Origin of the sequence: Collinsella aerofaciens (assembly GCF_027679495.1) — a bacterium.
Lineage (GTDB): Bacteria > Actinomycetota > Coriobacteriia > Coriobacteriales > Coriobacteriaceae > Collinsella > Collinsella aerofaciens_AK.
The window spans coordinates 43,555-101,225 of sequence record NZ_JAQEKC010000002.1; the positions used below are offsets into that span (position 1 = coordinate 43,555).

Annotated in this window: 54 protein-coding genes and 1 pseudogene (1 of these 55 running past the window's edge); 49 read left to right on the forward strand and 6 right to left on the reverse strand. The window is 59.8% G+C overall.

Translation table 11 applies throughout. The features are described from left to right. Window positions 1-916: 916 nt before the first annotated feature. Entirely contained in the window at window positions 917-1,405 is a 489-nt protein-coding gene (locus PGW49_RS01150) for a hypothetical protein (protein WP_270225115.1), read from the forward strand. 581 nt (window positions 1,406-1,986) lie between these two features. On the opposite strand, the gene PGW49_RS01155 is transcribed toward PGW49_RS01150, so the two are convergent. Genes PGW49_RS01155 through PGW49_RS01165 form a run of 3 tightly spaced genes read right to left on the reverse strand, consistent with a single transcriptional unit; the run spans window position 1,987 to window position 4,121 of the window. Continuing rightward, entirely contained in the window at window positions 1,987-2,169 is a 183-nt protein-coding gene (locus tag PGW49_RS01155; RefSeq protein ID WP_195233559.1) for a hypothetical protein, read from the reverse strand. A 12-nt stretch (window positions 2,170-2,181) separates the two neighbouring features. After that, window positions 2,182-3,228 carry a radical SAM/SPASM domain-containing protein gene (locus tag PGW49_RS01160; protein WP_195233561.1) on the reverse strand — a complete coding sequence of 349 codons (1,047 nt, stop codon included), beginning with the start codon at window positions 3,226-3,228 and terminating at the stop codon, window positions 2,182-2,184. Beyond that, on the reverse strand, window positions 3,228-4,121 hold the full coding sequence (locus tag PGW49_RS01165; protein WP_270225118.1) for a PqqD family protein: 894 nt from the start codon (window positions 4,119-4,121) through the stop codon (window positions 3,228-3,230). The genes PGW49_RS01160 and PGW49_RS01165 overlap by 1 nt, the downstream gene beginning before the upstream one ends. Before the next feature lie 170 nt (window positions 4,122-4,291). Here PGW49_RS01165 and PGW49_RS01170 point away from each other — a divergent pair, with 170 nt between their 5' ends. The 21 genes and pseudogenes from PGW49_RS01170 to PGW49_RS01270 all read left to right on the forward strand — a co-directional run bounded on the left by PGW49_RS01170 (window position 4,292) and on the right by PGW49_RS01270 (window position 27,699). Beyond that, window positions 4,292-4,651 (forward strand): hypothetical protein, encoded by a 360-nt coding sequence (locus tag PGW49_RS01170; RefSeq protein WP_195233565.1) that lies wholly within the window; start codon window positions 4,292-4,294, stop codon window positions 4,649-4,651. 96 nt (window positions 4,652-4,747) lie between these two features. Beyond that, window positions 4,748-6,352, forward strand: a complete 1,605-nt coding sequence (locus tag PGW49_RS01175) for an ATP-binding cassette domain-containing protein (protein WP_270225120.1) — start codon at window positions 4,748-4,750, stop codon at window positions 6,350-6,352. A gap of 104 nt (window positions 6,353-6,456) precedes the next feature. Then, window positions 6,457-7,038, forward strand: a pseudogene (locus PGW49_RS01180) (ATP-binding cassette domain-containing protein); the annotation flags it as partial. 746 nt (window positions 7,039-7,784) lie between these two features. Then, on the forward strand, window positions 7,785-10,535 hold the full coding sequence (ppdK, locus tag PGW49_RS01185; RefSeq protein ID WP_270225122.1) for a pyruvate, phosphate dikinase: 2,751 nt from the start codon (window positions 7,785-7,787) through the stop codon (window positions 10,533-10,535). A gap of 208 nt (window positions 10,536-10,743) precedes the next feature. Continuing rightward, window positions 10,744-11,085, forward strand: coding sequence for a 50S ribosomal protein L19 (gene rplS, locus PGW49_RS01190; protein ID WP_006236098.1), 342 nt, complete (start codon window positions 10,744-10,746; stop codon window positions 11,083-11,085). A gap of 93 nt (window positions 11,086-11,178) precedes the next feature. Continuing rightward, on the forward strand, window positions 11,179-11,967 hold the full coding sequence (locus PGW49_RS01195; RefSeq protein WP_118238098.1) for a ribonuclease HII: 789 nt from the start codon (window positions 11,179-11,181) through the stop codon (window positions 11,965-11,967). A gap of 189 nt (window positions 11,968-12,156) precedes the next feature. Further along, the gene (locus PGW49_RS01200; protein ID WP_148331473.1) at window positions 12,157-12,642 is read left to right on the forward strand and encodes a YraN family protein; all 486 of its coding nucleotides are present in this window, start codon (window positions 12,157-12,159) and stop codon (window positions 12,640-12,642) included. Beyond that, window positions 12,642-14,165 carry a YifB family Mg chelatase-like AAA ATPase gene (locus PGW49_RS01205; RefSeq protein WP_270225125.1) on the forward strand — a complete coding sequence of 508 codons (1,524 nt, stop codon included), beginning with the start codon at window positions 12,642-12,644 and terminating at the stop codon, window positions 14,163-14,165. The genes PGW49_RS01200 and PGW49_RS01205 overlap by 1 nt, the downstream gene beginning before the upstream one ends. Next, window positions 14,162-15,097: a DNA-processing protein DprA gene (locus PGW49_RS01210; protein WP_270225126.1), complete on the forward strand. Its 936-nt coding sequence runs from the start codon at window positions 14,162-14,164 to the stop codon at window positions 15,095-15,097. Before PGW49_RS01205 ends, PGW49_RS01210 begins: the two co-directional genes overlap by 4 nt. Before the next feature lie 14 nt (window positions 15,098-15,111). Beyond that, window positions 15,112-16,449, forward strand: coding sequence for a methylenetetrahydrofolate--tRNA-(uracil(54)-C(5))-methyltransferase (FADH(2)-oxidizing) TrmFO (gene trmFO / locus PGW49_RS01215; protein WP_006236105.1), 1,338 nt, complete (start codon window positions 15,112-15,114; stop codon window positions 16,447-16,449). A gap of 8 nt (window positions 16,450-16,457) precedes the next feature. Beyond that, a complete protein-coding gene (locus PGW49_RS01220; protein ID WP_229065285.1) occupies window positions 16,458-17,366 on the forward strand; it encodes a tyrosine recombinase XerC in 909 nt (302 codons plus the stop codon). A 219-nt stretch (window positions 17,367-17,585) separates the two neighbouring features. Continuing rightward, window positions 17,586-18,314 (forward strand): 30S ribosomal protein S2, encoded by a 729-nt coding sequence (rpsB, locus tag PGW49_RS01225; RefSeq protein ID WP_006236109.1) that lies wholly within the window; start codon window positions 17,586-17,588, stop codon window positions 18,312-18,314. 45 nt (window positions 18,315-18,359) lie between these two features. Then, the gene (gene tsf / locus PGW49_RS01230) at window positions 18,360-19,229 is read left to right on the forward strand and encodes a translation elongation factor Ts (RefSeq protein ID WP_022094736.1); all 870 of its coding nucleotides are present in this window, start codon (window positions 18,360-18,362) and stop codon (window positions 19,227-19,229) included. 118 nt (window positions 19,230-19,347) lie between these two features. Continuing rightward, on the forward strand, window positions 19,348-20,070 hold the full coding sequence (gene pyrH / locus PGW49_RS01235) for a UMP kinase (protein WP_040359955.1): 723 nt from the start codon (window positions 19,348-19,350) through the stop codon (window positions 20,068-20,070). 2 nt (window positions 20,071-20,072) lie between these two features. After that, window positions 20,073-20,609, forward strand: a complete 537-nt coding sequence (gene frr, locus PGW49_RS01240) for a ribosome recycling factor (RefSeq protein ID WP_006236112.1) — start codon at window positions 20,073-20,075, stop codon at window positions 20,607-20,609. Window position 20,610: 1 nt separating this feature from the next. Further along, complete coding sequence (locus PGW49_RS01245; protein ID WP_040359958.1) at window positions 20,611-21,405, forward strand: isoprenyl transferase; 795 nt, start codon at window positions 20,611-20,613, stop codon at window positions 21,403-21,405. A 2-nt stretch (window positions 21,406-21,407) separates the two neighbouring features. Continuing rightward, a complete protein-coding gene (locus PGW49_RS01250) occupies window positions 21,408-22,307 on the forward strand; it encodes a phosphatidate cytidylyltransferase (protein ID WP_270225132.1) in 900 nt (299 codons plus the stop codon). Next, on the forward strand, window positions 22,307-23,494 hold the full coding sequence (gene dxr, locus PGW49_RS01255; protein WP_270225134.1) for a 1-deoxy-D-xylulose-5-phosphate reductoisomerase: 1,188 nt from the start codon (window positions 22,307-22,309) through the stop codon (window positions 23,492-23,494). The genes PGW49_RS01250 and dxr overlap by 1 nt, the downstream gene beginning before the upstream one ends. A 25-nt stretch (window positions 23,495-23,519) precedes the next feature. Next, a complete protein-coding gene (locus tag PGW49_RS01260; protein ID WP_270225136.1) occupies window positions 23,520-24,881 on the forward strand; it encodes a M50 family metallopeptidase in 1,362 nt (453 codons plus the stop codon). Between the two features lie 13 nt (window positions 24,882-24,894). Further along, window positions 24,895-25,977: a flavodoxin-dependent (E)-4-hydroxy-3-methylbut-2-enyl-diphosphate synthase gene (gene ispG / locus PGW49_RS01265; RefSeq protein WP_270225138.1), complete on the forward strand. Its 1,083-nt coding sequence runs from the start codon at window positions 24,895-24,897 to the stop codon at window positions 25,975-25,977. Continuing rightward, window positions 25,978-27,699 carry a proline--tRNA ligase gene (locus PGW49_RS01270; protein ID WP_229090669.1) on the forward strand — a complete coding sequence of 574 codons (1,722 nt, stop codon included), beginning with the start codon at window positions 25,978-25,980 and terminating at the stop codon, window positions 27,697-27,699. It abuts the gene before it with no gap. A gap of 178 nt (window positions 27,700-27,877) precedes the next feature. Here PGW49_RS01270 and PGW49_RS01275 read toward each other — a convergent pair whose 3' ends face one another. The 3 genes from PGW49_RS01275 to rpmB all read right to left on the reverse strand — a co-directional run bounded on the left by PGW49_RS01275 (window position 27,878) and on the right by rpmB (window position 32,070). Beyond that, window positions 27,878-28,642, reverse strand: coding sequence for an aminoglycoside phosphotransferase family protein (locus tag PGW49_RS01275; RefSeq protein ID WP_006236119.1), 765 nt, complete (start codon window positions 28,640-28,642; stop codon window positions 27,878-27,880). An 88-nt stretch (window positions 28,643-28,730) separates the two neighbouring features. Beyond that, on the reverse strand, window positions 28,731-31,379 hold the full coding sequence (gene adhE / locus PGW49_RS01280; RefSeq protein ID WP_270225140.1) for a bifunctional acetaldehyde-CoA/alcohol dehydrogenase: 2,649 nt from the start codon (window positions 31,377-31,379) through the stop codon (window positions 28,731-28,733). A gap of 502 nt (window positions 31,380-31,881) precedes the next feature. Continuing rightward, a complete protein-coding gene (gene rpmB / locus PGW49_RS01285) occupies window positions 31,882-32,070 on the reverse strand; it encodes a 50S ribosomal protein L28 (RefSeq protein ID WP_022094725.1) in 189 nt (62 codons plus the stop codon). 452 nt (window positions 32,071-32,522) lie between these two features. Between rpmB and pyrR the strand changes: the two genes are divergently transcribed. The 27 genes from pyrR to PGW49_RS01420 form a co-directional block, all read left to right on the forward strand. Further along, complete coding sequence (pyrR, locus tag PGW49_RS01290; RefSeq protein ID WP_195361312.1) at window positions 32,523-33,107, forward strand: bifunctional pyr operon transcriptional regulator/uracil phosphoribosyltransferase PyrR; 585 nt, start codon at window positions 32,523-32,525, stop codon at window positions 33,105-33,107. A 4-nt stretch (window positions 33,108-33,111) separates the two neighbouring features. After that, window positions 33,112-34,056, forward strand: a complete 945-nt coding sequence (locus tag PGW49_RS01295; RefSeq protein WP_035138537.1) for an aspartate carbamoyltransferase catalytic subunit — start codon at window positions 33,112-33,114, stop codon at window positions 34,054-34,056. After that, complete coding sequence (locus PGW49_RS01300) at window positions 34,040-35,329, forward strand: dihydroorotase (protein ID WP_117745965.1); 1,290 nt, start codon at window positions 34,040-34,042, stop codon at window positions 35,327-35,329. The genes PGW49_RS01295 and PGW49_RS01300 overlap by 17 nt, the downstream gene beginning before the upstream one ends. Window positions 35,330-35,445: 116 nt before the next feature. Beyond that, complete coding sequence (locus tag PGW49_RS01305; RefSeq protein ID WP_117745987.1) at window positions 35,446-36,213, forward strand: dihydroorotate dehydrogenase electron transfer subunit; 768 nt, start codon at window positions 35,446-35,448, stop codon at window positions 36,211-36,213. Between the two features lie 14 nt (window positions 36,214-36,227). Next, window positions 36,228-37,136, forward strand: coding sequence for a dihydroorotate dehydrogenase (locus tag PGW49_RS01310; RefSeq protein ID WP_006236128.1), 909 nt, complete (start codon window positions 36,228-36,230; stop codon window positions 37,134-37,136). Next, complete coding sequence (pyrF, locus tag PGW49_RS01315) at window positions 37,130-37,846, forward strand: orotidine-5'-phosphate decarboxylase (protein WP_138374177.1); 717 nt, start codon at window positions 37,130-37,132, stop codon at window positions 37,844-37,846. The genes PGW49_RS01310 and pyrF overlap by 7 nt, the downstream gene beginning before the upstream one ends. A 239-nt stretch (window positions 37,847-38,085) precedes the next feature. Further along, window positions 38,086-38,394 carry an integration host factor, actinobacterial type gene (gene mihF, locus PGW49_RS01320; RefSeq protein ID WP_006236130.1) on the forward strand — a complete coding sequence of 103 codons (309 nt, stop codon included), beginning with the start codon at window positions 38,086-38,088 and terminating at the stop codon, window positions 38,392-38,394. Beyond that, a complete protein-coding gene (gene gmk, locus PGW49_RS01325; protein WP_138374178.1) occupies window positions 38,395-38,964 on the forward strand; it encodes a guanylate kinase in 570 nt (189 codons plus the stop codon). It begins immediately after the preceding gene. Window positions 38,965-38,969: 5 nt separating this feature from the next. Continuing rightward, window positions 38,970-39,251 carry a DNA-directed RNA polymerase subunit omega gene (locus PGW49_RS01330; RefSeq protein WP_035138532.1) on the forward strand — a complete coding sequence of 94 codons (282 nt, stop codon included), beginning with the start codon at window positions 38,970-38,972 and terminating at the stop codon, window positions 39,249-39,251. After that, window positions 39,252-40,496, forward strand: a complete 1,245-nt coding sequence (gene thiI / locus PGW49_RS01335) for a tRNA uracil 4-sulfurtransferase ThiI (protein WP_118289040.1) — start codon at window positions 39,252-39,254, stop codon at window positions 40,494-40,496. A 249-nt stretch (window positions 40,497-40,745) separates the two neighbouring features. Then, window positions 40,746-41,423 carry a helix-hairpin-helix domain-containing protein gene (locus PGW49_RS01340; protein ID WP_240134245.1) on the forward strand — a complete coding sequence of 226 codons (678 nt, stop codon included), beginning with the start codon at window positions 40,746-40,748 and terminating at the stop codon, window positions 41,421-41,423. Further along, window positions 41,420-43,723 carry a DNA internalization-related competence protein ComEC/Rec2 gene (locus tag PGW49_RS01345; RefSeq protein ID WP_138374180.1) on the forward strand — a complete coding sequence of 768 codons (2,304 nt, stop codon included), beginning with the start codon at window positions 41,420-41,422 and terminating at the stop codon, window positions 43,721-43,723. The genes PGW49_RS01340 and PGW49_RS01345 overlap by 4 nt, the downstream gene beginning before the upstream one ends. Window positions 43,724-43,801: 78 nt before the next feature. Beyond that, window positions 43,802-44,764, forward strand: coding sequence for a DNA polymerase III subunit delta (holA, locus tag PGW49_RS01350; RefSeq protein ID WP_161115781.1), 963 nt, complete (start codon window positions 43,802-43,804; stop codon window positions 44,762-44,764). Window positions 44,765-44,897: 133 nt separating this feature from the next. Further along, complete coding sequence (gene rpsT, locus PGW49_RS01355; protein WP_022094714.1) at window positions 44,898-45,164, forward strand: 30S ribosomal protein S20; 267 nt, start codon at window positions 44,898-44,900, stop codon at window positions 45,162-45,164. 96 nt (window positions 45,165-45,260) lie between these two features. Next, the gene (gene lepA / locus PGW49_RS01360; RefSeq protein WP_270225151.1) at window positions 45,261-47,072 is read left to right on the forward strand and encodes a translation elongation factor 4; all 1,812 of its coding nucleotides are present in this window, start codon (window positions 45,261-45,263) and stop codon (window positions 47,070-47,072) included. A 4-nt stretch (window positions 47,073-47,076) separates the two neighbouring features. After that, on the forward strand, window positions 47,077-48,120 hold the full coding sequence (gene dusB / locus PGW49_RS01365; RefSeq protein ID WP_270225153.1) for a tRNA dihydrouridine synthase DusB: 1,044 nt from the start codon (window positions 47,077-47,079) through the stop codon (window positions 48,118-48,120). Window positions 48,121-48,122: 2 nt separating this feature from the next. Next, a complete protein-coding gene (gene hemW / locus PGW49_RS01370) occupies window positions 48,123-49,355 on the forward strand; it encodes a radical SAM family heme chaperone HemW (protein ID WP_055285152.1) in 1,233 nt (410 codons plus the stop codon). Window positions 49,356-49,413: 58 nt separating this feature from the next. Next, complete coding sequence (locus PGW49_RS01375; protein ID WP_238057436.1) at window positions 49,414-50,517, forward strand: DnaJ domain-containing protein; 1,104 nt, start codon at window positions 49,414-49,416, stop codon at window positions 50,515-50,517. 81 nt (window positions 50,518-50,598) lie between these two features. Continuing rightward, window positions 50,599-51,747: a molecular chaperone DnaJ gene (gene dnaJ, locus PGW49_RS01380; protein ID WP_238057437.1), complete on the forward strand. Its 1,149-nt coding sequence runs from the start codon at window positions 50,599-50,601 to the stop codon at window positions 51,745-51,747. A 9-nt stretch (window positions 51,748-51,756) separates the two neighbouring features. After that, on the forward strand, window positions 51,757-53,049 hold the full coding sequence (locus PGW49_RS01385) for a MiaB/RimO family radical SAM methylthiotransferase (RefSeq protein ID WP_270225156.1): 1,293 nt from the start codon (window positions 51,757-51,759) through the stop codon (window positions 53,047-53,049). Continuing rightward, window positions 53,030-54,016: a PhoH family protein gene (locus PGW49_RS01390; RefSeq protein WP_270225157.1), complete on the forward strand. Its 987-nt coding sequence runs from the start codon at window positions 53,030-53,032 to the stop codon at window positions 54,014-54,016. Before PGW49_RS01385 ends, PGW49_RS01390 begins: the two co-directional genes overlap by 20 nt. Continuing rightward, the gene (ybeY, locus tag PGW49_RS01395) at window positions 54,013-54,522 is read left to right on the forward strand and encodes an rRNA maturation RNase YbeY (RefSeq protein ID WP_117654802.1); all 510 of its coding nucleotides are present in this window, start codon (window positions 54,013-54,015) and stop codon (window positions 54,520-54,522) included. The genes PGW49_RS01390 and ybeY overlap by 4 nt, the downstream gene beginning before the upstream one ends. Window positions 54,523-54,531: 9 nt before the next feature. Then, window positions 54,532-54,909, forward strand: coding sequence for a diacylglycerol kinase family protein (locus tag PGW49_RS01400; RefSeq protein WP_270225159.1), 378 nt, complete (start codon window positions 54,532-54,534; stop codon window positions 54,907-54,909). A 12-nt stretch (window positions 54,910-54,921) separates the two neighbouring features. Further along, complete coding sequence (gene era, locus PGW49_RS01405) at window positions 54,922-55,953, forward strand: GTPase Era (RefSeq protein ID WP_270225161.1); 1,032 nt, start codon at window positions 54,922-54,924, stop codon at window positions 55,951-55,953. 12 nt (window positions 55,954-55,965) lie between these two features. Further along, window positions 55,966-56,715 carry a DNA repair protein RecO gene (gene recO, locus PGW49_RS01410; protein ID WP_195624923.1) on the forward strand — a complete coding sequence of 250 codons (750 nt, stop codon included), beginning with the start codon at window positions 55,966-55,968 and terminating at the stop codon, window positions 56,713-56,715. A 138-nt stretch (window positions 56,716-56,853) separates the two neighbouring features. Beyond that, on the forward strand, window positions 56,854-57,132 hold the full coding sequence (gene rpsO / locus PGW49_RS01415) for a 30S ribosomal protein S15 (protein WP_006235963.1): 279 nt from the start codon (window positions 56,854-56,856) through the stop codon (window positions 57,130-57,132). Between the two features lie 151 nt (window positions 57,133-57,283). Then, on the forward strand, window positions 57,284-57,671 hold the beginning of the coding sequence (locus PGW49_RS01420) for a polyribonucleotide nucleotidyltransferase (RefSeq protein WP_022094703.1). The gene runs 1,859 nt beyond the window's last position; 388 of the gene's 2,247 nt are visible here — the first part of the coding sequence; it begins with the start codon at window positions 57,284-57,286; its stop codon lies off the right edge, out of view.

A 57,671-nucleotide genomic window follows, 5' to 3' on the forward strand; every position in this document is an offset into this window, starting at 1 on the left:
TATTGTTTCCACGCGGCGAAGAGAGTTCGCGGATTTCTCTGCTCGAATGCGACGGGACTTTGTTGCGTGCTATATTTCTAGTCTTCTTTTATCGACAACCTGCTCAGTGATAATTGCCGTTTGGGTTCAGTTGATTCTTACGCAAAGCACTGCGGTTGATGGGGGACTTGGACTATCAATCCTGTATTCCCTTCCCGGGCTATATGTGATCTTGTGCGCTTTGCCGCCTTTTTATGCGAGCGGCGAGAGCAAAAAGGCAGAGCGCCTGATAACAGTTCTTATTGGCTGCGCGGAGATTGTTCTTTGTGGAATAGTGCTTGAAGGTCCGGCTGCCTCTTATACGATGATTGGACTGATGATTCTGTTCTGTGCGTTTGAGATTGTGTCACAGGTAAGGGATAGCCGGTCCTTATGAGTTGAATTACGCGCGTGCGGATATAAAGGTTGGCATGTTAAGCTGGTCGTTTTCTCGTTCTGGGACATTTGCAGTAGGATGAGTGGGACTAGGCGCGCTGCGGTGTGATGGTGACGGTTGAGACTTGTATCGCTGCAAATCCGCTGATGCACATTTTGCTATTGGGCTTGAAGGTGGGACCTACAGGCCTTTGTTTGGGATGTTCCGGTCGTCCAACACGTGTTGCACGGCTTTATATTGTTACGCTCGTTCGGCGCTCCGTTGGAGCATTTCCGGGTTTGTCGGCATCATGACTTGGCCAAGTGACACGCTTGCCGGGACGGTTGTAACGCCGCGCCGGTTCCGTGTGCTCCTTCGTTGTTGGCCTGTCCAGCGGGGGGCGGATTCGGCCTCATGTTGTGGCGCACGGCCTTCAGGGGCTTCCCCCTGGCGAGTTATGTTCGTCCGTATGGGTAAGGGTCGGGTTGAGCTGACAATCCCGTGTCGGAAGGGGCTTGCACCATGCGCGCGATGACAGAGATTGAGTGGCTGGACGGCCGTGTGACGAAGGTGCCGGAGCTCGCCCTGGGCGATGCGCTCGGCGAGAGCGTCCAGGCGGAGCTCGATTTCGGGTTCGACGACGTGTTGGAGGGCCTTTGGGTCGAGGTGCGCCATCATGAGCCGGATGAGGACTCGGACGGCGACCCGCGCGGGAGGGGCTGCGCACTGTACGCGGACTGCCGGTACAGCCTGGTCGAACCGTCGGACCTCGACCGTGTCTTCTGCATCCTTTACGAGGGGCAGCCGAGGGTCTGCCGCGTCGCGGGGGAGCTCGTGAACCTTTTGCGGGCCTGCGCGTTGTCCTGCCTCATGCTCGGATCTCCCTACCCGCCAGGCGCCCTCGAGGCCCTGGCCGCGTGCGCTCGATACCTCTGCGGTCCGGCTTTCACATCCGACCTCGCCGCCCGTGCCCGCGCCGCGGGGGAGCTAGGGCCCCCGCGGCGGCGGTGAACGCGGCCGCTGCGTGGGAATTTGGGATGGGGGCGGGTTCCGAAACGCCTGCGGAGGGGAGAACCCCGTTGGGCGGGGACTATTCGTGATGCTTGATATCGCATTGCAGTATGGAAGCACGGATCATCTTCGCGATGGTCCGACCGGTTGATGGGCTAGGACGCGCATTCAGCAGGGAAGGGGATGGCTTTTAATGCCGCTTTTGGCTTATGCGTGCCGCGCTCCGCGTATGGCCATCCTGCGGTGCTAAAGCATTCTTGAAGTCTGTTAAGTGAATTCGTTTTAATCGCGCACGTGGCCGTTTGCCCATGTCGCATAACAGGATTCACTGTTGATTGCCCGTGTGATGACAGCGTGAGTTTCGGGGGGGGCGTGGCGTGAGCGGAGTCGCCGCGTTGTATAAGTCTGGCCGGCCCGACTGATGTGTCGATCTGTCGGGCCGGCCGAGAATGGTGAAGAGATCTCGCTGTTGAATGAACGAATGTTACAAGCAGCTCTTCAAGGCGCTTTGGGCGTTGGCTGGGGCTGCGCAGTCAATCGCATGCAGTGATAGGCGAGGCGATTGCTCGATGAGCCGGCGACTAGTTCTGTGCTGCACTCGTCCCGGTGCCGTCGTTGTCTGCCGAGTACCAGAATGCGTAGGCCGCAACGACGGCATCATAGACGGCTGCGACTACGTTATCCACGACGGCTGCAAAGTTGACCACAACGGGAACGGGGCCGGTTTTGGAATCCATCTTCTCTACTTCTGGGGTCTCATACATGGGAACATCTCCTTAGAATTGTGACAGGACGCTCAGGTCGCCTAGATCATCGTCGATCAGGTCGATATAGAGGTCGCCGTCCATATTGATGTCTGCAATCAACGATGAGATCTCTTCCATCTCGTCAATCGAGTGCATACGATTGGCCAACGCGGTAACAACGGGCTTATCCCAAACAGTTGCCATTCCGGCATCGTAGTATTCCTGAAGGCTGTGTTTGCGAACGTTTCCGATGATGAGAGGTATATAGGGGGATGCGACGATATCGCCATTGGCGTGGATGGCCACTTGGTCAAATTGCATTTGCAGTTGAGGGAATCTGACCAAGTGGTCGATGGGGTCGCCCCACTCAAGCATGAAATAGCCTCGATAGTCCGGATCGTATCGAAGGTCATTGATCGTGTTGACTAGCCGACGGTATTGATTATTCGAAGGGCGAATCGTGCGGTTTCTTCGGGCTCTACCGAGGAGCATGAGCGGCTGAACTCTAAGGTCAATTCGGTCAGTTCTACCCGACGATTTCAGCTTGTCTCGAAGCATCGTGCAAACTGGTTTGAAATCGTCGACATTGAACGATGTCGGACAAAAGGCAATTGAAAGGTGCAGTGAGGTTTCGTTCAGCGTGATATCGATGGCGTCGAGCACCCGGTCGTATAATCCCGAGAGTCCTCGCATATGTTCGTGAGAATCGCGTAGGCCATCGAGGCTAAACTGTATGCCGTTTAAACCGGCGCGTTCGAGCTCATGCAAAGTATTTGAGTTTGCGAGCAGACCGTTTGACACGAGGTTGCATTTGACGCCAGATGCGCTGAGCCGCCGCAAGGACTCGATGACAAGATCCTTTCGCAGGAGGGTCTCGCCTCCGCAGAAGCAGAAGCTAAAGGGGTGCATTTGACAAATCGAGTCGACGAGTTCGAGGACTTCGTTGTCGGATAATTCGTTCGCGACGACATCGTTTTCTCCACTGTTGTTGAAGCAGTGTAGACAACGAAGGTTGCATTTGTTTGTAATGTCGAGCGCAACGCTGTGGGGCGCTCCGATTATTGCCGGCATGCTCATTATTGCTTCTTATCGAGCGGGCGAACAAACAGCTTGACGTCGCCCGAGTCGAGCTCATTGGGCAGGGTGCCGACTAAGGAAAAGCCAAGGCGCTGGTCGGAATGGTCAAGTTGTTCGGCGATTGGGGTGGAATCAGGCGCGTCAATTCTGAGCGCGCGGTAGGCTTTGGGAGCGGAAGATCCGTAGTATTCCGCAAGGCGGTCGAGCACACCGGCAAGCAGCGTGGAGCTGCATGAGATAAATTTGATGATGACGCTGCGGCCGGCGGGATTAGTGGCCGGCTCGCATATTATCAATCCATTAATTTCTCCGGACTGGCTCGTGAGTAGAAAATAATCATGGGTAAAGGAAAAGAGCCTTTGGCGAAGAACCAGAAAGTTCTCCAATTCGGGCTCAACGTCGAACTCAGAGAAATAGATCCTATTGCCATTTTTGGACTGTTTTGCAGAGAGGGATTTTGCAGCCGCCTCTTCGATTTCAGCAAACCTGCTCGCGTCCGCGAGAATAAGCAGCTCGTCGGGATTCACCGATGTTAGGTAATCGGAGCCGAAAGGGTCGTTCATATATCTCCCTTCTTTCTTCCAAACGATAAGACAGTTTACGGTCAGGCTATGCAGGGTTTGGGCCAGGTCATGCGCTAGCGTCTCGCGCGGTTGATCTGGGTATTTTTCTTGGAACAGACGGAGAATTTTGGGCAAATCGCAGGTGCCGTCGCATAAGTCAAGAATCTCTTTAGCGACCCTGTTGAGGATCGTATAGATTTGTTTCCCATCTGAGCTTAGGACGCTCAGGCGGTTATTTGGTTCACTGCGAAGGTAGCTTGGGTCGAGGGGGATAGGGATGACTCCAGGCAATGATGAGATTTGCGCGCTCCAAACATTCACGGATTCCATTGATCTCCTTTGGTTGTGGCCTATCTTCCTCGAATAGCAACTCGTTCGATAAAATATCACAAATCGAAACGATATATAAAAGAATATATTTATATCGATATACAATATTAGGTTAAAAAAAGTTTTGATGTTTGTCGATAGGGCTGGTATTGAAGGAGTGGACTGGAGTGATGGCGATGTCGGACGTTGTGGTTTCAATGGTGGGGTCATGCCTGCTGCTGTTGTTCGGAATAATGATATATCGAGGCAAGCTCACGGGATTGCTTGCCGGAATGTCATTGCTATCGGGAGAGCGTTTAGAGGAGGCAAAGCGGACGGCCGAGTCTCTAGGCGCAAACCGAGTGGTGGGGGCGTCTATAGTTTTCTCCGCAATATGCCTTTTTCTCTCGTCCCTTTTTCCGGACAAAAGGGCTATTCTCGGTCTGATGGTGGCTGCTGTTATAATCGCCGCGCTTGCCTATGCAAATAGGGGGCTTATTCGTATGTATATAAAGGTGAAATGGAATCCTGGGCACCGCAACCCGAGATAATGTCTTGAGCAAGGATTAACAACAAGGGATATATGGGAGCGATTAAGCGGCGAGCAAATTCAGTTTTGGATAAAAGGCCGCTTGATGGGAGCTGGCATGTTTAAGAAGACGGTTCACGAGTTGTTTCGGTGTAAAGGGTCACGGCTTTTCGTGATTCTCATGCTGGTGAATTTTGCTCTCTCGTGCGTCATGCCCGCCTTAAACGGTGGGTTTGTAGACTTTCTCGTGACGAATAGGGATCCATCTCGCGTCGTGTGGTTTGCGGCCTTTGTTGCGGGCATAGGGATATCGGCCTCCTTCATGTCGTATGCGATGGGTGTGAACGTATCGCGCGTCATCTTGGAGATGACGACGAGACTGATGGGGACCACGTGTGAGTCGTTTGAACGGGGGCCCCTGGAAAAGGGGGAGCAGGCGGATCCATCCTATACAACGCAGAGGGTGTATGCGGATTCGAATGCGGTGTCATCGTTTGTCGTGAACAACTTCCTGACGATCGGGCTTAACATCGTTCTGGTTGTGTTGATATGCATCATCCTGTTTTCGATTAATCCGGTGTTCCTGGTGTTAAGTGCATGTTCGCTTGTTGCGTACTTCATTTTATTCAGGGCGTTGAAAAAGCCGTTGTACAACAGTTCGCTTGCGAACAAGGAGGGTTTGAGTAAGCTTTTCGCGTCCGTGAGCGGCGAGCTGTCGCAGTTGTTTGACATTAAGTGCGATGGCGCATATAACCAGAGCGCTCGGACGCTCAAAGGGGTATTCGAGGGGTACTACCCGATTTACATGAAAGCAAGTAGGGTCTCGAATCTGGCCACATCAAGCGACGGCCTGATCTCGTCTGTGTTTCGGGGGGCACTGCTCGTGATCTCCGGGATGGAAATATTGAGCGGAAGAATGAGCTTAGGCGAGTTCACAATGGTGAACTCGTATTACTCGATGGCGTTCGGATGCTTCAAGTATTTTTTGAATTATTTCAAATCGTATCAGGACGCAAGGGCCTCGTTCGACCGATTGGGGGCTCTGACGGAGGACGCCGAGGACCGCGGCACCTTCACGGTTGGGCACGTGGAGAGCATATCGTTGTCCAACATCGCGTACCGATACGCGGGAAAGCCCTACTTATACCGCGACCTCTCCGTGGAGGTGGAGGAAGGAAAAACCTATGCCATTACCGGGCCGAACGGATGCGGAAAAAGCACGTTTCTGAAGGTGCTCCTTGGACTATATTCTGCTGGGGGACATCGGGCTTTGGGGTCGGTGCCATATGAAGAGCTCGATATGGAGACGATCCGACGGGACCTGTTTGCGGTGTGCCCGCAAAAGCTCTTTATTCCGAACGAAACGGTGGAGAATTACCTTGAGAGGACGTCGATTCGGGGATCGAGCGAAAACCTCCGAGAGCTTGTGCCGAGTTTCTATCGAACCGTCGAATCGTTAAAAGGCAAGAATTGTAGAGACCTTTCTGGTGGAGAGTATCGAAAGCTAAGGATATTCGCAGCACTTCGCAGGCAGCCGGAAGTGCTTGTGTTCGATGAACCAACGAACGATTTAGATGAAGAAAGCCGTCGGGAGTTCACGGAGTATATTCATCGAAATCCCTTCGATCAGCTAATTCTTGTTGTAAGCCATGATCAGGATTTGATTTCAGCATGCGATAGGAAGCTGGATTTGGATTTCGATCCGAAAAATGGGCAATGCTGATGGGAAACGCTTAGAGTTCGGGCTTGCGCGTCATGGAGTAATCTTTCCTCTTATCGAAAATCGTTACAATATAAGAAAAACAGTAAGCAAGAAGAAATGGCTCGGGGAAGAGCTCGCTGCTGTCAGTGATATTGGGTCTATATCCAGATAACACGGAAGGGGCCGTCCTCTACAACGGGGTATCACAGCGTCGCATCGACCGATACGCATTGCGGCGGTGCCGAGTTGGCATTACGGAGCAAGAGCCCCCTATTGTTGGGGGGACGATCCTCGATAATCTTACGCTGCTTTCTGATGATTTCGAGGCCGACAAACTGAATCGGATGCTTGCCATATTGGGGTTAGACAAAATGATTGCCGCTGCGGAGAACGGGGCGGCAGCGATGCTTGGCAGCAAGAAAGGAGGGGTGTCCGGCGGGGAGAAGCAGAACATCGCAATTGTGCGGCAGATGTTGAAATCGCCGGACGTCATGTTGTTTCTTGAGTCAACTTCAGCGCTTGATGCGAAGAGCCGGAGCGCGCTAATTAAATTGCTTCATGAGGTTAAGAGAGACCATATTGTAATTGTTGTCACTCATGACGAAGAGATGCTTGCGGCTTGCGACGAGGTCATTCCGATGCCCGGATGCTTATCGGGACGTGGCGTTGAAGGCCCAGAAGATCGAAATGGCGTGGGTGTTGGGTAAGTCCCTACGCGTACGACGTTGGGTTTCTGATCTTCATCGTCCTGCAAAGAAGGCTTTGTAACACGTTTCCCCTGGGAGGCCCCTTTTGTCCGTAGTGGCAAAGAGGGGCTTTTTCGTTTCCCTCTTGCGGCGGAGGGGGACACCATGCGCCTATACAGGACGACCTGCGCGCTTTCGTCGGATGACGGGCTATGTGTCGAGATGGGGGTCTCGGGTGGAGGCCGCGTCGCGGTCGCGGTCGGCCAGCGACCATCGGTACGGCTCAATCGTATTACCAGAACTAGTAAGGAGCCGCCCTTTCGGACGACTCAAACTGTAATGGGGCTTTTTTAGCTACCCCGGCCGTTACTCCGCCAAAGCATTCGCGCTATCTGCCGGGGTGGCTAAAATAGCCCCGTCCCAAATTAGCTACTCTGACCAAAATCCCTGGGACAAATACTTCTGATAGATTTTGTCTTTCTTGGCTATTGCGTAGTTTAAGAGATTCCATTCCAATAATTACAGCTTTTTGCTAAAGCGTTTTAGCAGTTTATACCGCTTTTGACCTGCGACTACGTTGTACTGGTATCTTCATAAGGTAACCACCTTTACCTACCGTTTACCGCTAGTTTTAGCACGTTTACCAAACCGCGTATCCTCTGCTTAAGCCCGTTCAAATCCCGCCGTATAGTTCCCTCACGGCCCGCATCCGGCGGGTCGATTCGTTACCACGGTCGTGCGCGAGAGCGCATGGAAGGGGAAGTATCGTGAGCGATTGCAAGAGGGTTTACCGTTTTGGAACCGATGCCCAGGGCACTTGTGTCACCGAGGGCGACAAGTCCATGAACTTCGTGCTTGGCGGCAAAGGCGCTAACCTTGCCGAAATGAGCCGCATTGGCCTGCCGGTTCCCGGTGGCTTTACCATTACCTGCCAGACCTGCGTTGAGTACTCTGGTGCCGGCAACGTCTGGCCCGAAGGCGCACTCGATGAGATCGTTGCCGCCGAGGCAGATCTTGAGACCCGTTGCGGCAAGAAGCTCGGCGACGCCTCCGATCCGCTGCTCGTGTCGGTGCGCTCGGGCGCTCCGTTCTCTATGCCCGGCATGATGGACACGGTCCTCAACCTGGGCCTCAACGACGACTCCGTTCAGGGCCTTATCGCCCAGACGCAAAACCCGCGCTTTGCCTGGGACAGCTATCGTCGCTTTATCCAGATGTTCTCCAACGTCGTCATGGGCGTCGACGCCGACCTGTTCGAGAACGCCCTGACCCAGGCCCGCCTGGTCGCCGGCGTTCGTGTCGATTCCGAGCTTTCGGCCGAGGACCTGCAGGAGCTCGTCGAGACCTTTAAGGGCATCTTCTCCGAGAACGTCGAGGCGACCCTGTATCCCGAGCTCGAGGTCGCCGACGGTAAGCCCGTTTTCCCGCACGATCCGGAGCTCCAGCTGCGCCTTGCCATCCAGGCCGTCTTTGGCAGCTGGATGAACGAGCGCGCCTGCATCTACCGCAAGCAGCACGGCATTTCCGACGAGCTCGGCACCGCCGTCAACGTCCAGGCCATGGCCTTTGGCAACAAGGGCGAGACCTCTGCGACCGGCGTCGCCTTTACGCGCAACCCGGCCGACGGCACCAAGGAGTTCTATGGCGACTTTTTGGTGAATGCCCAGGGCGAGGACGTCGTCGCCGGCATCCGAAACACCGAGCCCATCGCCGACCTCAAGACCACCTCGGGCCTCGAGTCCGCAGGCGAGGAGCTCGAGCGCGTGTTCCTGGCGCTCGAGGATCATTACCGCGATATGTGCGATATCGAGTTCACCATCGAGCAGGGCAAGCTCTGGATGCTCCAGACCCGCGTGGGCAAGCGCACCGCCACTGCCGCCCTGCGCATTGCTATCGAAATGGTCGAGGAGGGCCTGATCACCCGCGAGGAGGCTGTGAGCCGCATCGATCCCGCGCAGCTCGACCAGCTCCTGCACCCGCAGTTCGACGCCTCCAAGAAGTACGAGGCCCTGGCCAGCGGCCTTAACGCCAGCCCTGGTGCCGCCGTGGGCGAGGTCGTGTTCTCGAGTGATGACGCCGTCGCGCGTTCCGCCGAGGGCCACAAGGTCATTCTGGTCCGCTGGGAGACCAACCCCGACGACCTGAAGGGCATGGTCGCCGCCGAGGGCATCCTGACCAGCCATGGCGGCAAGACGAGCCATGCCGCCGTTATCGCCCGCGGCATGGGTACGCCCTGCGTTTGCGGCGTTGAGCGCTTCCACATTGACGCGGCAGAGAAGGTCGTGCGCATCGAGGGCAGCGACCGCGTGCTGCGCGAGGGCGATGTCATCTCCATCGACGGCACCCAGGGTATCGTCGTCGACGGCGCGGTCGACCTGGTCTCTGCAGAGCTCACCGGCGACCTGGACACCATCCTGTCTTGGGCCGACGAGATCCGTTTGGACGAGACCGACGGTCACGCCAGCCACGTGCGCGTCAACGCCGACAATCCTGAGGATGCTGCACTCGCGCTCGAGTTTGGCGCCGAAGCCATCGGCCTGTGCCGCACCGAGCATATGTTCCTGGGCGACCGCAAGAACATCATCCAGAGCTTTATCCTGTCTGACGATGAGGCCGTGAAGCAGCAGGCCCTGGCCGACCTGCTCAAGGTTCAGACCGAGGACTTCCTGGCGATGTTCAAGACCATGTCCGGTCGCGATGTGGTCGTCCGCCTGCTCGATCCGCCGCTTCATGAGTTCCTGGATAATCCTCGCGAGCTCGAGGTCGCCATCACCAAGAAGGAGGCCGCCGGCGCTCCCGAGGAGGAGCTCACTGCCCTGCGCGCCCGCCTGCGTCGCATTGACGGCATGGTCGAGTCCAACCCCATGCTGGGCTTGCGCGGCGTGCGCCTGTCCGTCGTCTTTGGCGATCTGCCGCTCATGCAGGTTCGCGCCGTCGCCACGGCTGCTGCCCGCCTTATCAAGGAGGGTGTCGAGCCGCGCCCCGAGATCATGGTTCCGCTCGTTTCCATTACGGCCGAGCATGTCCAGACCCGCGAGGTTATCGAGCGCGTGATCGCCGAGGTTTCCGCCGAGGAAGGCGTCGAGCTCAATATTCCCGTGGGCACGATGCTCGAGCTGCCGCGTGCCTGCATGGTCGCTGACGAGATCGCCCATCATGCCGACTTCTTCTGCTTTGGCACCAACGACCTCACCCAGACGACCTTTGGCTTCTCGCGCGATGACGCCGAGGCCAAGTTCATCCCGCTGTACCTGCACAAGAAGATCCTGAAGGACAACCCCTTCGAGACCATCGACACGGCGGTGCTGGAGCTCGTGCGCTTGGCCGTCGAGAAGGGCCGCGCCACCAATCCCGATATGCACTTTGGCGTGTGCGGCGAGCACGGCGGCGACCCCAAGTCCATCAAGGGCCTGTTTAACGTGGCCGACGTGGACTACGTGTCCTGCTCGCCCTATCGCGTGCCCCTCGCGCGCCTGGCTGCCGCCCAGGCCAAGCTCGAGGCCAAGCGTTCCGCCTAACGTTTTGGGTTTAGACGCCTAGCGTAGCCCCCTTCATGCCGCCCGTCTCATTGTGAGACGGGCGGTTATCATGTGCGGGTTTTGTCTTTTTGTCTGCGTAAAAAAATGTTCTTGCAGCAGAAACCCGCGCGTGTATACTCGAATACGTTTGTTCAACTACGTGCCGGCCAAGGTGGTACGGCACCTCTAGAAGAGTAAGGAATTGCACATGGATTACATCCGCGCAATCGAGCGTCAGCAGATCCGCGAGGACATTCCTCAGGTTCGCGTCGCCGACAACGTCAAGGTTCACTACCGCATTAAGGAAGGCGACCGCGAGCGCATCCAGGTCTTCCAGGGCGACGTCATCCGCATGGCCGGCGCCGGTGCCCGCGAGACCTTCACCGTCCGCAAGATGTCCTTCGGTGTCGGTGTTGAGCGTACCTTCCCGCTTCACAGCCCCAAGATCGCCAAGCTCGAGGTCGTTCGTCATGGTCGCGTCCGTCGCGCCAAGCTGTACTACCTCCGCGACAAGGTGGGCAAGGCTGCTCGCATCCCCGAGAAGCGCTAAGAAGATCGCAGCGTCTGTCCACTCGTTTGGACACAAGGGTCACCTTCGGGTGGCCCTTCTTTTTATCTGATTTGCATGCAAGGAGGGCCTGGTATGGCCAACATGACGAGCTCGGTTTCGGCATCGCAGGTTGCCGGTGAGTTGGCGAGCGCTACGTTTGAGGAGATTCCTGCCCTCGTGGAGCATTATCGCGAGGATCCGCGCCAGCAGGTGATCAAGGCTTGCGAGCGTGCCCTCAAACGCCATGCCAAAGAGCTTGCCGAGCGCGAGCGCGTCAACGGCATGTATCAGCTTATGCATGAGCTCGGCGGTGATGGTGTGGTCGTGGGCGTCGACGAGGTGGGCCGTGGCTCGGTAGCGGGTCCCTTGACCGTGTGTGCCGTGTGTCTTCCGATGGAGCCGCGCATCTGGGGCATCAACGATTCCAAAAAGCTCACGCCCGCGCGCCGCGAGCTGCTCTCGGTGAAGATAGCCGAGGTGGCGACTGCCATCGGCTTTTGCCATATCGCTCCTGCGGATATCGATGAGATGGGCATGGCCCGTGCTATCCGTACTGCCGTTGCGGGCGCCGTGGCCGATACGGGACTTGAACCCGACTGCGTCCTCATGGATGGCAACCCCTTGGGCGCCGTTCCTAACGAGCGCGATGTGGTGAAGGGTGATGCCAAAATCGCCTGCATCGCCGCGGCGTCCATCATGGCCAAGGTCACGCGTGACGAGATGATGGTCGAGTACGACGCCGAGTATCCCGAGTACCATCTGGCCGAGTCGAAGGGCTATGCAAGCCCCGAGCATATCGAGGCCATTCGCAAACATGGACTTTGTCCACTGCACCGCGTGAGCTTTTGCGGAAACTTTCTGCAGACTGAGCGCCTTTTCTAGGTCAATTGTGGAGACAGGGACCTCAGGGGTTTTATAAACCTGCTGGTAGCGGGCCGTATGCAACACCATTGCTGCGTACGGCCCGTTTTTTGACGGCATTTGGTCAGCTTTTGGTTTGCTTCCGGTACTTACCCGCATGAAAGGTGCCCTCATCATCGGGGCAATGCAGCGTGCGGGAAAGGAGACCCCATGAGTGCCGCAAGCAAAAAGAGCAAGACGCAGCAGCTCAAGGAGCGTTGGGAAAACGGCGAGCTCGACTGCGGGGCGATGACGCCCGAGTTTATCAAGGGACTCAGTCCCCGCGAGCTGGGCATGCTGGGCGAGCTGATCACCATCGACTATTTTAACGAGCGCGGCTACACCTTGCTGGAGCAGGGTTATCGTTGCACTGAGGGCGAGGCCGATCTGGTGCTGCTCGATGAGCTCGACGATGTCGTGGTGATGGCCGAGGTCAAGACCAGACGCGTTGCACTGGATTGCGACACGCGGGTCTTTCCCGAGGAGGCCGTGGACGCCCAAAAGCAACGCCGTTACCGCCGCATCGCAAGTTGCTACCTCATGGAGCATTATCCGCTCAAGGCGATTCGCTTCGATGCCGTGGGTGTCACCATTCGTGGCGGGCATATCGCCGAGATCGAGCATCAGTACAACGCGTTCGATTGGCAGGTGTCGTGATGGCGTTCGAGACGTTTGCCGTTCACGCGGCCTGCATCCGCGGCGTCGAGGCGATTCACGTCACGGTCGAGGTCTCGCTTGCCGGTGGCGTTCCGGGCATCCAGATGCTCGGTATCCCGAGCATGGAGGTGATGGAATCTCGCGGGCGTATCCGGTGCGCCATGCGTTCGGCAGGCTTCGAGATTCCTCGGTCGGGCATTACCGTCAACCTGGCACCTGGCGATATCCGTAAAACCGGCAGCGGCTTCGACCTGCCGATTGCCATCGCGGTGCTGGCGGCCGATGGGCAGATTCCCCGCGACAACCTCGATCGTTGTCTTATCGCTGGTGAGCTTGGCTTGGACGGTACGGTGCTTCCTGTCAAGGGCGAGGTGGCGTTTCAGCTATTGGCGCGTGATATGGGGCTGTCCTTTATCGCCGGCAGGTCCGATCAGCATGTGCCGCTTGCGGGCGTTGATTGCGGCTTTATCGACCATCTGTCTCAGCTTGCTCGCGGCATGGGCGATGCCGTGCGTCATTATCTGGATTCCGAGGGTGTTGAGGCGACCTTTGAGCCCGAACTCGACTATGCCGATGTGCTGGGGCAGGAAGTCGCTAAACGCGGCATGGCGCTTGCGGCCGCCGGCGAGCTCGGCTTGCTCATGATCGGCTCGCCCGGATCGGGTAAGACCATGCTCGCGCGCCGTATGACCGGCATCCTGCCCGAGCTTTCCGTCGAGGATCAACAGGAGGCGCTGTGCATCCATTCGGTTTTGGGCGAGAACATTGATGGCTTGTTGGCGGGGCACCGGCCCTTCCGCAGTCCCCATCACAGTATTTCGACCGCAGGCCTTATCGGCGGCGGACGCCCGGTGCACCCGGGTGAGATCAGCCTTGCTCATGGCGGCGTGCTATTTTTGGACGAGCTTGCCGAGTTTCCCACGGGTGTGCTGCAGACGCTGCGTCAGCCTATCGAACGCGGCTACGTCAGGATCGTACGCGTCGACGGGGCTTTTTCCTTCCCGTCGCGCTTTCAGCTGCTGGCTGCGAGCAATCCCTGCCCCTGCGGCTTTTTGGGCGATCGCGAGGTACCGTGTCGCTGCTCGGCGGCGATGGTCGAGCGCTATCGGTCTAAACTGCGCGGTCCTTTGGCCGACCGTATCGACATGATGATCGATGTGACCCGTCCCGACCCTCAGGTGATTATCGAAGGCGCGGAGGGTATGTCGTCGGCCGAGTTACGTGACTACGTTGTGCGCGGTCGCGCCTTTCGCGCCTGGCGCGAGTCCCGTATGGACGATGCGGATGCCGAGGCCGAGGATGACGAGACACGGTCCATTGACGGCGTCGTTTCGACCTTTGAGCTCGATGATGCGGCGGAGAAGTGTGTGCTCGGTCTGTCCAAACGCACGCATCTCACGGGCCGCGGCATCGTGCGCCTGGTGCGTATCGCGCGTACAATCGCCGACGTCGCCGAGAGCGAGCAAGTGACGCAGGATCACGTACTCGAGGCGGCGATGTACCAGGGAAGGAGGGACCAATGATAGCCGAGGGAACCTTCGAGCTGCATCCAGGCGATGCGTTGTATCCCGAGACCGTTTTGGAGCTTTCTGATATACCCCAGACGCTTTATGTGCGCGGCAACCCCGAGGTGCTTTCGACGCCCGCGCTCTCCATCATCGGCGCGCGCAAGGCCTCGCCGTATGGTCTTGCCGTGGCAGAGCTTGCGGCGAAGGTGGCGGTTGAGGCGGGAGTGACGGTAGTTTCGGGCGGTGCGGTCGGTTGTGACCAGGCCTCGGGTTGGGCTGCGGTCAACGCCGGCGGCAAACACGTTGTGGTGCTGGGGACGGGCGCCGACGTGGTCTACCCGCGTTCGAGCGCGGGGCTGATTACGCGCACGCTTGATACGGGTGGCGCGGTCGTGTCGATCTCTCCGTGGGGCATGGGTCCGCGCAAGTTCGCCTTTCCGCGCCGCAATCGCGTAATCGCGGCCCTGTCGCAAGCCCTCTTTGTATCCGAGGCGGGTATGCCTTCTGGGACGTTTTCCACAGCCGAGGCTGCTATGGATTTGGGGCGCGAACTTCTTGCCGTGCCGGGGTCGATCCTATCGCCCGAGTCGCGTGGCACGAATTACCTCATTGCGAACGGTGCCTGCTGCATCGTCGACGAGGAATCTATCGAGATGGCTATCTCACGCATCTACGGAACCCTGCGCTACTCGCGCCCCGATGCTCCCGGCATTGCCGACCTGGATCCAACGCAGCAGACCGTGATGCATGCGCTCATCGCCTCTCCGCTCAAGGTCGACGACATCGCGGCGCTCGTCTCGCTCGATGCTGTCGGCGTACTCAAACTCTTGGGTTCGCTTGAACTCGAGGGTCTTATCGAGCGCATGATGGATGGAAGGTATGCGCCCTCCAAGTTTGCCCTTCACGCCCAGACACCCTTCGGTCACAATGGAAAACGTGTCAATTAGAAAGGTGTTTGCAGATGCAGTTCGATCAGGTGACAGTTATCGGTGGCGGTCTGGCGGGTTCGGAGTGCGCGATCCAGCTGGCAGATCGCGGTTTTGCCGTAAAGCTGTGCGAGATGCGCCCCCAGGTGAGCTCCCCGGCTCATCATACCGATCACCTGGCAGAGCTCGTCTGCTCGAATTCGTTTAAGTCGACCCGTCCGGATTCCGCGGCTGGTTTGCTGAAGGCCGAGCTTGAGCGCATGGGTTCAGTCCTGCTCGATTGCGCCCATCGCGCGGCTGTTCCCGCCGGTGGCGCCTTGGCGGTCGACCGCGTCAAGTTTTCCGAGCTTGTCGAGGCCGAGGTTGCCGCTCGTCCCAATATCGAGGTCGTGCACGGTGAGGTCACACAGATTCCCGAGGGTCACGTGGTCATTGCCGCGGGCCCGCTGTGTTCACCGGCGCTGAGCGAAGAGGTTATGAAGCTCGTCGGTGGCGATGCCCTGGCATTCTTTGATGCGGCGGCGCCGATCGTCGATGCCTCCACGCTCGATATGGACGTGCTGTTCTCGCAGTCGCGCTACGAGGAGCAGGGGAGCGGCGACTATCTCAACGCTCCGCTCAACAAGGAGGAGTACGAGGCCTTTATCGAGGCGCTTACCACGGCCGACCGCGTGGTGCTCAAAGACTTTGAGGGCGGCGATCTGTTCCAAGCCTGCCAGCCTGCCGAGGAAGTTGCGCGCACCGGCAAGGACGCCATTCGCTTTGGCGCCATGAAGCCCGTCGGCCTCACCGACCCGCGTACCGGACGTCGCCCCTGGGCGGCGATTCAGCTGCGTGCCGAGAACAAGGAGAAGACCGCCTATAACCTGGTGGGCTTCCAGACCAACTTGACCTTTGGCGAGCAGAAGCGCGTCTTCCATATGGTGCCGGGCCTGGAGAACGCTGAGTTCTTCCGCTACGGTGTCATGCACCGCAATACCTTTGTCGACGCCCCTCACGTGCTCGATAGCACCTTTGCCGTGCCCGGTACCGGCGTGCGCCTGGCCGGTCAGATCACCGGCACCGAGGGGTACATGGAAGCCGTGGCGACAGGTCTGCTCGCGGCGCTCAACACCTATGCCGAGGCTATCGGTGCCGCGGGCGTCGAGTTGCCGCGTGTGGGCGCCCTGGGTGCGCTCGTGGGCTATGCGACCGATCCTGCCACCGTGGGCTATCAGCCTATGCATGTCAACTTTGGCCTGGTGCCGCCACTCGAGGATGGTAAGCGCCGCAGCAAACGCGACCGCTATCAGGCTTATGCGGATCGCGCCCTCGAGGCCCTTGATGCCTACTTGGCCACGCGCTCCGACTTGTTTGGAGGCGACCGGTCATAGCCTTTGACCTGTACGACACCGTCGACTCGTTTATCGCCTATATCGCACGTGTTGAGGGACTTTCTCCCAACACGGTGACGGCCTATGGCTCGAGGCTAGAGCGCTTTGCTGTCTGGTGCGAGCGCGAGAATATTGATGCTTTCGCTGCCGACGTGCGCACCATTCGTCGCTATCTTGCCGAGCTTTCGCGTGAGCAGGTGGCTCCCCGAACGCTTGCGGCGCACCTGTCGGCTATTCGATCTCTCTATCGCTGGATGGCTGCCGAGGGGATTGTCGAGGGCGATGCGGTCTCGGCGATCGCATCGCCCAAGCTGCCACGTGACCTGCCGGGCGTCCTTACGACCCAGCAGGTTGAGGCGCTGCTCAAGACGCCTGATACCTCGACGCCCGCGGGACTGCGCGATGCGGCGATGCTTGAGTTGCTCTATGCCTCCGGCGCGCGAATCTCGGAGCTCGCGGCGCTCAACGTGGAGTCTATTGGTTGGTCCGAGCGAACGCTGCGACTTTGGGGCAAGGGGAGCAAGGAGCGTATCGTCCCTCTGTATCGTCGCGCACTCGAGGCGACGCGTCTCTATATTGAGGAGGGGAGGCCGGAGTTGCTCGCTCAGGCAAAGCGCCGTGACCCCGCTACCGGGCCGCATCCGCTGCTTATATCGGCGCGCGGCAATCGCATGAGTGCCGCCATGCTCAGGCGGCGGTTCCATACGCTGGCGACGCTCGCCGGCATTCCGGCCGACATTGCCCCGCATGCGATGCGCCATACCTTTGCGACCGATTTGCTCGAGGGCGGTGCGGACCTGCGCTCGGTTCAAGAGCTGCTAGGTCATGCGAGCCTGTCCACGACGCAGATCTACACGCATCTCACACCCGATCGGCTTAAGCGGGCTGTGGCTCAAGCCCATCCCCGCGGCGAATAGTGGCTGGGACGTCCCGTGCCGCACTCAGGTGTGTGGTTTTGATTGCGGGTTGGCAGGAAGAGGCATTCCTGCTATCATTCATCGGGTTGCTTCACGGCAACATGTTTTTATCACGCACGCGCGGCTACTTCATACCGTGGTGCCCGGGCTTTGGTAGCACATGTCCGGGTTGGTTTTGGAGGATGACCCCGCGCGGAGGCAAACCACAGGAGGTTTAACATGGCTACCAAGATTAATATCCGCACCCTGCTCGAGGCCGGCTGCCACTTCGGTCACCAGACCCGTCGCTGGAACCCCAAGATGAAGCCGTTCATCTTCGGTGAGCGCAACGGCATCTACATCCTCGACCTCAAGCAGACCATCCTCGACGCCGACCAGGCCTACACTTTCGTCAAGAACGTCGCCAAGGGTGGCAACGTGCTGTTCGTCGGTACTAAGAAGCAGGCTCAGGAGGCCGTCAAGAACGCCGCTGAGCGCGCCAACATGCCTTACATCAACCAGCGTTGGCTCGGCGGTATGCTGACCAACTTCGTCACCATCCGCTCCCGCATCAACCGCATGGAGGAGCTCGAGGCCATGGTCGAGGACGGCCGCATGGCAGTGCTCCCCAAGAAGGAGCAGGCTGTGCTCGGCAAGGAGCTCACCAAGCTCCAGACCAACCTCGGTGGCGCCCGCGACATGAAGGGTCTGCCCCAGGCTCTCTTCGTCATCGACACCAAGCGCGAGGAGAACGCCATTAAGGAGGCCCAGCGCCTGAACATCCCCGTCGTCGCCCTGATCGACACCAACTCCGATCCCGACGAGGTCGAGTACGGCATCCCCTGCAACGATGACGCTATCTCCGCTGTCACCCTTATGTGCGAGCTCATGGCTGACGCCTGCCTCGCTGGCTCCGGCAAGGAGCAGGTCTCCGAGGCCGAGATGGCCGCTGAGCCCAAGGCCGAGTAAATCAGTCTTAGTTAATTCTTTTTCATCTCTTTGAAAGGAACCACAATGGCCCAGATTACCGCCGCTATGGTCAAGCAGCTCCGCGAGATGACCGACTCCCCGATGATGGAGTGCAAGAAGGCTCTCGTCGAGGCTGACGGCGACATGGACGCCGCTGTCGACGTCCTGCGTAAGAACGGCCTTGCCAAGGCTGCCAAGAAGGCTGGCCGTGAGACCAACGAGGGCGCTGTCGCCGCGTTCGTCTCTGAGGATGGCAAGACCGGCGCTCTGCTCGAGCTCTCCTGCGAGACCGACTTCGTTGGCTCTAACGCCAAGTTCACCGGCTTTGCTTCCAAGGTCGCTGAGGTTGTCGCTACCACCGAGCCTGCTGACGTCGACGCTCTGCTCGAGAAGCCGATGGGCGAGGAGACCGTTTCCTCCGAGCTCACCGAGATGATTCACATCATGGGCGAGAACATGAAGATCTCCCGCTTCGCTGCCCGCAAGGCTGAGAACGGCGCGCTCGCTTCTTACATCCACATGGGTGGTAAGATCGGCGTCCTCGTCGAGTTCGCCTTCGAGAAGGCTGAGACCGCTCAGGCTGAATCCTTCAAGACCTTCGCTCACGACGTTGCCCTTCAGGTTGCCGCCGTCGCTCCGATCTGCGCTACCCGCGATCAGGTTCCGGCCGAGACCGTCGAGCACGAGAAGCAGATCTACATGGCTCAGGCTGCCGAGTCCGGTAAGCCCGAGGCTATCCAGGAGAAGATGGCTGTCGGCCGTCTGGAGAAGTTCTACAAGCAGTCCGTGCTCACCGAGCAGGAGTTCATCAAGGACAGCTCCCTCACCATCAAGAAGTACGCTGAGCAGGTCTCCAAGGAGCTCGGCGACACCATTACCGTCGTTGCCTTTGACCGTCTGGTCCGTGGCGAGTAAATAAGCTCTTGTAGCTGGTAATGAGCAGGCTGTGGGTTTTACTCACAGCCTGCTTTTTCATGGCTCTTCTTAGAGCCTTTGATAGAATGTTGAGAGTTCAATCTAAAGGAGGATCGCTTTGTCCGACATCCGATATAAACGCGTGCTTCTTAAGCTTTCCGGCGAAGCACTGATGGGCGACGGCCAATATGGCATCGACCCCAAGGTTACCGACCATCTTGCCAAGCAGGTCAAGGAGCTACTCGCCGTTGGCCATGAGGTCGGCGTCGTTGTCGGCGGCGGCAATATTTTCCGCGGCATGGCCGGCGCTGCCGGTGGCATGGAGCGTGCTCAGGCCGACTACATGGGCATGCTGGCAACCGTTATGAACGCGCTCGCCCTGCAGGATGCCTTCGAACATAACGATGTTCCCTGCCGCGTGATGAGCGCTATCCAGATGAACGAGATCTGCGAGCCCTATATTCGCCGTCGCGCCATCAACCACCTTTCCAAGGGCAACGTCGTTATTTTTGCCGCCGGTTCGGGCAATCCGTACTTTACGACCGACACCGCCGCGGCTCTTCGTGCGTGCGAGATCGGCGCCGAGATTCTGATCAAGGCCACCAAGGTCGACGGCATCTATGACAAGGATCCCGTCAAGTGCGCCGATGCCGTCCGCTTTGACAAGATCACCTACCATGAGGTGCTCGTCCGCGGTCTGCAGGTTATGGATTCCACGGCTACGGCACTGTGCCAGGACAACCGTATGCCGATTTTGGTCCTCAACATCGATGGCGAGGACACCGTCAAGCGCGCGCTCGCGGGTGAGCCCGTCGGCACGCTCGTCTATCAGGAGGATTAAGCATGGCAGAGAACATCACCGCCCACATGGACAAGTCGCTCGAGTCCCTCAAGCATAACTTCTCCAAGGTCCGTACCGGCCGCGCCAATGCCAACATTCTGTCCGACATCACCGTCGATTATTACGGTGTTCCCACGCCGGTCACGCAGGTTGCCGCCGTCAAGACCCCGGAGGCCCACATGCTGCTCATCGAGCCGTGGGACAAGGCGCTTATCAACGCCATCGTCAAGGCCATCGGCGCTTCCGATTTGGGTATTACCCCCAACTCCGATGGCACCGTCGTTCGTCTGCCGTTCCCGGCTCCCACCGAGGAGCGCCGTCGCGAGCTCGTCAAGGAGTGCCGCGAGTACGCCGAGCAGGCCAAGGTGTCTATCCGTAACATCCGTCGCGACTTCAACAACAAGCTCGAGCGCGATGAGGAGCTCACCGAGGACGATGTCCGTCGCGAGCAGGCTAAGGTCCAGAAGCACACTGATGAGTATGTCGCCAAGGTCGAGGAGCTTCTGAAGGAAAAAGAAGCCGAGGTCATGGAGATCTAAGGTGCAATACGACGAGCATAAACTGGTCGAGTACTTTGCCGACGCCCCCGCGGGCGTCGGTTTTTCCGACCTTGACCTCAATAACATTCCGCACCATATCTCGTGCATCATGGACGGCAACGGTCGTTGGGCCACATCGCGCGGTCTTGCACGCACCGAGGGCCACAAGGCGGGTATCGTCTCCCTTCGTGAGATTATTACCGCCTGCGTGCGTCTGGGCGTCGACGTGCTTTCGGCCTATGCGTTTTCTACCGAAAACTGGAACCGCCCGCAGCATGAGGTCAACGTCTTGATGCACTTGTTTGCCAAGACGTTCATCGACGAGTTGCCGCTTCTGAAGCGCGAAAACGTGCGCGTTGTCTTTTTGGGTGATATTTCCGCGCTGCCCAAGAAGACCCGCGACGTTTTTGAACGCGGTCTTGCCGAGTGCGCCGATCACACCGGTATGACGCTGGCGCTTGCCGTCAACTACGGCGCGCGTGCCGAGATTACCCGCGCTGTCCGTCAAATCGCACTCGACGCTGCCGCCGGTAAGATCGATCCTGGCGCAATTGATGACGACATGGTGGCTTCCCACCTCTATACCGCCGGTCTTCCCGATCCTGAGCTTGTGATTCGCACCTCTGGTGAGCTGCGCCTTTCGAACTATCTGCTGTGGCAGGTGGCTTATTCAGAGTTCTACGTCACCGATACCTATTGGCCCGACTTTGATCGTTGGGGCCTTGTCGACGCCATTTTGGCCTATCAGGGCCGTGACCGTAGGTTTGGTGGACTGAGCAAGACCGAGGAGGCTTAATCGTGTCCGATCGTCCCAAGGCATCTGCTCCCAAGACGCCTGCGCGTAAAGCTGCCACTGCGGGAGCGCCTGCAGCGAAGAGCGGCAGCGGTTCGTGGCTGGCGGGCTTTATTACCCGTGCCGCCGCCGGTATCGTCTACGCCGTTGTCTTTATCCTGTGCCTGGTTTTGGGTATCGTGCCCACTGCCATCTTTGTTTCCGTCATGAGCGGTCTGTGCTGTTATGAGTTTTTCCGTATGACGAGGCTCGATGGCAAGATGGCTAACGAGCGCATGGGTATCGCTGCCGCCGTACTCTTTCCGCTGTCGGCGTTGGGCGATTCGACGTTGCTGAATGCCCTGCTTTTTGCCCTGATGCTCGCTGTGGGCATTTGGTATGTCTGGTCGCCGCGTACCCGCATCTCTGATGTGGCCGTGACGCTCATGGGTCCCATCTACACTGGCTTTATGCTGTCGGCTATCGTGCTGCTGCGCGATGCCGTGCCCGGTTTTGCCGGCGCCCTGCTTTCAGTGGGCGTTTGCGCGTCCCTTTGGGTCTCCGATTCGTTTGCCTACATTGTGGGCAGCCGTATCGGCAAGCACAAGATGGTTCCCAAGATCTCTCCCAAAAAGAGCTGGGAGGGGTTTGTCGGCGGCATCCTGGGCTCGGTTTTGATTTGGCTCATTCTGTGGGCGACGCACTTCTACAAGCTCAGCCTGCCCTATGCGCTGCTGTGCGGCGTGGTCGTGTCCATTTTGGGCGTTATCGGCGACCTTATCGAGTCGCGCATCAAGCGTGGCGTGGGCGTCAAGGATTCCGGCAACCTTATCCCGGGCCATGGCGGCATGCTCGACCGTAGCGACTCGCTTATCTTTGGCTGCATTACCGCTCAGCTGCTTTTGATGATCGGAGGCGTGCTGTAATGTCATTCCAGACGACGTATGGCTCCGATGGACGTCTCCGTGTTGCCATCCTGGGCTGTACGGGCTCTATCGGCACCCAGGCGCTCGATGTGTGCCGTCAGCATGCCGATCGCCTGCAGGTGACGGCGCTATCCGTTAACTCCAGTACCTCCGAGCTCGTTGCCGCTGCCCGCGAGTTCTCGGTTCCGGCGGTTGCCGTGGCCGATGTCGCTCATGGCGATGACGCCGTGCTGCAGGAGTTGCCCGAGGGAACGAAGCTCGGCGTTGGCGCGCAGGCGGTTTGCGAGCTCGCGCGTCGCGACGATGTCGACTGCGTGCTTGTCGCTATTGTGGGTGCCGCCGGTCTCGAGGCGAGCCATGCGGCCTTGACCTCGAATAAGCGTCTTGCCCTTGCCAACAAGGAGTCCCTCGTCGTCGGTGGCGACTTGCTTATGCCGTTGGCGCAACCGGGCCAGCTTATTCCAGTCGACTCTGAGCACTCCGCCATCTACCAGTGCTATCTGGGGGAGAACCCGCGCGAGGCTCATTGTATTTGGCTCACCTGCTCGGGCGGTCCGTTCTTTGGCCGCGCGCGCGACGAGCTAGATCGCGTGACGCGTGCCGATGCCCTCGCACATCCCACGTGGGCCATGGGTGCTAAGATCACCATCGACTCCGCCACCCTCATGAATAAGGGCCTGGAGCGCATTGAGGCCATGCATCTGTTTAACTGCGACCTCGATTTCATTAACGTGGTCGTGCAGCGTCAGTCCAAGATTCACTCTATGGTCGAGTTTGCCGACGGCTCCGTGATGGCGCATCTCGGTGCTTCCGACATGCGTATTCCCATCCAGTTCGCGTTCTCGTATCCCGAGCGTTGGGATACCCCGGCGCCTCGTATCGATTTCCGCGAGCTGGGGCAGCTCACGTTTGATGCTGCCGACATGGATACCTTCCGCTGTCTGGCACTGGCCGAGCGTGCCGGCAAGACGGGTGGCACCATGCCGTGCGTGCTCAATGCCGCCAACGAGGTCGCCGTCGATGCCTTCCTGCACGATGGCTGCAGCTTTACCGATATCGATCGCATTGTGGAATCCTGCATGGATGCCCACGATATGCAGGCGGTCGATTCGTTTGAGCAGCTTCGCGACATCGATGCGTGGGCGCGTGAAAAGGCTGCGCAGGTACTCGCCGCAACCCGTTCCTAACCCATAAGGATTGCTTTTTCGTTTTATGGATACTGTTCTGAGCGTTCTCTCATCGGTCTTTTGGGGCCTGCTGATGCTTTCCGTCCTCGTGTTTTTGCACGAGGGCGGCCACTTTTTGGCGGCGCGTGCCTGCGGCGTCCGTGTGACCGAGTTCTTTTTGGGCCTGCCGTGCCGCTTTGACATCCATTACACGTCGCGTCGCATTGGAACCAAGTTTGGCGTGACCCCGCTGCTGCTGGGTGGCTACGCTGCCATCTGCGGTATGGATCCGACCGATGTCTCCTGCGCCGATCGCGTGCTCGCGGCTATCTACCGTCATGGTCGCGTGACCGTGGCCGACCTTGCTGTCGAGCTCGAGCTTTCCGAGGAGGATGTGCTCGAGGCTTGTGCTCTGTTGCTGGGCTGGGGCTCCATCGCTCCCTGGTATGAGGAAGGGGAGAAACCCTCGCCGAGCTACTATCCCACCAAGTATCAGACGCTGCCGCGAGACGCGGCGGGTTACACCACCTTTGACGGCCGCCGGTTCGATCGAGAGCATGCGACTGCCGAGGGCGATGTGTGGGAGCTGCCGTGCGGCGAGGCTGATTTCTTGGCGCAAGAGCGCTCGCACACTTATCTTGGCCAGGGCTTTCTCAAGCGCGCCTTTATGCTGCTCGCGGGCATTCTCGTCAATATCCTGACGGGTTTTTTGCTGCTTATGAGCATCTATTCCATTGCGGGTGTCACCGTGCCGATCGATACCAACGTGATCGGTCAGGTTGACGAGGGGTCTATTGCCGCCAAGGCGGGTATCGAGGCTGGTGATGCGATCCTTTCGGTTGACGGTGTATCGTGCTCCACATGGATGAACGTTTACGATGCCATCGGCAAGGCCGCCGGTAAGGACGATATCGCCATCGAGTACGAGCGTAACGGCAAGCAGCATTCGACCACGGTTGCGCTCAAAGAGGACGAGCGGTTAGGTGTGTATGCTTCTACGGAGGTAGTCCGTTTGGACCCCATCACCTCGGCGCGTCTGTCGTTCTCCTATGTTGTGCAGACCGCGGAGGGCGTGATGCGCCTGCTCCAGCCGCAGCATACGATGGAGATTCTCGATCAGTCTTCTTCGATCGTGGGTATTAGCGTTATGTCCTCACAGGCTGCTGCTGCCGGTCCTGCCACGTTCCTTTCGTTTGCCGCCCTCATTTCGTTCTCGCTTGGCTTTATGAACCTGCTGCCCATCCCACCACTCGATGGCGGCAAGCTGGTCATCGAGATCATTCAAAAGATTGTGGGCCGCGAGTTTCCGCTCAAGGTCCAGACGATTGTGAGCTATGTGGGCATCGCGCTCTTTGCGCTGCTGTTTGTCTATATGCTTCGTTCCGACATCCTTCGATTTATTCTGTAGGGGAGTGTTTGGATTGTCTTTATCCCATCCTTTGCCTCGCGATTTGACGCGCCCTGTGCATGTGGGCGGCGTGCAGATCGGTGGCGGTGCGCCGGTGGTGGTCCAATCCATGACCTGCACCGATACCGCTGATGCCCAGGCAACGCTTGCGCAAGTGTGCGCGTTGGCGCAGGCTGGCTGCGATATCGTGCGCGTGAGCGTGCCCACCGAGGCCGCGCTTGAGGGTTTCCGCACCATCTGTGCCGAGTCTCCGGTGCCGATCGTCGCCGATATTCACTTTAACCATAAGCTCGCCATTGGTGCCGTTGAGGCCGGTGCTGCCAAGCTGCGCATCAATCCCGGCAATATCGGCGATTGGGCCAAGGTTGACGCGGTGATCGATGCTGCTGGTGCCGCGGGCTGTGCGATTCGTATCGGCGTCAATGCCGGTTCACTCGAGCAGGATATCGCCGGGCGCGAAGACCTCACGCAGCCCGAAAAGCTCGTGATGTCGAGCGAGCGCTTCGTCAAGCACTTTGAGGACCGCGGCTTTACGAACATCGTGCTTTCGGCCAAGGCCCATAGCGTGCAAACGACGCTCGATACCTATCGAGCCCTGTCGCGTGAGATTCCCCACGTTCCGCTTCACCTGGGCGTAACCGAGGCGGGTACCAAGCTTCAGGGCACCATTAAGAGCTCGGTGGGCCTTGGTATTCTGCTGTCTGAGGGTATTGGTGACACCATGCGCGTCTCTCTCACGGCCGATCCGGTTGAGGAGCCGCCGGTTGCCTGGGGTATTCTGCAGTCGCTGGGCCTGCGTCGCCGTGGCCCCGAGATTGTCTCGTGCCCCACGTGCGCCCGCTGCCAGGTTAACCTCATTCCCATCGCCGAGGAGGTCACCGAGCGGCTTAAGAACTACTCCGCGCCGCTTTCTATCGCTGTGATGGGATGTGCCGTTAATGGCCCCGGTGAGGCTTCTGATGCCGATCTGGGCGTTGCTTGCGGACGTGGTCAGGCCCTGCTCTTTTCGCATGGCCAGATCATTGGTAAAGTAGCTGAGGACCAAATTGTCGACGCGCTTATGGCCGAGGTCGACAAGCTTATTGAGGAGAAATAAATGACCCGAGCAATGTATATGTCTAAGCTCTATGCGCCGACGCTCAAAGAGGATCCGGCGGACGCTGAGCTCGCCAGCCACCGCCTGCTGCTCCGTGCCGGCATGATCCGCAAAGAGGCCGCCGGCCTGTATTCCTATCTGCCGCTCGCATGGCGCTCGATCCGCAAGATCGAGAATATCGTGCGCGACGAGATGGACGCTGCCGGTGCCCAGGAGCTTATGATGCCTATCATGGTCGACGCCGAGTTGTGGCGTGAGTCCGGCCGCATCGACGCCTATGGCAAGGAGCTTGTGCGCTTTGACGACCGTCACGGTCGCGAGTTCGTCCTGGGTCCCACCCACGAGGAGACCGTCACGGCCCTGGTGCGCAATGAGCTGCGCTCCTACAAACAGCTGCCCGTCAACCTGTACCACATTCAGGACAAGTTCCGCGACGAGTTCCGTCCCCGCTTTGGCCTGATGCGCGGTCGCGAGTTCATCATGAAGGACGCCTACAGCTTCTCCGCCACGCAGGAGAGCCTGCAGGAGGAGTACGACAAGATGAAGCAGGCCTACGCTAACATCTGCGAGCGCTGCTACATCAAGGCTCTGCCCGTTGTCGCCGACTCCGGCGAGATCGGCGGCGACACTTCCGTAGAGTACATGGCTCTTGCCGACGCCGGCGAGGCTTCGCTCGTCTACTGCGACGATTGCGGTTTTGCTGCCGATGACGAGGCGGCAAGCACCAAGGTCGTTGTGACCGAGGGCCCCGGCGATGGCACGCTCACCAAGGTCGAGACTCCGGGTATGGGCACCATCGAGGCCGTTGCCAAGTTCTTCGGCTTCCCCGAGAACGGCACGCGCAAGTCGCTGGCACTCATCGACTCCGAGGGCAAGCCGGTCGTGGCCATTGTCCCGGGCGACCACGAGCTCAATGACTGCAAGGCCGAGCATGTCTTTGGCAAGGGCTACCGCATGATGACCGACGAGGAGCTTCAAGCGAACGGCCTGCACAAGGGCTTTATCGGACCGGTCAACCTGCCCGAGGGCATCCGTCTGGTGTGCGACGAGAGCCTGCGCGATTCCAAGCAGTGGGCCTGCGGTGCCAACGAGGTCGATTATCACTTTACCGGTGCCTGCCCCGAGCGCGACTTTACCGTCGATGAGTGGGCCGATCTGGTCACCGTTGTCGCCGGCGACCCCTGCCCGCACTGCGGCAAGCCGCTCTCCGCTGCCCGCGGCATCGAGGTCTCTCAGGTCTTCCAGCTGGGCACCAAGTATTCCGAGGCCATGGGTGCCACCTTTATGGACGAGGATGGCAAGGAGAAGCCGCTCATCATGGGCTGCTACGGCGTTGGTGTGTCCCGCTCGCTCGCTGCCGTCGTGGAGCAGCACAACGACGAGCACGGTATCGTCTGGCCGGTCTCCGTTGCCCCGTACGAGGTCGCGGTGATTCCGCTCGATCCCAAGAAGGAGGAGTGCGCTACCGTCTGCGAGCAGATCGTTGATGGCCTGTGCGCCGAGGGTATCGAGGTCGTCGTCGATGACCGTGACGAGCGTCCCGGCTTTAAATTTGCCGACAACGACCTTATGGGCTTCCCGTATCAGGTCGTTCTGGGTAAGCGTGGCCTCAAGAACGGCACCGTCGAGCTCAAGGACCGTGCTACGGGTGAGCGCGAGGACGTGGCGATCGACGAGGTCGTCGCCAAGGTCGCCGAGCTTGTGAAGGCGGCACGCCGTTAATCGGCGATTTCGCTTGTAGTTCGATATACGGGACGGCCCCGCATTTCTCCAGATAGGGGAGATGCGGGGCCGTCCTTTTATCTTGTCGGCGTACTCAATCGCTAAAAGGAAACCCCACAGCCCATGCGAGCTGCGGGGTTTCCTTTGTGCCTCCGATGCGAAATAAATCGCTCAGATATTACTGATAATCGACGACGTCGATCCAGTTCTTCAGGAACTCATCGTTCACGTTGCGCTTACGAGCGAGCTCGGAAGCGGCGACGATGCTCGTCCACTGACGCACGACCTGCATGGGCATGTCGGCGCGGTCGCAGTAGAGCTCCAGATAAGCCTCGGCCTGGTCCTTGCTGTTGAGGGCAAAGAGCAGGTAGGTGGTGGCAACGTCGGCAGCAGGGGAGCCCTGGGTAGCGTGTGCCCAGTCGCACACATAGAGCTGGCCGTCGTCGCCGACGATGACGTTGGAGGGGTTGAAGTCGCCGTGGCAGACCTTGAACTCCTTGGTCATACCGTCCAGACGCTCCTGAAGGTTGTAACGCGTGGTGGCATTGAGCTGATCAAGGCTGTCGATCATGCGGGCGAACTTGTCGCGCTGACGGTTGAGCAGCGGGGAGGTGTAGCCGTGGATCTCGATCTGGAGGTCGACGAACATCTCGAGGTACTCACCGAAGCGCTGGGGCTCGGCAGTCATCTTCTCGGCAAGGGTGGTGCCCGGAACCTTCTCGGTCACGAGCGCCCAGCCGTTGGCGTTCTCGAGCTGGGAAACCTCGAGAGCCTTGGGGCTGCGGATGCCGCACTCATTGATGCGGGCAAGATTCAAAGCCTCGTTGAACACGTCGGAGACAGGCTTGGTCTCGTTAAAGACCTTGACAATCTTGTCGCCCAGGTCGTAAACGACCTTGTTGCCACGGCGGACGAGCTCGGTCTTGGAATCGGGTAGCAGCATGGTTGCATCCTTTCAACGATGCGATAGAAGCGACGGCGGGGGTGTGTGAAACACCCGTGCACCCCCACCGTTAAAAACCGTGCTAAAACTAGCAGACGGCGTAATCCTGGGGCTCGCGGCCGTAGTAGGCGTCCAGGTAGAGCTCCTTGATCTCGCTCATGAGCGGGTAGCGCGGGTTGGCGCCGGTGCACTGGTCGTTGAATGCCTGCTCGGTCATCTCGTCGAGGGTGTCGAGGAAGTACTGCTCGTCAACACCGTAGTCGGCGATAGTCTTCTTGACGCCGATGAAGTCCTTGAGCTCCTCGAGCTTCGTGATGAAGTTCTCGAAGACCTCCTTGTCGTCCTTGCCCTCGATGCCGCAGTACTTGGCCATCTCGGCGTAGTTGTGCAGTGCGTTGGGGTAAGGATACTGGGAGAAGGTACCCATCTTGACGGGAGCCTCGGCGGCGTTGTAGCGCATGACGCGAGTCAGGATGACGGCGTTAGCGATGCCGTGGGGCAGGTGATGGAAAGCGCCGAGCTTGTGAGCCATGGAGTGGTTGAGGCCCAGGAAGGCGTTGGCGAAGGCCATACCGGCCATGCAGGAGGCGTTGTGCATCTCCTCGCGGGCGTGCGGGTCCTTGGCGCCGTTCGTGAAGCTGGAGGGCAGGTTCTCAAAGACGAGCTTGGCAGCGCGCTCGGAGAGGCCCTTGGTGTAGTCGGAAGCCATGATGGAGACGTAGGACTCGATGGCGTGGGTCATGACGTCGATGCCGGAGGCAGCGGTCAGGCCGCGCGGGGCGGTCATGCAGTTGTCGGCGTCGACGATAGCCATGTTGGGGAGCAGCGCGTAGTCGGCGAGCGGCCACTTGATGCCGGTCTCCTTGTCGGTGATGATGGCGAACGGCGTGCACTCGGAGCCGGTACCCGAGGAGGTCGGGACGGCGACGAAGTAGGCCTTCTTGCCCATCTCGGGGAAGGTGAAGATACGCTTGCGGATGTCCATGAAGTCCATGGCCATGTCCTCAAACTTGCACTCGGGGTGCTCGTACATCATCCACATGATCTTGCCGGCGTCCATAGCGGAGCCACCGCCGACGGCGATGATGACGTCCGGCTCAAAGAGAGCCATCTGCTTGGCGCCGCGACGTGCGCACTGCAGCGACGGATCGGGCTCGACGTCGTAGAAGCAGTCGTGGGCGATGCCCATCTCGTCGAGCTTGGCCTCGATGGCGCGGGTGTTGCCATTCTTGAAGAGGAACTGGTCGGTGACGATGAAGGCGCGCTTCTTGCCCATGACGTTGCCCAGCTCGTCGAGGGCGACGGGCGTGGAACCCTTCTTGAAGTAGACCTTCTCGGGAGCGCGGAACCACAGCATGTTCTCACGGCGCTCGGCCACAGTCTTAACGTTGATCAAGTGCTTCACCCCAACGTTCTCGGAGACGGAGTTGCCGCCCCAGGAGCCGCAGCCCAGGGTCAGAGACGGCTTCATGCCAAAGTTGTACAGGTCACCGATGCCGCCGTGCGAGGACGGGGTGTTGATGACGATACGGCAGGCCTTCATGACGTGCTCGAACAGGCTGATCTTCTCGGCCTGGGCGGGGTGCACGTACAGAGAGGCGGTGTGGCCCGGGCCACCGGCGAGCACCAGGTGCTCGGCCTTGTCGACGGCCTCCTGGAAGTCCTTGGCGTGGTACATGGCCAGGACCGGGGAGAGCTTCTCGTGGGAGAACTCCTCCTTGGCGGGGTCGGTGGAGGTGACCTCGGCGATCAGGATCTTGGTCTTGGCGGGAACCTCGATGCCGGCGAGCTCGGCGATCTTGGCAGCGGCCATGCCGGGGATGCGGTGATCGAGAGCGCCGTTCTTGAACATGGCGGCACGCAGGGCCTCCATCTCGGCACCCTGCTTGACGAAGTAGCAGCCGCGCTTCTGGAACTCGGCCTTAACCTGGTCATAGATGCTGTCGATGACAGTCACGGACTGCTCGGAAGCGCAGATCATGCCATTGTCGAAGGTCTTGGAGTGGATGATGGAGTTGACGGCGAGCAGCACGTCGGCGGTGTCGTCGATGACGACCGGGGTGTTACCGGCGCCAACGCCCAGGGCGGGCTTGCCCGAGGAGTAAGCGGCCTTGACCATGCCCGGGCCACCGGTGGCGAGGATGATGTCGACGTCGCGCATGACCATGTTGGTCAGCTCGATGGAGGGGACATCGACCCAGCCGATGATGCCCTCGGGGGCGCCGGCCTTGACGGCGGCGTCAAGCACGAGCTTGGCGGCGGCGATGGTGCACTTGGCGGCAGCCGGGTGCGGGGAGATGATGATGGCGTTGCGGGTCTTCAGGCAGATCAGCGTCTTGAAGATCGCGGTGGAGGTGGGGTTGGTCGTCGGGATGACGGCGCCCACGATGCCGATGGGCTCGGCGATCTTGGTGATGCCGTAAGCCTCGTCGCGCTCCAGGACACCACAGGTCTTGGTGTTCTTGTAAGCGTTGTAGATGTACTCTGCGGCGTAGTGGTTCTTGATGACCTTGTCCTCAAGAACGCCGCGGCCGGTCTCCTCGATGGCCAACTTCGCCAACGGGATACGAGCCTTGTTGGCGGCCATGGCGGCCTCATAGAAGATCTTGTCGACCTGCTCCTGCGTGTACGTAGCAAAAAGCGCCTGGGCCTCTCGCATCTGAGCGAGCTTAGCCTCAAGCGCCTCTACGTTGTCCACAATTGCGGGAGTAGTGTTTTCCGGTGACTTTTTCACCATTTGTGTCTCCTTGCGATCGGAGATTTACCCTACGCCTTGCATGATAGCAAGAAATAATTCGGCGAACGGTAAGATTCCCGTAAAAGGCACACTAAAACGCTTCAACTAAATGAAACGATTCAACTAAAACTATCTGCCTGCTGCATCGCCCCGCTCATTGGGGACAGACTCTCATGAGTATTTCAATGGGAAAACGGGACATCTGTTTGATAATCGCTATTCGCGGGTCGCGGTTGAGTCGGACACACAGGCGGTGCAGCTACTCGATTACATCCATTTCAATCCCGTGTAAGGTGCGTCCGACTCGCTCGAGGCGTACCGTTAGTTACAAGGCATACCAGCTGCGCTATGATCCCTTTGACATCTGCAAACCCTCATATAAGTCTGTCCCCAATGAGTGCAAAAAGGCGCCCTCCGTAGGGGAGGGCGCCTTTGGTAAGTTCTATATGAACGCGAGGTCTTTGACCCGGAGAGTCCGAGGTACTTGTTGGTAAGACCTTATTTACGAGCGCGCAACCTTGCCGGACTTGAGGCAGGTGGAGCAAACGTTCATCTTGCGACGGTGACCATCGACGACGACGTAAACGCGCTGGATGTTGGGGCGGAACTTACGGTTGGTGACGCGGTGAGAGTGGCTGATGGAGCGACCGGCAACGGGGTGCTTACCGCAAACTTCGCAAACTTTGGACATAACTGACCCTCCTTGGGCGACAAACGAACATGTCGCGTTAACAAACAAGCCTGAACTATAGCACAGAAGTCGCTCCCTGTGCGCAATCTACACAGAGATATTCCTCTTTTGGCGATAGTGCTCACGCCACGGCCCTGGACGTAGATCCGATTTGCGTGCAGCAGAGGGGATTATGCCAGCTCGTGCGTGCGTTTTCAAGCTCGTCCCACAAATATATATAGGTTTATGGAGCATTGGGCTCCGTTTACGGATTGCTCTGTATTTATGCTCGCAATTAAGCTCGAGGTTGGCTACACTATCCCATGACCATTAAAGGGGTACGAGATACCCACATGGAATTACATAGCTGCCCAAAGAGCAGCCCTTCCTGTGGGTGTCTGGTCCGCTTTAAGCGGTCGGGCATCTATTTTTTTGACTGTGTCAGCAGTCAAGACATGTGAGGAAGGAGATCGATGGGCACGACTTCCCCCAAGGCGGTCATCATGGACGAGACCGCCGTCAATCGAGCGATGACCCGCATCGCGCACGAGATTCTCGAGCGCAACGAGGGCTGTGAAGACCTCGCTCTGGTCGGCATCGTCACGCGCGGCGACCTTCTGGCAAAGAAGCTCGCCGAGGAGATCAAGGAGATCGAGGGCGTCGACGTTCCGCTCGGCAGCCTCGACATCAGCTTCTACCGCGATGACTATGCGACCAATTTCGCTCCCGCGATCCACGCCACCAACATTCCCTTTAGCGTCGACGGCAAGCGCGTCGTGCTGGTGGACGACATCCTGTACACGGGTCGTACCATTCGCGCCGCTCTCGACGCCGTCATGGACCTGGGCCGTCCGAACCGCATTGAGCTGGCTGTCCTCGTTGACCGCGGCCACCGCGAGCTCCCCATCTCGCCGGACTTTGTCGGCAAGAACGTTCCCTCGTCGCATGAGGAGAACGTGCACCTATATATGAAGGAAGTCGACGGCCACACCGCCGTCGAGATTAACGACGTCGCGCCGGGTTCCCACGTGGGCTCCGCGCCGCTGGGAGGTGAGTAGTACCGTGGCGTTCAACCATAAGCACCTGATCGACATTACCGAGTACTCCGAAGAGGACATCAAGCTCATCCTCGAGACCGCCAAGGCGTTCTCCGAGGTTAACGAGCGTGCGATCAAGAAGGTCCCCACGCTCAAGGGCAAGACCATCGTCAACATGTTCAACGAGCCCTCGACGCGCACCCGCAGCTCCTTCGAGCTCGCCGAGAAGCGTCTTTCGGCCGACAGCCTTAACTTTGGCGGCTCCTCGACCTCCACGGTCAAGGGTGAGAGCCTCGTCGACACCGTCGAGACCCTCAATGCCTACAAGATCGACTGCATCGTCGTGCGAGATAAGCACGCCGGTGCTCCCTACATCGTCACGCAGAACTCGCCCGCGAGCGTCATCTGCGCCGGCGACGGCAAGCACAACCATCCCACGCAGGCCCTGCTCGACCTGTACACCATCTGGGAGCACAAGGGCGACTTCCACGGTCTGAAGGTCGCCGTCGTCGGCGATATCGCGCACTCCCGTGTTTGCGGTTCACTGATCCCCGCCCTTAAGATCATGGGCTGCGAGACCTACGCCGTCGCCCCCGGCACGCTGCTGCCGCCGGCGCCCGAGGTCCTGGGCTGCGACCACGTGACGAGCGACCTCGATTCCGTCCTGCCCGAGCTGGACGTCGTCTACATGCTGCGCGTGCAGCAGGAGCGCCTCGAGGGCGCCCCGTTCCCGACCATTCGTGAGTACCACAAGCTCTTCGGTCTGACCAAGGACCGCGAGAAGCTCATGAAGCCCGATGCGATCATCTGCCACCCGGGCCCCATCAACCGCGGCGTCGAGTTCGACTCCTATATGGCCGACCACCCGCAACGCTCCGTCATCCTGGAGCAGGTCTACGCCGGTATCTGCGTGCGTATGGCTATCCTGTATCTGCTGCTTGGAGGTGCCGATAATGGCCTTGCTTCTTAAGAATGCCCACGTCGTCGACCCGTCCGTCGAGCTTGACGGTGTCGTTGACGTCCTGATTGACGGCGATAAGATCGCCGAGGTCGGCGAGAATCTCGCCGTCGAGGGGGCCGAGGTCCGCGACCTTTCCGGCAAGTACCTCGTCCCCGGCCTGGTGGATATGCACGTTCACCTTCGTGAGCCCGGCTACGAGGTCAAAGAGGACATCGAGAGCGGCACCCGCGCTGCTGCCAAGGGCGGCTTTACCGGCGTGTGCGCCATGCCCAACACCGATCCCGTCACCGATAACGGCACCGTCGTGGAGTTCGTCAAGTCCCGTGCTGCCGAGGTCGGTCACTGCCGCGTCTATCCGTCGGGCGCCATGACCCGCGGTCTTAAGGGCGAGGCCATGTCCGAGATGGGTGATATGGTCGCCCACGGCGCCGTCGCCTTCACCGACGACGGTCGCGGCGTGCAGGGCGCGGGCATGCTCCGTCGCTGCATGGACTACGGCAAGATGTTCGGCAAGGTCTTTATGAGCCACTGCCAGGACGAGGACCTGGTCGGCCACGGCCAGATCAACGAGGGCAAGGTCTCGACCCGTCTGGCTCTCGAGGGCTGGCCGGCTGCCGGCGAGGAGCTCCAGATCGCTCGCGACATCGAGATCGCCAAGCTGACCGGCGCCAAGCTGCACATTCAGCACATCTCCACCGCCCATGGCCTGGAGATCGTGCGTGCCGGTAAGGCCGCTGGTGTTCAGGTTACCTGCGAGGCCACTCCGCACCACATGTTCCTGACCGAGAACGACCTGGACGAGACCTACAACACCTCGCTCAAGGTCAACCCGCCGCTGCGCACCGACGAGGACGCCGAGGCCATCCGTCAGGGCGTCATCGACGGCACCGTCGACGCTATCGTCACCGATCACGCTCCCCACACCCCGTGGGAGAAGGCGCGCGAGTTCGAGCTTGCGCCCTTTGGCATGATCGGCCTCGAGACCTCGCTGTCGCTCGTACTCACCGAGCTGGTCAACACGGGCAAGATGAGTATGGGCCGCATGGTCGAGCTCATGGCCATCAAGCCGCGTGAGATCCTGGGCCTCGACCAGGTTCAGGTCAAGGCGGGCTCCGTTGCCGACCTGACCGTGTTCGACGCGTCCGCCACCTGGACGGTCGGCGAGGATGGATACGAGTCGCGTGCCGAGAACTCCGGTTTTGCCGGCCGCACGCTCACTGGTCGTGCCACCGATGTGTTTGTCGGCGGTAAGCAGACGCTCGCCGACGGCTGCATCTGCTAGCATAGCCTTATCGCTTTTGTGCGCGGTGCCCTTGCGGTGCCGCGCTTTCTGTTCGTTTTGACCATGCAACCGCATGGGGGATTGGAGCGTCTATGCCCACACCTTCCACTGCACGCATGCACGACTTCGAGGTCGTCTCGAACCGGGAGATTGCCGACGGCATCTTCTCGCTCGTCATCTCGGCCCCCAAGCTTGCAAGTGCGCTCAAGCCCGGTCAGTTTGTGAACATTGCCGTGCCCGGTGATGCGTCCTCGCTGCTTCGCGTGCCCCTGAGCTTCTATCGCGCCGACGCCCAGGCCGGCACCGTCGAGCTGTGGTACGCCGTCGTGGGCGACGACACCCGTCGTCTGTCGCAGATGGCCCCCGGTTCCACCTCTAATCTGCTGGGCCCCGGCGGACGCGGCTGGCTTGTGCCCGAGGGCACTAGGAAAGCGCTGCTCGTTGCGGGCGGCATCGGTGTTCCGCCCGTGCTGTGCCTTGCCGGTAAGCTTGCCGAGCAGGGTGTGGCCGTCGACGTGTGCCTGGGCTTTGGCACCGCGTCCAAGGCTGTGGGTATCGATGAGTTCCGCGCTCTGTGCGATACGGTCGACGTTTGCACCGACGACGGCTCGCTCGGCACGCACGGTTTTTGCACCGATCCTGCCGCCGAGCTGCTCGGCGAGGGCGGCTACGACTACGTCGCCAGCTGCGGTCCCGCCGTCATGATGAAGAAGGTCGCCGCCGCTGCTGCCGAGGCCGGTGCGTACTGCGAGGTGTCGCTCGAGCGCATGATGAGCTGTGGCTTTGGCGCCTGCAACACCTGCAATGTCGAGACGGTCGACGGTATGAAGGGCGCCTGCATGTGCGGCCCCGTGTTCGATGCTTCCAAGGTGGTGGTCTTCTAGTGGGTACTGTGAACATGGCCGTCGATTTCGGCGGCGTCAAGATGCAAAACCCCATCAACACCGCAGCCGGTACCTTTGGCTACGGTTGGCAGTTCCAGAACTTCTTTGATGTTTCCCAGCTGGGCGCCATCACCACCAAGGGCTGCGCTGCCGAGCCCTGGCCCGGCAACCCCGCGCCCCGCATGGCCGAGATTCCCGGCGGTATGATCAACTCCGTGGGCCTTCAGAACCCCGGCGTGGCCGCCTTTGCCCGCGAGTCCGGTCCGTGGCTCGAGCAGCTCTCCAAGGACGGCTGCCAGGTCATCTGTCAGGTTGCCGGCCACTCCGTTGACGAGTTTGTCCGCGCACTCGAGATGTATGTCGAACTGTGCCCCTGGGCTGCCGGCTACGAGATCAACGTGAGCTGCCCTAATATCGCCGCCGGCGGTGCCGCCATGGGCTCCACGCCCGAGGGCGCCTCTTCCGTTATGGCTGCCTGCCGCAAGGTGACCGATAAGCCGCTGTTCGTAAAGATGGCTCCGGTTAACGTTGCCGAGATTGCCAAGGCCCTCGAGGCTGCCGGTGCCGACGGCCTTTCGGTCATCAACTCCATCCAGGGCATGGCCATCGACGTCCATACCCGCAAGTCCCGCGTGGCCAAGCCCAAGGGCGGCCTTTCGGGCCCGCTGTGCCACCACATCGCCGTGCGCATGGTCTGGGAGGTTGCCCAGGCCGTCGATATCCCCATCAACGGTGTCGGCGGCGTCATGACGGGCGAGGATGCGGCCGAGTTTATTCTGGCCGGCGCCACCTGCGTGTCGGTCGGCATGGCCAACTTCGTCGATCCGTGCGCTTCGCTCAAGATCGCGCACGAGCTCGAGGCCTGGGCCGAGTCTCAGGGCGTGAAGGACATCAACGAACTGGTAGGTGCGTTCGAATGCTAGAGACCGATGCCCGCGACCGTGTTATCGTCGCTCTCGACTGCGACCGTGAGCGTGCGCTCGAGCTTGCCCACGAGCTTTCGGGCCATGCCGCCTGGCTCAAGGTTGGCATGACGCTCTATTACGCCGAGGGTCCTGAGATCGTCAAGACGTTCAAGGATTTGGGCTTTAAGGTTTTCCTCGACCTTAAGTTCCATGATATTCCGCATCAGGTTCGCGGCGCCGCCCGTTCGGCCTCGCTTGCTGGTGCCGACCTGCTCTCGGTTCACGGCTTGGGTTCGGGCGCCATGCTCGCTGCCTGCCGCGAGGGTGCCGAGGAGGCGCGCGAGGACCGCGCCAAGCTCGTCGCCATCACCGTTCTCACGAGCATGAATCAGGATGCCTTGAGCGAGATCGGCGTCGAGTCGCCCGTGTCCGAGGAGGCCGCCCGCCTGGCAAAGCTCGCTCAGGCCAACGGCATCGATGGCATCGTGTGCTCGCCGATGGAGGCTCACGACATGCGTGAGCTGCTGGGTTCTGATGCCCTGATCGTGACTCCGGGCGTGCGTCCGGTGGGTGCCGCCCTTGGTGACCAGTCCCGCGTGGCGACGCCTTCCCAGGCTATCGAGCGCGGCGCAAGTCATATTGTGGTGGGCCGTCCCATCACCGGCGCCGACGATCCGGTTGCCGCCTTTGACGCCATCGTCGCCGAGCTGGTCGAAAACGTCGCGTAAAAGATTCCCCTAAGTCACCACTTTTGGGTCTCATTAGCACAAAATAGCCCCTGTGCCTGCGTAAACTTTCCCATCCTTTGTGTGGAATCGCAGGTCAGGGGCTTAACTTTGGGCGCAGTATATTGCACTTTTTGCGGGTATCGTCTAACCTATGGAGCCGCGATTGGGCATTTTGTACGTTCTACGTGCTAAAATGCCAATTATTGAATCAGATATAACCCAACTACTTGGAGGTACGAATGGCACTCCCTCAGCTTACCGATGAGCAGCGCAAGCAGGCTCTTGAGAAGGCTGCTGCCGCACGTCACGCCCGCGCTGAGCTTCGCGAGCAGATCAAGAAGGGCGAGAAGTCCCTCGAGTCCGTGCTCAACTCCGATGACCCCATCGCTTCCCGCATGAAGGTTTCCACCCTCATCGAGTCTCTTCCTGGTTATGGCAAGGCCAAGGCCGCCAAGATCATGGAGGAGCTCGGTATCTCCGCTACCCGTCGCGTCCAGGGCCTCGGCGTCCGTCAGCGCGAGCAGCTCCTCGAGCAGCTGACCAAATAAGTGAGCGCTCAGGATTCCAAGCTCTTTGTGATTTCTGGACCGTCAGGCGCAGGCAAGGGTACGCTCGTCACTCGTGTGCGCGAGCGCCGCTCGAACCTGGGCCTGACGGTTTCGGCTACCACGCGAGCACCACGCAAAGGTGAGGTCGACGGCGTCAACTACTTTTTTCTGACGCGCGAGGAGTTCGACCGCCGCGTGGCAAACGGTGAGTTTGTTGAGTGGGCCGAGGTCCACGGTAACTGCTACGGCACGTTGGTGAGCGAGGTCCAGTCCAAGCTCGCCTCTGGTTCGTCTCTGATTTTGGAGATCGATGTCCAGGGCGCCCTGCAGGTGAAGGAGCGTTTCCCCGAGGCCGTGCTGATCTTTATCAAGCCGCCTTCGCTTGAGGTGCTCCGCGAGCGTCTAGTCGGTCGCGGTACCGAGACGCCCGAGACGATTGAGCTGCGTATGGCAAACGCCGCCGATGAGCTTGCCCTTGCCGACCGCTACGACGACGTCGTGGTTAATGACGATCTCGACCGCGCGACCGATGAGCTCGTTCGCGTTCTCGATATGCATGAAAGGATCTGAGGTCCGTGTCCGTTGTAAAGCCTTGCATTGACGATCTTCTGGAGAAGACCGATCACAACCGCTTCCTGCTCGCTTCGCTTGCCTCCAAGCGCGCCTGCGACATCAATAGCATGCTGCGTGGCCAGCACAACCGCGTGCTTGCCGTCCAGGATGTCGATGACATCACCATCGGGCTTTCCGGTGCCGATACCATCTCGATGGCTATGGACGAGATTGTCGACGGCGACATCTCTTACGACGAGGCCCGTTACGAGAAGGCGCTCGGCCACAAGGTTGCTGAAGCCTAAATGGCGGCTCGCGTCTGCCTGGTCCACTATCACGAGGTTGGACTGAAGGGCAAGAACCGCGCACATTTTGAGCATATCCTCATGGATAACATTAAGGCGGCTTTGGCCGCCTTTTCCGTGAACGCCGTGTCTCGAATTTCCGGTTATATCCTCGTGACCTTTAACGAGCATCAGGCCGATGATGCGGCGCGTGTTATTCGCACCGTTCCCGGCGTTGCTCGTGTGTCTTTGGCGTATCACACCAACCGCGACCCGCAGGAGTACTGCGCCGCCGCCGTCAAGGCGCTGCGCGAGTTTGGTTCCTTCGATTCGTTTAAGGTGCACGCTAAGCGCTCCAATACCGACTATGAGCTCACCTCGATTGACATCAATCGTCAGGTGGGCGAGGTGTTGTGTGAGGCCTTCCCCGATAAAAAGGTTCAAATGCACGACCCCGATGCGATGGTGCACGTACTGGTGGTCCAGGGTAGCGTTTATGTGTACGCGCGCTCCGAGCGCGGCGTGGGCGGTCTGCCGGTGGGTTCTGCCGGCAAGGTCGTGACGCTGCTGTCGTCAGGTATCGATTCTCCGGTGGCGACCTGGATGCTCGCGCGTCGCGGCGCGGTGTGCGTGCCGGTACATTTCTCCGGTCGTCCGCAGACGCCCGATACGAGCGAGTATTTGGTGCAGGATATCATCCGTGCGCTTGAGCCGGGTGTCCAGATCGGCCGCCTGTACGTGGTGCCGTTTGGCGACTGCCAGCGTGAGATTTCGGTCACCTGTCCCAGTAACCTTCGCGTGATCATGTATCGCCGCATTATGTATTCGGTTGCCGAGCGCATCGCGCATATCGAGGGCGCTAAGGCCATCGTTACGGGCGAATCGCTTGGGCAGGTTGCCTCCCAAACGCTTGAGAACATCATGGCTGTCAACGAGGCCGTGAAGATCCCCGTGTTCCGTCCTCTCATCGGTTCGGACAAGCAGGAGATCATCGCGCGCGCCGAGGAGATCGGTACGTTCGATATCTCGACTGAGGCCGCTCCCGACTGCTGCACGCTGTTTATGCCGCGCCGTCCCGAGACGCACGCTAAACTCGATGCCGTGCATGAGGCCTGGGAGTTGTTCGATCACGAGGAGATGATCGAGCGCCTGCTCAAGCAGACCGAGTACATCGACTTCGAGAGCAACACGTATAAGGCCCCTAAGACCTTAAAACGCAAACATTCGGAGCTTGCTCCGCGTGAGATTTACCAAGATCACGAGTAATTTTGTGCATAGACCGACGATGCGTCTGCATCGTCGGTCTTTTGCTATCTGGGCATTTTGCGGCTAAGTGTTCATTTGCTGACGTGTGCCTGAATAAATGGACAGTATTTCGCAAGGTTTTGGTCGGCTTTTGGTTTGACCGCGAAAACCGGTTTTGGAGAATGGCTGTTGCAGGACTCTTTTCCTGACACGATGTTGTTGGGAGGTTTTGCTATGGCGCAGCGCGAACAACACGAACGGGTCAAACGGATGGACCGCTTGGCGGACAAGCTGCTCGGTCATAAGGCAGTGGTGATGGCGATACTGGTCGTCATTGCGATGGCGAGTGGACTGGCGATGGCGAACCTTGGCGGCGGTGCCGGCAGTGTGTCGTTTGAGCACACTGATGGTTCGGGTTCGTTAGTGGAGCCGGGATCCGGCGATGCCTCGAGCGGAAAGACATCCGAAGGCTCTTCGCCTAAGGCGTCTGCCGCGGCAGAGGTTTATGTCGATGTTGATGGCGCCGTTGTGTCGCCCGGTGTATATCGTCTCAAGGACGGCGCGCGGGTTGCTCAGGCGATTGATGCCGCCGGCGGGCTGGCGCCCGAGGCAGACGTTACGGGGCTCAATCGGGCATCTAAGGTCGTCGATGGACAGAAGATTCACGTTCCAACGGTAGGGGAGCAGCAGGCGTCCATTGCGGAAGCTGGTGTTGATGGTGGGGCTTCCGCATCATCGGGCGTGAGTGGCGTAACAGGCCTAGTAAATATCAATACGGCAAGCGCGGCAGAGCTGCAGACGCTCTCGGGCATCGGTCCCTCCATGGCCCAGTCGATTATCGATGAGCGGACAAAGAACGGTGGTTTTGCCTCGGTTGACGATCTGATGCGTGTGTCGGGAATCGGCGAGAAGAAGCTTGCCAAAATCAAAGATTCCATCTGCGTATGAGTGCGACCGAGCGCGAGCATGTGATGCCTCCGCGGCCTCTGATGCCGTGGACGATGGCCCTGTGTGCCGGCATGTGCATGAGCTGCGCCTTGGTGCTCAACGTGGCCGCCGATGCGCTGCTGTGGGAGCGGGCTTCGGCGGTCGGGCCGCTATGGGCCATTCCCGTTACGGCGGCGGTATTCGTTGTGCTGGCTCAATCTTGTGCGCGGCTTGCCCCTTGGAAGCGGTGGCTGTATGCCGCGTCCGTCGGTCTCGTGGCGGGAGCGGTCGTCTCGGCGTGGTGGGCTGTGGGCGTGCTAAGCGCCTCGAAGGCGCTCGACGGTCGAGCGGCAAGCAGCCTTGAGTTTGTCGTGCAGGGTGACCCATCCATAAACGACGACGTGTATTCCTATACCTGCGAGGCACGCACGGACGGTAAGAACTTGGCAATGGTTCGCCTATCGTGCGACCTCGAGCTCAAGGTCGGGGCGCACGTGCGTGTTATCGGTCGCGTTTCACGTTTTGAGAACGATGCGTATGGACGATCGCGCGTGCTCCGAGGCGAGGTGCGCAAGGTTAAAGTCGTTCGGATTTTGTCGGTCGATGAAGACTCTCCGGGGCCGCTGCTTCGGCTGCGAAATGGGCTGCTTGCGTCCATCGCGCCTGCGACCGACCCGGCGCGTGCACTCATAGCCGGTGTCGTCTGCGGTCGTTCGGCCGAGCTGCGCGCCCAGCCGGCGGGCGACTGGTTTTCGGTGACGGGAACGGCGCATCTTATCGCCGTCTCGGGCAGCCATTTGGCAATCGTGGGGTTTGTAATCGAGGGTGTATTGCAAAAGACTCGGTGTTCACGCGGTCTTCAACGGGCGATATTGGCGATAACGCTTGTGGGCTACGCTGCTTTTACGGGCGCGTCTCCCTCTGCCGTGCGCGCGTGCTGCATGGTGTTCGCGACGCTTGTCGTAAACGGCGCGGGGCGGCGCCGGCACGGCGCATCGGCACTCTTCGTTACCATGTCCATCTTTGTGTTGCTGCGGCCGACGGTTCTGTTCGAGATGGGCTTTCAGCTTTCATGTGCCAGCGTCTTAGCCATTCTGTGCTTTTGCCCCTATGCGACCTACGCTTTGGGTGAGCTGAGTGTTCCGTCGGGCGTTGCCAGCATGCTTTCCGTCACGCTGTGCTCGCAACTGGCGACACTTCCCATTACCATTCCTGCCTTCGGTACGTTCTCGCTCATTGCTCCGCTCGCAAATGCGGTCCTCGGTCCGGTGGTGAGCGCACTGCTCGCCGTGTCGATCGTGCTGGTTCCCTTTTCGCTCCTGGCGCCGTTGCGGACTTGGGCGCTCGTTGTGCCCATGATTGCCGCCCGTTGCGCGCTGTTCTTTGAGCAGCTGTTTGCCGCCGTGCCGGGTGCATCCGTGAGCGTGCCGCCCGATAGCATGTGGATTTACCTAGTGCCGTGTTTGCTGGCGGTTCTGCTTGTCTGGTGGCCGCGTCCCCGTGCACGTCCTATGGCGGTGGGGCTTGCATGCCTGGTGCTCTTGGCTGCGATTCCGTACGTCTACTGGGATCGATTCGCTCCGCCTTCGGTGACGGTGCTCGATGTGGGCCAGGCCGATGCGATTATTATTCGCCAGGGCGGCGCAGTGGCGCTCGTCGACTGCGGGCTCGACGAGCGCGTGGTGGCGGCGTTGGTTCGCAATAACGTGCACCATATCGATGCCGTCTTTGTGACGCATTGGGATGAGGATCACTGGGGTGGTCTGCCTGCCGTGCTCGAACAGTTTTCGGTCGGTACGATTGCCGTGGCGGCGGATGCGCTGGAGGATGCTCCTGCCGAGGTATTGAACCGACCTGGCGTGGAGTATCGGCAGGTGCGCCGTGGGGATACGGTCGATATCGGCTCATTTTGCGCCCGCGTGATGTGGCCATTCGAGTCCGTGGATGGCGAGGGAAATGAGGACTCGCTTGTCCTGCTGCTCTCATATGTTCAGGAAGGCAAGGGCCTGCGTATGCTCCTCACCGGTGATGCCGAGATCGACCAAGAACGGGAATTCGTGCAGGAGGTGGGGGATATCGACGTACTTAAACTTGGGCATCACGGCTCTAAGGTTTCAGTCGATGATGAGTTGCTGGACGTCCTGAAGCCCGAGCTTTCCCTCGCGAGTGCGGGCGAAGGGAATCGATACGGCCATCCGTCCGATGCCTGCATCGATGCCGTTAAGGAAGCGGGCGGCGTGTTCGCGTGCACTATCGAACACGGCGACATTACCGTCACGCCGGCTGCGAATGGCTTTGCGATGCGATGCCAGCGACCGTGACGACGTCGTTGGCGTGTGGTGGGCCCCTGGGCTAGAATGGCACGGAGCGAATACGAAGGCCTGCGGGAGGGGAGCGCAATGTCCGAAACCGGTCTGCTGCCGGCATATCTGATCGTCGGTACCGACGGAGTCAAGCGCGATCACGCCGTCTCGCGTATGAAAGCGCGTCTGGAAAAGTCGGGCATGGTCGAGTTCAACCTCGACGAGCGCGATATGACCAAAGACCCCGATATCGAGTCGATTATCGGATCGCTCAACACCTTTCCCATGGGCAGTGAGTTTCGCCTGGTAATCCTTGATGGCTGCTCAAAGCTCGCCAAGTCGGTCTCGGAGCCGCTCGTCGAGTATCTGGCGAGTCCCAGTCCCACAACGGTCTGCCTCATCATCGCCGACTCGCTTGCCAAGAACACGCGCCTGTATAAGGCGATCGCCAAGATCGACAAGAAGGCTGTGATCGATTGCTCCGGCACCAAGCGCTGGGAGCTACCGCGCCGCGTGCAGCAGATGGCGACGCAGCACGGCAAGTCGATCACGACGGCGGCCGCCGAGGAACTCGTCTCGCGTTCGGGTGAAAACACTCGCATGCTCGATAACGACTTGGCTAAGCTTGCCCAGATGGTCGAGGTGCCCCAGATTGAGCTTGTCGACGTTGAGCGCTGGATTGTACGTACGGCCGAGGTTCAACCCTGGGACTTTCTCAATGCGGTCTCGGCCCGTGACATGCGACGCTCGCTCGAGCTCTTCAATCTACTGCCCGCCAAGAGCTACGTGTGGACTTACACATTGCTGTGCGGCCGCATCCGCGAGCTTATCGTTGCCAAGGCGCTCGATGCGCGCGGACAGGGTCGTGAGCTGGCTGCAACACTTAAGCTCCAGTCCTGGCAGGTCAAGAATCACCTGACCTGGGCACGTCGCTTTTCGATGGCAGAGCTCGTTGCCGCGCTCGAGGGCGCGGTCGATGTGGAGCTCGCACTGAAGGGTTCGGCCGATTCTCAGACCGCGCTTTTGCTCTGGATTACGAACATCTTGAGAAAATCGTGATGATACCTGCCTATTTGACAAATTCGTTCTATCCCTTTGAGGGGGAGCGTGCTATAGTAGGCGCTTGCATGACCTCACCGTGTCTCAGAGGTGTCATACATTTTTTGCAAGGAACTCGAAAGGAACTCCAGAAGTGGCAAACATCAAGTCTCAGAAGAAGCGTATCCGCACCAATGAGGCAGCTCGCATGCGTAACAAGGCTGTCAAGTCCGAGCTCAAGACGCTGACCAAGCACGTCCAGTCCGCCGTCGCCGAGGGCGACGCCGAGAAGGCCCAGGCTGCCCTCAAGACCGTCACCAAGCGTCTCGACATGGCTGCCGCCAAGCATGTTATCCACAAGAACCAGGCTTCCAACCGCAAGTCCGGTCTTGCCAAGCTCGTGAACAGCATCAACGCCTAAGTTGTAAATTTCACACCACACAGATTACGCGCATAAATGGAGCCTGTTTTATGGAACAGGCTCCATTTTTTGTACCGCTCGGGTAAGATAGTCCGCATGAATACTTCAATTGACATTTCCCACATCCGCAACTTCTCGATTGTTGCGCACATCGACCATGGCAAGTCCACGATCAGTGACCGCATTCTCGAGCTCACCCATACCGTCGACGAGCGCGACATGGAGTCGCAGCTGCTCGACACCATGGATATCGAGCGCGAGCGCGGCATCACGATCAAGTCCAATGCCGTTCGCGTGTCCTATGACGCCGACGATGGCGAGACGTATCAGTTCAATCTGATCGATACGCCGGGCCACGTGGACTTTACCTATGAGGTCTCGCGCTCGCTGGCAGCCTGTGAGGGCGCGGTGCTCGTTGTCGACGCCACACAGGGCGTCGAGGCACAGACCGTCTCCAACGCGACGCTTGCCATGAACGCCAATCTGGACATTGTGCCGGCCATCAACAAGATCGACCTGCCCTCGGCTCATCCCGACGAGGTTAAGACCGAGATTGAGGATGACCTGGCGATCCCTGCCGATGATGCCGTGTGTGTCTCGGGCAAGACCGGCGAGGGCATCCACGATCTGCTGGAGTCCATTGTCTTTCTGATCTCTCCGCCCAAGGGCGATGCGAATGCGCCGCTCAAGGCACTCATTCTGGATTCATACTTCGACGAGTATCGTGGCGTCGTCGCCACGGTGCGCATCTTTGACGGCTCCATCAAAAAGGGCGATACCTTGCGCATGATGCAGGCAAAGGGCGACTTTTTGGTCGATGGCGTGGGCGTCAAGCGTCCCGCCGAGACGCCGGTCGACGCGCTGACGGTCGGCGAGGTCGGATACGTGGTCACGGGCCTGAAGGACCCCGAGGCCGTTCGCGTGGGCGACACCCTTACCTGGGCGTCGAACCCCTGCCCCGAGCCGCTTCCCGGTTACCGCGAGGCTAAGCCCATGGTCTATACGGGCCTGTTCCCGATCGATAACAAGGACTACGAGAGCCTGCGTGACGCGCTCGATAAGCTGCATGTCAACGACCCGTCGTTGGTGTGGGAGCCCGAGACCTCGGTGGCGCTCGGCTTTGGCTTCCGCGTGGGCTTCTTGGGCCTGCTGCATATGGAGGTCGTCAAGGAGCGCCTGGAGCGTGAGTTCAATCTTGACCTCATTGCCACGAGCCCCTCGGTGGACTATCACGTCTACAAGACCGACGGCGAAATGATCGATGTCCGCAGCCCGCAGGACCTTCCCGAGGCCACGCGCATTGAGCGTATCGAGGAACCCTACCTCAAGGCAAAGATCATCTGCCCGCCTGAGTACACGGGTGCCGTTATGCAGCTCGCCATCGAGCACCGCGGCGTAACGACCGACATGATTCACCTCACGAGCAAATCGGTCGAGATGCGCTTCGATATGCCGCTCGCCGAGCTCATCTTGGACTTCTTTGACCAGCTCAAGAGTCGTACCAAGGGCTATGCCTCGCTCGACTACGAGTTCAACGAGTACCGTCCCTCCGAGCTCGTGAAGCTCGATATCTTGCTTTCGGGCGACGAGGTGGACGCGCTGTCGTTTATCGTCCATAAGGACAAGGCCTATGGCCTGGCCCGTGGTCTGTGCGACAAACTTAAGGAGATCATCCCGCGTCAGCTGTTCGAGGTTCCCATCCAGGGTGCTATCGGCAACAAAATCATCGCCCGTTCTACCGTCAAAGCGCGTCGCAAGGACGTTCTTGCTAAGTGCTACGGCGGCGATATCTCGCGTAAGCGCAAGCTGCTCGAGAAGCAGAAAGAGGGCAAGAAGCGCATGAAGGCCATCGGCTCGGTCGAGGTCCCGCAGGAGGCCTTTATGGCGATCCTCAAGGTGGACGAGTAGGTCTATGGCGCTTTCCGAATACAGCAAGCGGCTGCTGGGCGCCTATGCCGAGCAGCCGTTCCTTATGGCTCCCATGGCGGGCGTAACCGATCCCGCTTATCGCATCATGTGCCGCCGCCGCGGTGCCAATCTCGCCTATAGCGAGATGGTGAGCGTGGCGGGCCTTGCCTATGCCAGCAACAAGACCTGGCGCTTGGTGCTACCGGCCGACGAGGAGCAGCAGATTTGCGTGCAGCTCTTTGGCTCCAAGCCCGAGCAGTTTGCGAGTGCCGTCGCCGCCGTCGAGGAGCGTGTGGGCGATCGCCTGTCATTGATTGATATCAACATGGCCTGTCCGGCTCGCAAGGTCGTTACTAAGGGCGAAGGCTCGGCGCTTATGCGCACGCCCGACCTGGCCGAGAAGATTGTCGAGGCAGCGGTGGGCGCGGCGCATGTTCCCGTGACCGTGAAGATCCGCAAGGGTTTTTATGCCGAGGACCGCAACGCCGCAACGTTTGCCCAGATGCTTGAAGGGGCGGGCGCCTCTGCAGTTGCCGTGCACGGTCGTTGTGCCACGCAGCTCTACACCGGCCAGGCCGATTGGTCGGTTGTCGATGAGGTTGCCGACGCCGTCGAAATTCCCGTTATCGGTTCGGGCGATGTGTTCTCGGCCGAGGACGCTGCTGAGCATCTGCAAGGCTCGGGTGCCAGCGCGGTGTTTATCGCGCGCGGCATCTACGGCAATCCGTGGGTGTTCGGTGATGCTCGCGCCCTTGCGCTCGATGGCACGCCGGTTCCTTCTCGCTCCTCGGTCGAGCGCCTGGAGGCTCTGCGTGAGCACCTGACGTTGACGCACGAGCTTCTGCCGCTTATGTCGCGCGCCCGTACGTACGCGAGCTGGTATCTAAAGGGCATGCCCCATGCCGCCGCCTGGCGCGCTCAGGTGGTGCGCTGCTCCACGTACGAGGAGTTTATGGCACTGGTCGATGATATCGAGCGCGATGTGGTGGCCTGCGAGGCTGCCCTTGCCGCCGGCGAATCGGTGCCCCCTCATCCGCTGGAGGCTTAAGGGTGGCCGTTACCGCGCTGTACGTGCACGTGCCGTTTTGCGCCCAAAAGTGCCGGTACTGCGACTTTGACTCGCGCAGTTTTTCTCCGTGCGACCTGAGTGCTGCGCTCGATGTCTATTTTGAGCAGTTGTTCGCGCGCCTCGATGCTTTTGGCAAGGCTGGGGCCCTTGACCATATCCGCACCGTCTATGTTGGCGGCGGTACGCCGTCGCTGGCGGGGGAGCGCCTGGTGGAGCTGGCGCGGCGTATTCGTGCGTGGTGCGCCCCCGTTGAGTTTACCTGCGAGGCCAATCCCGAGTCGCTGACCGCCGAGCTTGCCACTGCGCTTGCCAAGGTTGGTGTCACACGCGTCTCTCTGGGCGTGCAAACGCTCGATAACACCGAACTTACCGCCATCGGCCGTATTCACGATGCCGATCGGGCGTTTGCCGCCATCGCGACGGTCAAGAACTCTGGGCTTGACGTGTCGTGCGACCTTATGTGCGGACTTCCCGGGCAGACCGCAGCGAGTTGGAAGCGCACGCTCGATGGCGTGCTGGCGGCGGCTCCGCATCATGTGTCGGTCTACCCGCTCACGCTTGAGGAGGGGACTCCCCTTTATCGCATGGCGTGCCGCGACGAGTCGGTCGAGCCCGACGAGGATTTTCAAGCTTCGTGCATGGATGTGGCGCGTGAGCGTCTGGGTGCGGCCGGCTATCACCCGTATGAGGTGGCAAGCTATGCGCTCGACGGACATGAGTGCGCCCATAACATTGCCTACTGGACCGGCCAGGGCTATTTGGGCCTGGGTCGTTCCGCCGCGGGCATGCTCGACGCCGAGGATTTCGACCGTCTTGCAGGTTTGTTCCCCGGCGTGTCTTCTCGAGGCGATTCGTACCGCGTGCGTCTGGTGCAACGTGACGATGACGCGACGGCGTTTGAGGCCGAATATCTGTCGCAGCGTGAGGCTGCGGCTGAAGACCTGATGCTGTCTTGTCGCATGACGGGCGGTGTTGCGTCCGACCTGTTGGTTCGTGCAGCTTGCGTCATCCCGGCCGATGAGCTGGCAGCTGCCTGCGATCGCGCGCTCGAATTGGGTCTTGCCACTTGGGTGCCCGAGACGCTCGGGGTCCATGAGGGACCTTTCACTTCGGCAGATGTCGTCGCGGGCTATGTTCGAGCTCGTCTGGCGCCGACACACTTGGGCTGGCTCGATGGAAATGTTCTGTTCGAGCTGTTTTGGGATCTAGCTTAGGCCGCTCGGGTAGAATTACCGGAATATATACGCTGCTGTGAGCAGGAGGTTGCCGCGCATGGCGACGATGAACGAAAAAGATTACTACGAGATTCTGGGTGTCTCCAAGGACGCCACCTCGCGTGATATTCAAAAGGCCTTTCAGCAAAAGGCCCGCAAGCTCCATCCGGACGTCAACAAAGAGCCGGATGCCGAGGAAAAGTTTAAAGAGGTTTCCGAGGCCTACGCCGTGCTTTCGGATGAGCAAAAACGTGCGCGCTACGACGCCATGCGCTCGGGCAATCCCTTTGCCGGTGCTCCTACGGCTTCGCCCTATGGTGGCGGCTACGCCGGCAACACAGGCTATGGCAATCCCTTTGAGGGCGGTTTTCCCTTTGGCGGCGCTTGGGGCCAGCAGCGTCGTGGGCAGGCTGCTTACAATCCCGAGAACGGCGCCAATGTGGTCGTCGATATCAAACTCGACGCCAAGGAGGCCAAGGGCGGTGCCCACAAGACCGTCCGCTATACGCGCTTCGATACCTGTGGTCACTGCGGTGGTTCGGGCTCTGTTTCGTCCGAGCATGCACATACCTGTCCGAGCTGCGGCGGTCGCGGTCACATCGATGTCGACCTGTCCTTTCTGTTTGGTGCCGGCACGTTCCAGTCGGTCTGCCCTGAGTGCGGTGGCTCCGGTAAGGTCGTCGCCGACCCCTGTCCCGATTGCGGCGGCAGCGGGCGGACCCGTGTGACCTCCGAGCAGACGATTGAGTTTCCCGCCGGCACGCACGATGGCGACGAGGTACGTATTGGCGGCATGGGCCACGCCGGCACCAACGGCGCCTCTGGCGGTGATCTGGTCGGTCGCGCCCATGTTGAGGCCGAGCGCCTGGAAGGCAAGGCCCGTACCGGTTTTTACCTGATGGGCATCGTGGCGCCGTTTTTGGTGCTATCGGCCATCTCGGGCGTGTTCTCGGCCTTTGCCGTGATGTGCTTTATTCCGTTTGCCATGGGCCTGTTCATGGTGCTCTCGGACGGCGTGCTGCACCGCAGCCTGCTGTGGTGGAAGCGCGGCGCGATGCAGTTTGCCAACGGTTTTGCCAACGGATTTATGTTTGCGCTCGTGTCGGTTTGGTTTGCGAGCTGCTCGCAACGTGCCATGCTTTCACCCTACGCAATGCAATAACATCAAACCCTCTGTTTGCGGCCGGCCCAGCTTGGGTATAGGACGCACTGTGACAATAATGAAAGTCGGAAGGATTCGGTCGTGTCGGAAAATAGGGATTACTACGAGGTGCTTGGCGTCGACAAGGATGCCGACGCGCGGACGATTAAGCGCGCGTTTCTAAAGAAGGCCCGTACCGTACACCCGGACGTTTCGGACGACCCCGAGGCCGAGGCCAAGTTCAAAGAGCTCAACGAGGCATATTCCGTTCTTTCCGATGAGCAGAAGCGTGCTAACTACGACCGTTACGGCACTGCCGACGGCCCTGGTGGTTCGGGCTACGTCGACATTAACGATATCTTTGGCGGCATGGGCATGGACGACCTCTTCTCGTCGTTCTTTGGCGGCGGTGCCGGCGGTGGCGCCCGAAATCGCCGTGAGCGTCGTCGCGGCCGCGACATGGCCATCTCCCTTTCGGTGACGCTCGAGGAGGCGGCACTCGGGTGCAAAAAGACGATCAGCTATGACCGCCTTGCTCCCTGTGAGGATTGCAATGGCACCGGTAGGGCCGAGGGCGCGCAGGAAAAGCAGTGCAGCCGCTGCCACGGCACGGGCTATGTCACGACGGTCCAGCGTTCGTTCCTGGGCCAGGTTCAGTCCTCTTCGCCTTGTCCCGACTGCCACGGCGAGGGCACGGTCATCGATCATCCCTGCGAGACCTGCGACGGTCAGGGCCGCACGCCTTCACATGAAAAGATCGACATCGATATCCCCGCCGGCGTTTCGACCGGTCGCCAGCTGCGCGTGAGCGGCTTTGGCGAGGCTGGCCTTCGCGGCGAGCCCTCGGGCGACCTGATCGTCAACGTGCGCGTCGCCGACCACGAGCGTTTTAAGCGCAACGGTGACGACCTGTACCTCGTGAGCGATATTTCGATTGCGCAGGCAGCGCTCGGCTGCGAGATCGAGGTCGAGGGCATTATGCCCGATGAGGTCGTCAAGGTGACGGTCCCTGCTGGTACACAGTACGGCGACACCGTGAGCGTCAATAATTACGGCATGCCGCGCATTGGCGGTGGCGGTTCGCGTGGTCGCCTGATCGTGCAACTGCGCGTGGTCGTTCCCACCAATCTTTCCAATAAGCAACACGAGCTGCTCCGTGCTTTTGCCGATGAGATGGGCGATGACGTCGCTTCCGGTAAGAAGTCGGTGACCGACCGTATCAAGAGTGCCCTCGACGATATCCTCGATTAAGGAGCCCGCGTGCTCGCACCCCATATTTCCGTCGTCAACCTCGGCTGCCGCGTCAACCGGGTTGAGTCTGACCGTATCACTGCCGATCTTATGCGCCTGGGCTTTGCTATTGTGGATCCCCAGGATGCCGATCTGATCGTCATTAACACCTGTGCCGTTACGGGCGAGGCCGAGGCCAAGACCCGTAAGGCCGTCCGTCATGCGCTGGCCCATCCTAACGACCCTTACGTGGTCGTAACCGGCTGCGTCGTCAACCTGCATCCCGAGGAGTTGCTGGAGCTCTCCGATCGCGTGATCGCCGAGCCGTCCAAGATTGACGTCGCCGAGCGCGTCTGCGAGGTGCTGGGTGTCGAATCCGATAGCGTTCCCGCCTGCAGCGATGGCGAGGTGGTCGATGCGCTCGGTCGCTCTCGCCTGGGCGTGAAGATTCAGGACGGCTGCAACCATCGCTGCACCTATTGCATTGTGTGGAAGGCACGCGGCCCCGAGCGCTCCGTGCCCGTCGAGTCCGTGCTCGAGCAAGTTCGCGAGGCCCAGGAGGCCGGCGTGCCCGAGGTGGTGCTGACCGGTGTGAACCTGGGTGCCTACGATGGCAAGAGCGCGACCGACGAGCACGTCGAAATCGATGAGCTGCTCGAGGCCATCATGGAGCGCACGTCTATTCCGCATGTGCGCATTTCCTCGGTCGAGCCCATGGATATCTCTGAGCGCCTGCTTAAGGTTATGGCGCGCTATCCGCAGCGTATCGCCCCGTTTTTGCACCTGCCCGTGCAGTCCGGCTGCACGGCGACCCTGCATCGCATGGGCCGTCCCTATAGTGCGGAGGCCTTTGAGGACACGGTGCGTATGATTCGCGCCAATCTGCCGCAGGCGTCACTTTCTTGCGACGTTATTGTCGGCTTCCCTGGTGAGACGGACGAGGAGTTCGAGGAGTCGCTGGCGCTGTGCCGCCGTGTGGGTTTCTCGCGTATGCACGTGTTCCGCTACAGCAAGCGTTCCGGTACCCTTGCTGCCGACATGCCCGACCAGGTTCCGCCCGAGGTTATGGCCGAGCGCAGCCGTCGTATGCGGGCCGCTGCACAGGAGCTCGCTATTGCCGACGCTCGCCGTCGCGTGGGCACGGTCGAGCGTGCCGTGCTCGAGTATGGCGACAACCTGACGCTCGGCTCGTTCCATCATGCCCGTCTTGACGATACCTGTGGACTTACAGCCCCGTGCCTGCTCGATGTTGCTATCATCGGAGTCGATGATTCCGGCTTGGTCCATGCACGCAGGGAGGTTCATGGAAGCCTCGAAGATTAGACTTACCGTTCCCGAGGGAATTGATCCCTCGTGCGTTTTGGGCGCCGGCGACGGCGTCCTTCGCGTGCTCGAGAGCTTGGTTCGCGCTCACGTGGTCGCCCGTGGCGATAGCATCGCCGTGAGCGGCGACCCGGACGAGGTCGAACTCGTGGTGCGTTTTTTCGAACATGCCTTTCGTGAGGCTGCTGCCGGGCGCACGCTTTCTGCCGACGATGTCTCGCGCTGTCTGGCCGTTCTGCGCGACGGTGAGCACGAGGCTACGTCGCTTCGCGATGACGTGCTGCTTTCGTATCGCGGCCGTGTCATTCGTCCCAAGACGCTCGGGCAAAAGCGCTATGTGGATGCCATTCGCTTGCATACCATCACCTTTGGCTTGGGTCCTGCCGGTACCGGTAAGACCTATCTGGCCATGGCGCTCGCCGTTGCCGCGCTCAAGCGTCACGAGGTGGGCCGTCTGATCTTGACGCGTCCGGTTGTCGAGGCGGGGGAGAATCTGGGCTTTTTGCCCGGTACTCTTGAGGAAAAGATCGATCCCTACATGCGTCCGCTCTACGACGCCCTTTTTGACATGATGGATTGCGAGCGCACCGATGAGCTTATGGAGCGCGGCGTGATCGAGATCGCCCCGCTTGCCTACATGCGCGGCCGCACGCTGAGCGATGCCTTCGTGGTGCTCGACGAGGCGCAAAATACCACGCCCGAGCAGATGAAGATGTTCCTGACGCGCTTGGGCTTTAACTCTAAGTTCGTGATTACCGGCGACCTGAGCCAGCGTGACCTGGTGGGTCGTCGTGGTGGCTTGACGGATGTCGAGAAGATTTTGGGCCGTGTTGACGATGTGGCGTTTGCGCACCTGGAGCGCGCCGACGTGGTGCGCCATGCCCTGGTGGGTCGTATCGTCGAGGCATATGAAGCTTATGATGACGTGCGCGAGCAGCGCCCGCGCGACCGAAAGGAGTCCCGTTGAGTGTATTGATCAGCAACGATGCCGAGCTCGATACGCTGCTCGACGCGCAGGAGGTGGAGCACATCTGCGAGGTTGTGCTTGCCGCCGAGGGCGTTGAACGTGAAGTCGAGATTTCCCTTTCGTATGTCGACGAGGACGAGATGCACGAGCTCAACCACGAGTGGCGCGGTATCGACCGCACCACCGATGTGCTCTCGTTTGAGTGCGATTCGGCCTTTGACGATGACATTCCCGCCGATGAGACGCTCGAGCTCGGCGATATTATCCTTGCCCCGCAGGTTATTGCCCGTCAGGCCCCCGGTTTTGGCAATAGCCCCGCTGACGAGTGCCGTCTGATGCTCGTACACGGAATGCTGCACCTGCTGGGCTATGACCACATCGAGGACGACGAGGCCGAGGTCATGGAGGCCCGCGAGGACGCCATCCTGCGCGATCTGGCGCTCGAGCGCGGCGAGGACCCCAAGCTGGTCCACGTCGGCCCCATCACCAACCACGCCCACGACTAGGAGCCGTCTATGATTCCCGGATCGAACAAGGACCATCCGTCCTTCTTTAAGTCGTTTTCCTACGCCATGGAGGGCTTCGTTACCGCCGTCAAGACCGAGCGCAACATCAAGGTCATGCTCGTTGCGGGCGTGTGTACCGTCATTGCCGGCTGCATCGTGGGACTCGACATTGCCGAGTGGGCCACGATTATCATCTGTTGTGGCCTGGTGATTCACGGCGAGCTGTGCAACACCGCTATGGAGGCCATCGTCGACCTGGCGACCCAGGAGCTCCATCCGCTGGCCAAGCGTGCGAAGGACATCGCCGCCGCCTCTGTATACATTCTTTCCATCACCGCCGCGATTGTGGGCGTGCTGGTATTTGCCCACGCGCTCGGCTTTATTTAGAAAGGGATTCCCATGTCCGACAATATGCAGCCTATCGATGAGATTTTGGATGACGAGGCCGAGGAGTTCGACCCGTTTGAGGGCATGAGCGACGAGGAACTCGACGCCCTGTGCGACGAGGATGAGAACCTCGCGGGCTTTGGTGACGTGGAACCCGGTTTCCGCAGCGGCTTTGTGGCCCTGGTCGGACGCCCCAACGCCGGCAAGTCCACGCTGCTTAATGCCTGCTATGGCAAAAAGGTCGCCATCACCTCGCCGGTGGCACAGACGACCCGCCGTCGCATGCGCGCCGTCGTCAACCGTCCCGGCTACCAGCTGGTCTTTGTCGATACCCCGGGTATTCATAAGCCCAAGGACGGCCTGGGGTCCGAGCTCAACAGGAGCGCACTGTTCGAGTTAAACGATGTCGACGTCGTCGCGTTTTTGATTGATGCCACCAAGCCGATCGGCAGGGGAGACGCCTGGGTTGCCGAGCGCGTCAAGAGCGCTCGTTCCAAGAAGGTCCTGGTGCTCACCAAGGCCGATGAGGCCGACCCCGCACAGGTCATGGAGCAGCTTAAGGCTGCCCACGAGCTTATGGAATATGACGACGAGATTGTGACGTCGTCGGTCAAGAACTTCAACGTCGATGCCTTTATAGAGACCGTTGCGCACTTTTTGCCCGAGGGTCCGCGTTGGTTCCCCGAGGACATGGGTACTGACGCTTCCGATGAGACGCTCGTTGCCGAGTTTGTGCGCGAGAAGGTCTTGCGCCGCACCCGTGATGAGATTCCGCACTCCGTTGGCGTGATCTGCGATGCGCTCGAGCAGACCAAGAAGGTACTGCGCGTGCACGCCACCATTTACGTCGAGCGCGAGGGCCAAAAGGGCATCATCATCGGCAAGGGCGGCGAGATGATCAAGCATGTCGGCATTGATGCCCGTCGTGACCTTGAGCGTATCTTTGGCACTCAGGTCTTTTTGGAGCTCGACGTGAAGGTCAAGGCCGGCTGGCGCGATGACGAGGCGCAAATCCGCCGCTTTGGCTATAACGCCGAAGATTAAGCCTCGGCGTTCATGGCAGGCTCTCGCACATATCGCACGAAGGTGCTCGTCCTCGACAAGACTAAGCTCAAGGAAACCGACCTGATCTTGACGATGCTCGACGAACGGGGGCGGCAGGTGCGTGCCGTGGCCAAGGGCGCACGTAAGCCTGGCGGTCGCCTTGCGGCCCGCTGCGAGCTCTTCTGCACCGTTGATATGCTGTTGGCGCATGGACGGTCGCTCGACGTGGTTTCTCAGGCCGAGCTTATGGAGGCGCCGCTCGGTGCTGCTCCTGACTACGAGACGACCTGTGCCGCCAGCGCGATTGCCGAGGTTGCGCGCGTGTGCTCGTTCGAGGATGCCGAGGATCCATTTACCTTTGCCATTACACAGCGGGCGCTCACGCTTGTCGGCAGCGGGCTCGACTCGGCACATATGGACCTGCTCGTGGCGGCCTTTGTCTTTAAACTGCTGTCGCACGTTGGTTACCGACCCGATTTCTCGGCATGCGTGCTATGCGGAGACCCCATGCTGTCGTATTTTTCGCCCCAGGCGGGCGGCCTCATGTGCGGCTCATGCGCGTCGAGCGTTCCGGGCGCCGAGTTGGTCTCAACCGGCGAGGTCGCATGGCTTCGCGCCCTCATGTCCATGACGTTCGATTCCCTTATGGACGAGCGGATCGATCCGCATACGGCTGCGTTTTTGCTGGGGCTTTCGCATGTTTGGGCCGCCACGCACACCGATCAGCGGCTCCGTGCGATGGAATTCATGTTGGGTCGGTGATGATGCGCAGGCGCGCGTCGCTTGTGGTAACATACCGACCTGTTGGTACCTCGACCTTGGATGTTCGCTCCACCGGCGGCTTCTCAGTCCGAGGCGAATAGAGTCGCCCACGGGCGACGCGAAACGAAAGGTGAAACAATGACTGTTTCCAAAGAGCGCAAGGCGGAGCTGACCGCCCAGTTCGGTAACTCCCCGGTCGATACCGGTAACCCCAAGGTTCAGGTCGCCATCCTGTCCGAGCGCATCAAGGAGCTGACCGAGCACATGAAGTCCCACCAGAAGGACTTCCACACCCGTCGTGGCCTGCTCATGCTCGTTGGCCGTCGTCGTCGTCTTCTCTCCTACATCAAGAAGAACGACATCGTCGAGTACCGTGAGCTCATCAAGGCTCTGGGCATCCGCGACAACATCCAGTAACGGATTTGTACATGCTAAGAGCGTCCTGCGCAGCGGGGCGCTCTTTTTGTGTAAGGGCGTGAACAATCACGCTCTGAAGCGTGGCGGGGGCAGGGGGCCCGCGTCACATGAGAAGCCCGCAGGCAAGGGGCCTGTGGGGTAAAGGAGAACAATGACACTCGTATCCAAGACCTTTGAGCTGTACGGCAAGACCTACACCTTCGAGTCCGGCGAGCTTGCCAAGCAGGCCACCGGTGCTTGTCTGGTCAAGCAGGGCGACACCACGATGCTCGACACCGTGGTCGTCTCCAAGGAGCGCAAGAATTACGACTTCTTCCCGCTGACCGTCGACTTCAACGAGAAGATGTACGCTGCCGGCCGTATCCCGGGTGGCTACCTCAAGCGCGAGGGCCGTCCCAGCGAGAAGGCCACGCTCACGGCTCGTATGATCGACCGCCCGATCCGCCCGAGCTTCCCGGACGGCTTCCGCAACGAGGTCCACATCGTCGCCACCTCGCTCGTCGCCGACCAAGTTAACCCCTTCGACGTCATCAATGTCA

Excerpts from the sequence above, each read along its gene's own strand:
- PGW49_RS01210 (WP_270225126.1), top strand. The coding sequence starts at position 14,162 with ATGATAGCCGAGGGAACCTTCGAGCTGCATCCAGGCGATGCGTTGTAT.
- adhE (WP_270225140.1), bottom strand. The coding sequence starts at position 31,379 with ATGGTGAAAAAGTCACCGGAAAACACTACTCCCGCAATTGTGGACAAC.
- PGW49_RS01260 (WP_270225136.1), top strand. The coding sequence starts at position 23,520 with ATGGATACTGTTCTGAGCGTTCTCTCATCGGTCTTTTGGGGCCTGCTG.
- PGW49_RS01310 (WP_006236128.1), top strand. The coding sequence starts at position 36,228 with ATGGCCGTCGATTTCGGCGGCGTCAAGATGCAAAACCCCATCAACACC.
- pyrR (WP_195361312.1), top strand. The coding sequence starts at position 32,523 with ATGGGCACGACTTCCCCCAAGGCGGTCATCATGGACGAGACCGCCGTC.
- PGW49_RS01195 (WP_118238098.1), top strand. The coding sequence starts at position 11,179 with ATGGCCAACATGACGAGCTCGGTTTCGGCATCGCAGGTTGCCGGTGAG.
- PGW49_RS01345 (WP_138374180.1), top strand. The coding sequence starts at position 41,420 with ATGAGTGCGACCGAGCGCGAGCATGTGATGCCTCCGCGGCCTCTGATG.
- PGW49_RS01155 (WP_195233559.1), bottom strand. The coding sequence starts at position 2,169 with ATGTATGAGACCCCAGAAGTAGAGAAGATGGATTCCAAAACCGGCCCC.
- PGW49_RS01390 (WP_270225157.1), top strand. The coding sequence starts at position 53,030 with ATGGAAGCCTCGAAGATTAGACTTACCGTTCCCGAGGGAATTGATCCC.
- PGW49_RS01400 (WP_270225159.1), top strand. The coding sequence starts at position 54,532 with ATGATTCCCGGATCGAACAAGGACCATCCGTCCTTCTTTAAGTCGTTT.
- era (WP_270225161.1), top strand. The coding sequence starts at position 54,922 with ATGTCCGACAATATGCAGCCTATCGATGAGATTTTGGATGACGAGGCC.
- PGW49_RS01375 (WP_238057436.1), top strand. The coding sequence starts at position 49,414 with ATGGCGACGATGAACGAAAAAGATTACTACGAGATTCTGGGTGTCTCC.
- thiI (WP_118289040.1), top strand. The coding sequence starts at position 39,252 with ATGGCGGCTCGCGTCTGCCTGGTCCACTATCACGAGGTTGGACTGAAG.
- pyrF (WP_138374177.1), top strand. The coding sequence starts at position 37,130 with ATGCTAGAGACCGATGCCCGCGACCGTGTTATCGTCGCTCTCGACTGC.
- dxr (WP_270225134.1), top strand. The coding sequence starts at position 22,307 with ATGTCATTCCAGACGACGTATGGCTCCGATGGACGTCTCCGTGTTGCC.
- tsf (WP_022094736.1), top strand. The coding sequence starts at position 18,360 with ATGGCCCAGATTACCGCCGCTATGGTCAAGCAGCTCCGCGAGATGACC.
- recO (WP_195624923.1), top strand. The coding sequence starts at position 55,966 with ATGGCAGGCTCTCGCACATATCGCACGAAGGTGCTCGTCCTCGACAAG.
- rpsB (WP_006236109.1), top strand. The coding sequence starts at position 17,586 with ATGGCTACCAAGATTAATATCCGCACCCTGCTCGAGGCCGGCTGCCAC.
- PGW49_RS01200 (WP_148331473.1), top strand. The coding sequence starts at position 12,157 with ATGAGTGCCGCAAGCAAAAAGAGCAAGACGCAGCAGCTCAAGGAGCGT.
- rplS (WP_006236098.1), top strand. The coding sequence starts at position 10,744 with ATGGATTACATCCGCGCAATCGAGCGTCAGCAGATCCGCGAGGACATT.
- PGW49_RS01160 (WP_195233561.1), bottom strand. The coding sequence starts at position 3,228 with ATGAGCATGCCGGCAATAATCGGAGCGCCCCACAGCGTTGCGCTCGAC.
- PGW49_RS01205 (WP_270225125.1), top strand. The coding sequence starts at position 12,642 with ATGGCGTTCGAGACGTTTGCCGTTCACGCGGCCTGCATCCGCGGCGTC.
- lepA (WP_270225151.1), top strand. The coding sequence starts at position 45,261 with ATGAATACTTCAATTGACATTTCCCACATCCGCAACTTCTCGATTGTT.
- PGW49_RS01300 (WP_117745965.1), top strand. The coding sequence starts at position 34,040 with ATGGCCTTGCTTCTTAAGAATGCCCACGTCGTCGACCCGTCCGTCGAG.
- PGW49_RS01175 (WP_270225120.1), top strand. The coding sequence starts at position 4,748 with ATGTTTAAGAAGACGGTTCACGAGTTGTTTCGGTGTAAAGGGTCACGG.
- PGW49_RS01170 (WP_195233565.1), top strand. The coding sequence starts at position 4,292 with ATGGCGATGTCGGACGTTGTGGTTTCAATGGTGGGGTCATGCCTGCTG.
- PGW49_RS01270 (WP_229090669.1), top strand. The coding sequence starts at position 25,978 with ATGACCCGAGCAATGTATATGTCTAAGCTCTATGCGCCGACGCTCAAA.
- PGW49_RS01275 (WP_006236119.1), bottom strand. The coding sequence starts at position 28,642 with ATGCTGCTACCCGATTCCAAGACCGAGCTCGTCCGCCGTGGCAACAAG.
- PGW49_RS01165 (WP_270225118.1), bottom strand. The coding sequence starts at position 4,121 with ATGGAATCCGTGAATGTTTGGAGCGCGCAAATCTCATCATTGCCTGGA.
- dusB (WP_270225153.1), top strand. The coding sequence starts at position 47,077 with ATGGCGCTTTCCGAATACAGCAAGCGGCTGCTGGGCGCCTATGCCGAG.
- holA (WP_161115781.1), top strand. The coding sequence starts at position 43,802 with ATGTCCGAAACCGGTCTGCTGCCGGCATATCTGATCGTCGGTACCGAC.
- mihF (WP_006236130.1), top strand. The coding sequence starts at position 38,086 with ATGGCACTCCCTCAGCTTACCGATGAGCAGCGCAAGCAGGCTCTTGAG.
- rpsO (WP_006235963.1), top strand. The coding sequence starts at position 56,854 with ATGACTGTTTCCAAAGAGCGCAAGGCGGAGCTGACCGCCCAGTTCGGT.
- rpmB (WP_022094725.1), bottom strand. The coding sequence starts at position 32,070 with ATGTCCAAAGTTTGCGAAGTTTGCGGTAAGCACCCCGTTGCCGGTCGC.
- frr (WP_006236112.1), top strand. The coding sequence starts at position 20,073 with ATGGCAGAGAACATCACCGCCCACATGGACAAGTCGCTCGAGTCCCTC.
- trmFO (WP_006236105.1), top strand. The coding sequence starts at position 15,112 with ATGCAGTTCGATCAGGTGACAGTTATCGGTGGCGGTCTGGCGGGTTCG.
- PGW49_RS01150 (WP_270225115.1), top strand. The coding sequence starts at position 917 with ATGCGCGCGATGACAGAGATTGAGTGGCTGGACGGCCGTGTGACGAAG.
- PGW49_RS01340 (WP_240134245.1), top strand. The coding sequence starts at position 40,746 with ATGGACCGCTTGGCGGACAAGCTGCTCGGTCATAAGGCAGTGGTGATG.
- PGW49_RS01305 (WP_117745987.1), top strand. The coding sequence starts at position 35,446 with ATGCACGACTTCGAGGTCGTCTCGAACCGGGAGATTGCCGACGGCATC.